Origin of the sequence: Alcanivorax sp. P2S70 (genome assembly GCF_000475295.1) — a bacterium.
Taxonomy (GTDB): Bacteria; Pseudomonadota; Gammaproteobacteria; order Pseudomonadales; family Alcanivoracaceae; genus Alcanivorax; species Alcanivorax profundi.
Map to the genome: position 1 here is coordinate 57672 of NZ_AXBZ01000023.1, position 57671 is coordinate 115342.

A 57671-nucleotide genomic window follows, 5' to 3' on the forward strand; every position below is an offset into this window, starting at 1 on the left:
TGCGCGCCAGCAACGCGACGGGCTACCCTCATGAAATACCGTTTTTGCTCACTGTTGCTGGCCGGCTTTCTGCTGGGCGGCACCAACCCGGCTGAAGCTGACGACTGCTACTATTACTGGGTTCATCAATGCCTCAACGTGATCGACGCCAGCCAGCGCAAGATTGAGCAGTACGTGCTGGTTTCGCCATCCGTTAACTATCTGAACAGTGGCAACCTGCGCTGTGCCGAGGCAGTGGCCCAGCGTCAGCAAGACGTGCACGACGCTCTGCTAACGGCCTTCAACGGGGCAGCCGGTAACATTGACGCCTGTGACACCCCCCTGACCGAGATCCCCGTACGGGTGTATGACAATCCCCAGAAAGCCACCTGGCACTATGGCCGCAGCCTCAGGGAATCCCCGGGCAAGACCATTGTCCCATTGGCCGATCTGCCCGCATTGTAAGGCGCCACACTGCACTGGCGGCAGGCCTCCCCTGTTATGCTATGATCTTCAGGCTTTTTATCTTCGGGGCGAATAATGAAAATAATCAAAACTGCCGCGTTCCTGCTGTCTCTCCTGAGCGTAACGCTACTGGCCGGCTGCCAGGGTATGCAGGGCGACCGTGAAGGGGATTACTACTTCTCACCGGCCGGCGCCTATATTCTTGACCTGAGCATCAATACTTTCCGCGGGGAAGTGGTGCTGGATGAACGCTGCGACCGTAATGGTGGCTCCGCGACTTTCTGGGATGGCAACGGGCGTCTGTTCCGGGTGGATTACCTGAACGTTCAGACACACCCCATGATCCAGGCCCCGCGCTTCGCCTCGGATCTCACCTTGCTCAACCTGACACTGAACAGTTATCTGCGTGATGTGGTGGCCAAGGCCCCAATGATCACCAGCGCCGAAGCCTCCTATCGCGAGTTTATCGAAGACGCTGACCCCAAGGCCTTGTTTGCCATCATCGGGATTAACGTGGACGCCGCCCAGGTCAAGGACACTGACGTGGAAAGCGGCACCTACTACTACGGTTTCCTGCTGTTCAAACGTGGCGATCTGATTTATGTCCTTCAGCACCGTCAGCCTGTACTGATGCCCGAAAAAATGAAGGCAGTACTGCTCAATCTGGCGGCAGGCATGGAGATTCCGGGCCGGGTTCGCGATGACACCGATCTGGAGAAACTGCGCCGAATCCTCAAGAAAATGGCCCCTGGCGGCACCGATGGTGACCCGGTGCGGCTGTGCGAACCGGCTGCCCCAGCCTGATTGATTAGCCGCAGTGGATGCATGCACAATGAAAAGCGCATGCATCCACGCAAGGTAATCACATCCCCATGAGCACATCCTCACTCAACCATCAGCAATGCGACGCCTGCCGCGCCGATGCTCCCCAGGTGACCGAACAGGAACGTGAATTGCTGTTCCCGCAGATCCCGGAGTGGATTCAGGTAGAAGAAGACGGCATCGAGAAACTGCAGCGGCATTTTCCGTTCAGGAATTTCGTCCAGGCACTGGCCTTCAGCAACCGGGTCGGCGAACTGGCCGAGCAGGAAGGCCACCACCCAGCCATTCTCACGGAGTACGGCAAGGTGACAGTGACCTGGTGGACCCACAAGATCCGTGGCCTGCACCGCAACGACTTTATCTGTGCCGCCAAGACTGACGCTCTGCTCAACGACTGACCGTTTGCGCCATCCCGCTGAACTAAACGGTTTTCCGACGCGTCCACAGGCTTTGTTAGCATCCCCGGTAACTGAGGAGAAACTGACATGGCCCTGACTGAAGAACAGAAAACCCTGATCAAAGCTGCCAGCGACAAGACCTTCCCGTTCGTGGAGCGTTGCGAAGTACAGACGCTGGAAGTCGACCGTGGCTATTGCAAGATGCTGATGCCGTTCAAGCCCAACATTAATCACGTGGGCATCATGTATGCTGGCGCCCTGTACACCATTGCCGAGCTGCCTGGCGGCACCATTTACCTGACATCCTTCGACACCAAGAAGTTCTATCCCATCGTCAAGGACATGTCGATTCGCTTCCGTCGCCCCGCGACCACCGATGTCACTGTGGAAGTCACCCTGAGCGAAGAGGAAATTGCCCGTATCGAAAGCACCACTGAAGAGGTGGGCAAGTGTGATTTCGAATGGGATGTAGAGCTAAAGGACGCCAACGGGGAAGTGGTTGCCATTTCTCACAACGTCTATCAGATGCGCAAGATCGGGGCGTAATCAGAGCGGCAAGTCATACGTTGAATTTCAACGACTGACCGTAATCCATCGCCCCGACATGCAAGAGGCCGCCTCCCCGAGGAGGCGGCCTCTTGTCGTATCAGCCGGGTCACCCGTGCTCTTTCAAGCACCTTGCGACTGGAATGACATCTACCCCGCGGCTCACTCCACCGGATCACAAAAACCGGACGGCCCCATATCCACCGTTGTTGTGCACTTCCACTCCACTCCCCTTGGACCGCGACTGTCCACAGGCCATGTGGTCAGTTCATGCCCTTCCAGGCGACCGGCCAATTCCAGCTTCAGCATGCCATCCTGAAGCAGATAGACCCGCTTCACCCGCTCACTGATCATCTGCTCCTGGGCCACACCCAGATCAGAGAGGCTTTCCGGCCACTCTCCGGAGTGCATGTAATACTCCATCATATACATGCGCAAGGCGGCTACCGTCGAAAAGGTTTGCGACAACTCTGCACGGTCGCGGCTAGCGCTGAACAAGTCCCAGGTATGGGGATCAATTCCCGGAGGAACAGGCTCTTTTTCCGGCACGGCCGCCAGTTTGGTCTGCGGCATGGGCACCCGACGCGCCAAGGCATCGATATCCGCGCGATACCGCGCTCGCAATGAGCAGCGTGTTCCACTCCAGCGCTGCCCATCTACCGCAGGCTTTTCACTCATTAGCTGACTGCGGTAGGCATCCTCAAGCAAGGCTTCATCCAGCGCCCGCTCACGATAAGCCAGCTTGCGTTTCCGATAGGCATCCGTTGCCGCGATCACACTCAGCAGGCTGGTGTGGAGTTCATCCGTCATTTTCTCAAGGGCACGCGCACAAACCTGCTGTTCGGTTTCTCCTTCACCGGCTCGCTCAACCTTTGCCAATGCAAGCGACATGGCCATAGCCTGTGCCCCGACCATCAGCAGCAGCAAACCCCAGATGATACGCATCGCTCCCCCCACTCTATCCCATTCGTGAGCGCCAGCCTCAGCGCTGGCTGAACTCGTGCACCGCCTCGATAAACACCCGCGCATGCTCCGGATCCACTTGCGGAGTAATGCCATGCCCCAGGTTAAAAATATGCCCCGGGTGATCGCCGAAGTCCGTGAGGATACGCTTTACTTCAGCACGAATGGCCTCGGGTGCTGCATACAATACTGCCGGATCCATATTGCCCTGCAGGGCTACCTTGTGACCGACACGGCGACGGGCTTCCCCAATATTGATGGTCCAGTCCAACCCCAGACCATCACAACCGGTCTCGGCCATGGACTCCAGCCACAGCCCGCCGTTTTTGGTAAACAGGATCACAGGAACCTTGCGGCCATCATGATCACGGATCAGCCCGTCGACAATCTGCTTCATGTACTTGAGCGAAAACTGCTGATAGGCCTCGGCGGACAATGCCCCACCCCAGGTATCAAAGATCTGTACTGCCTGGGCTCCGGCACGAATCTGCGCATTGAGGTAACTGGTGACGGACTGCGCCAGTTTGTCGAGCATGGCATGTGCCAGCTCCGGCTGACTGTAAACCATGGCCTTGAGGTGGCGGAAATCCTTGCTGGAGCCGCCTTCCACCATGTAGGTGGCCAGGGTCCACGGGCTACCGGAAAAGCCGATCAACGGCACACGGCCATTGAGCGCCCCTCGAATGGTGCTGACCGCCTTCATCACATAGCCGAGATCGGTCTCCGGATCGGGAATCGGCAAGGCTGCCACATCCGCCTCGGTGCGCACCACCTTCTTGAACTTCGGCCCTTCACCCGTTTCGAAATAGAGCCCCAGCCCCATGGCATCCGGGATGGTAAGAATGTCGGAGAACAGGATCGCCGCGTCCAGCGGATAACGCTCCAGCGGCTGCAAGGTAACTTCACAGGCAAGATCCGCGTTCATGCACAGATCCATGAACGACCCCGCATGTTCACGGCTGGCACGGTACTCCGGCAAATAACGTCCGGCCTGCCGCATCATCCAGATAGGGGTACGTTCAACATTCTCTCGGTTGAGTGCACGCAGGAAGAGATCATTCTGAAGTGGCGCAAAGCTGGTCATGCAATATCCTGAATCTGACTGGCACACGGTGTGCCGAACGAGTATGAATAGCGAACTTTACCTGATTGGCAACCAATACGCCCCCTCCCTGCACATACAGAAAGGCCCGCATTCGCGGGCCTTTCTGTCAGGATGGGCACAAACCGGGATTACACATCCAGGTAGTCCAGAATCCCCTTGGCGGCTTCACGGCCTTCCCAGATGGCGGTCACCACAAGGTCAGAGCCACGCACCATATCCCCACCGGCAAAGATCTTCTCGTTGCTGGTCTGGAAGGGAAATTCCTGCTCTTCCGGCGCAGTCACGCGACCGGAATCATCGGTGTTGATACCTTTGTCAGCGAACCAGTCCGCCGGGCTGGGCCGGAAACCGAAGGCAATGATCACGGCATCCGCAGGCAGGATTTCCTCGCTGCCCGGGATCGACTCGGGGCGGCGACGGCCATTGTTATCAGGTTCACCCAGCTTGGTTTCCACCACCTTGATGCCAACCACCTTACCGTCTTCACCCACCACTTCGATGGGCTGGCGGTTAAACAGGAACTGCACGCCCTCTTCCTTGGCGTTAACCACTTCCTTGCGGGAACCCGGCATGTTTTCTTCGTCACGACGGTAGGCACAGGTCACGGTGTCGGCACCCTGACGAATGGAGGTCCGGTTACAGTCCATGGCGGTATCACCACCACCGAGCACCACCACCCGCTTGCCCTTCATGTCGATGAAGTCAGCGGCAGCCTTTTCCAGGCCCAGGTTACGGTTCACGTTGGAAATCAGGAACGGCAGCGCTTCGTGCACGCCATCCAGATCTTCACCCGGGAAACCGCCTTTCATGTAGGTGTAGGTGCCCATGCCCATGAACACGGCATCGTACTCGGCCAACAGCTCATCGATGCTGATGTCCTTGCCCACATCCACGCCCAGACGGAATTCCACACCCATACCTTCAAAGACTTCACGGCGCTTGGCCATGACCGGCTTTTCCAGCTTGAACTCGGGGATACCGAACGTCAGCAGGCCACCAATTTCTTCATAACGATCGAAGACAACCGGTTTCACCCCGTTGCGGACCAGCACGTCAGCACAGCCGATCCCGGCCGGGCCCGCCCCGATAACCGCCACTTTCTTGTCAGTCCAGACGACCTTGGACATGTCCGGACGCCAGCCCATGGCCAACGCGGTATCGGTGATGTACTTCTCGGTAGCACCGATGGTCACCGCACCAAAGCCGTCATTGAGGGTACAGGCCCCTTCACACAGACGGTCCTGGGGACACACACGACCACAGACTTCCGGCAGGGAGTTGGTCTGGTGACTCAACTCCACCGCTTCCATCAAATTCCCTTCGCTGATCAGTTTCAGCCAGTTGGGAATGTAGTTGTGTACCGGACACTTCCACTCACAGTACGGGTTACCGCAATGCAGGCAACGGTGCGCCTGATGCTCCACTTCCCGGGTTTCAAACGGGTAGTAGATCTCCTCGTACTTGTGCTTGCGGTCGTCAATGTCCTTTTTCTTGGGATCGTGCCGTGGCACATCCAGAAACTGGAAATTGTTGCTCAAACGTTCAGCCATGTTCTCCCCAACCTCCGTTATGCCGGATTGGCGCGCGTGGTGTTCAGCAGGCTGTCCAGGCTCGCGGCCTTGGGTTTCACCAGCCAGAACTTGCGGCTCATGGCATCAAAATTATCCAGAATGTACTGGCCCCATTCGCTGCCGGTCTCTTCAACATATTCGCTGATTACGCCGCGCAGATGGCTGCGGTGAGACTCGGTGGCTTCGGAACTGATGCGATGCAGTTCGATCAGTTCCGGGTTGATGCGGTCGAAGAAATCATTGTCCTCGTCCAGCACGAAGGCAAAGCCTCCGGTCATGCCGGCACCAAAGTTGTGGCCGGTCCGGCCAAGTACCGTGATGCACCCGCCGGTCATGTATTCGCAGCAGTGATCGCCAGCGCCTTCTACCACCGCATGGGCTCCGGAGTTACGCACCCCGAAACGTTCGCCGGCGGTACCAGCGGCAAACAGCTTGCCTCCGGTGGCACCGTACAGACAGGTGTTACCAATGATGGCCGTTTCCTGGCTCTTGAACGGGCTACCCTGGGGCGGACGAATCACCAGCTTGCCGCCGGCCATGCCTTTGCCCACGTAGTCGTTGGCATCCCCTTCAATGTACATGTGCAGGCCGCCGGCGTTGAACACACCGAAGCTCTGCCCTGCTGTACCGGTGAAACGAACCTTGATCGGCGCGCTTTCCATGTCCAGGTTGCCATACTGCTTGGCGATGGCTCCAGAGACCCGGGCACCCACGCTACGATCACAGTTGGTGATCGCGTAGTGGAAAGAACCACCGGACTTGTTGTCGATCGCCACTTGCATGTCATTGATCATGGTATCGCTGAGCAACGCCTTGTCGAACGGCTCGTTGCGATCCACCTGACAGTGGGTGGGCTTGTCTGCCGGCACCAGGTCGTTGCGCAGAATCGGAGTGAGATCCAGCTTGCCCTGACGCTCGGTTTCCCCTTCCAGCACTTTCAGCAGGTCGGTACGGCCGATCAGGTCCGGAATGCTCTTCACACCCAGCATGGCCAGCAGCTCACGAACTTCGCGCGCCACGAAGGTGAAGTAGTTGATCAACAGCTCAGGCGCACCGATGTAGTGCTCCTTACGCAGGTCTTCACGCTGGGTCGCCACGCCGGTGGCGCAGTTGTTCAGGTGACAGATCCGCAGGTACTTACAGCCGAGAACGACCATCGGCACGGTACCGAACCCGAAGGATTCCGCCCCCAGAATAGCCGCCTTGATCACGTCCAGACCGGTCTTCAGACCGCCATCGGTCTGCAGACGGATCTTGTCGCGCAAATCATTGCCACGCAGTGCCTGATGCGCTTCTGCCAGCCCCAGCTCCCACGGAGAGCCCGCATAGCGGATAGAGGTCAACGGGCTCGCAGCAGTACCGCCGTCATAACCGGAGATGGTGATCAGGTCAGCATAGGCCTTGGCCACACCGGAGGCCACCGTGCCTACGCCGGGCTCGGATACCAGCTTCACAGAGACCTGGGCATCCGGGTTAACCTGCTTGAGATCAAAGATCAGCTGGGCCAGATCCTCAATGGAATAGATATCATGGTGCGGCGGCGGTGAAATCAGGGTGACACCGGGCACGGAATGACGCAGCCGCGCAATCAGGGTGTTCACCTTGCCGCCGGGCAACTGGCCGCCTTCACCGGGCTTGGCACCCTGGGCGACCTTGATCTGCAGCACTTCTGCATTCACCAGGTAGTGCGGGGTGACACCGAAGCGACCCGAGGCGATCTGCTTGATCTTGGAGACCCGCTCGGTACCGTAACGGGCCGGGTCTTCACCGCCCTCACCGGAATTGGAGCGCCCACCAAGACGGTTCATGGCAGTCGCAATGGCTTCATGAGCCTCCGGGCTCAGTGCCCCCAGCGACATGCCCGCAGAGTCAAAGCGCAGCAGGATATTTTCCAGCGGCTCGACCTCATCCACGCTGATGGCATCCACATCATCACGCAAGGCGAACAGATCACGCAGGGTCGCTACCGGACGCTTGTTCACCAACTCCGCGTATTCGCGGTAAGCGTTCCAGTCGTTATCCTGGGTGGCATGATGCAGGGCATGGATCACGTCCGGGTTGAAGGCGTGATATTCCTTGCCGTGGATAAACTTGAGAACACCGCCGGCATCAATCGGCTTACGCTGCTTCCAGGCATCTTTGACCAGATTCTTCTGGTCCGCCTCGAAGTCGACAAAGCCGGCCCCCTGGATGCGGCTCGCCACACCCCGAAAGCACAGGTCCACCACCTCACGGTCAATACCCACCGCTTCAAACAGCTGGGCACCCCGGTAAGAGGTGATGGTGGAGATCCCCATTTTGGAGAGGATCTTCATCAGGCCCTTGTTGATGCCCTTGCGGAAGTTCTTCTGCAGCTCTACCGCATCGCCCAGCAGCTCGCCGGAGCGCACCATGTCGGCGATAACGTCATAAGCCAGGTACGGATAGACCGCGGTGGCACCAAAGCCGAACAACACGGCAAAGTGATGGGAATCGCGAGCCGTCGCGGTTTCCACAATAATGTTGGCGTCAGAGCGCAAACCTTTCTCGGTCAGAGAATGGTGAACGGCACCGGTGGCCATCAGCGCCGGGATGGTCAGGGTATCCTGGCCAATACCGTGATCGGTGAGCACCAGAATGACCTTGCCATCACGTACCGCTTTTTCCGCGGCGTCGCACAGATCCAGTACCGCCTGTTTCAGGCCGGCCTTGGGATCATAATGCAGGCTCAGTTTGGCGTGCTCATAGCCCGGACGCTGGATATTCAGCAGATTGGTGAACTTGGAGTGCGACAACACCGGCGTGGACAAAATTGCCCGGTCCGCATGGTCCGCCGTTTCCTCGAACACGTTTCGCTCAGCTCCCACACAGGTTTCCAGGCTCATGACGATCGCTTCACGCAGCGGATCGATGGGCGGGTTGGTCACCTGGGCAAACTGCTGACGGAAATAGTCGTACAGCGGACGCTCACGCTTGGACAGCACCGCCATGGGCGTATCGTCCCCCATGGAACCTGTGGCTTCCTGCCCGGTTTCGGCAAGCGGACGCAGCACCTGATCACGCTCTTCAAAGCTGATCTGGAAGAATTTCTGATAGCTGAGCAGATCCTGCGGATCCACTTCGTCGGTGCGACCCACCTCGTGATCGTAGTCCGCCTCAATACGCAGGGCGTTACCCTTCAGCCAGTCACGGTAGGGGTGACGTACTTTCAACCGGTTATCGATATCCCGGGTATGCAGGACTTCACCGGTTTCCGTGTCCACAGCCAGTATCTGGCCCGGACCGACACGGCCCTTGGCGACGACATCTTCCGGCTTGTAGCCGTAGACACCGATTTCAGAGGCCAGAGTGATGAAGCCGTTCTTGGTCACAACCCAACGCGCCGGACGCAGACCGTTACGGTCGAGCATACAGACCGCGTAGCGGCCATCGGTCATCACCAGACCCGCCGGGCCATCCCACGGCTCCATGTGCATGGAGTTATATTCGTAGAAGGCACGCAGGTCCGCGTCCATGGTTTCCACATTCTGCCAGGCCGGCGGGATCATCATGCGCACGGCGCGGAACAGATCCATACCACCGGACAGCAGGATTTCCAGCATGTTATCCATGCTGGAAGAGTCAGAACCGGTACGGTTGACCAGCGGGCTCAGCTCTTCCAGCCCGGGCAACAGTTCGTTGGCAAACTTGCTTTCCCGCGCCAACGCCCAGTTACGGTTACCCTGAACGGTGTTGATCTCACCGTTGTGAGCCAGGTAGCGGAATGGCTGCGCCAGCGGCCACTGCGGCAGGGTGTTGGTGGAGAAGCGCTGATGGAAGACCACGATGGCGGTTTCCATGGCCTCATCGCCCAGATCCGGGAAGAAGGCCGGCAGATCCACCGGCATCATCAGACCTTTATAGGAAATCACCGACGCCGACAGGGAGCAGACATAGAAATAGCCATCGCTCTCGATCGCTTTTTCGGCATGGCGACGGGCAAAGAACAGGCGACGGTTCAGCTCCTGCTCGGAGTTACCGTCTGCAGCGACCAGCACCTGCCAGAAACCCGGCAGAGAGGCGCGCGCCAGCTCACCCAGGCAGGCGTCATCCGTGGGCACTTCACGCCAGCCCAGCACCTTCACATCCTGCGCTTCAAGAGCAGCATCGATGGCGGCCTTCTGCTTGTCGGCCTCGGCGCTGTCAGGATGGGTAAACACCATCCCCACACCGTAGTTGTCCGGCAAGGCAATAGACGCATCCTGCGCAACCTTGCGGAAGAAAGAATCGGGTTTCTTGAGCAACAGACCGCAGCCGTCACCGGTTTTTCCATCGGCGTTAATACCGCCCCGGTGGGTCATACATGTCAGTGCTTCGATGGCGGTTTGCAAAAGCTCGTGGCTGGCGTTGCCTTCCATATGGGCAATCAGACCAAAACCACAGTTGTCCCGGAATTCTCCGGGCTCAGTGAGCCCCCGCACCAGCGTTGAGTTCTGCTGCATCAAAACCTTTCCTCTTGAAATTCAGAGACTTACAGAAGGCAAATGGCGTCAGGATAGTGGTGACGGCAAAAAAGGGATATGCATTCTACACATTGCGGGGTTGGGCGACAAATTGAACAGTCGCCCAACCCGCTTTTTTTCTTGAAACAGGACCTACAACTCGTTGCGAATGTCGGCCATCTTGCGGGGAAAAGGGCCAGCCTGACGCAACTTTGCAGGCAACTCCGCCTTTGCGTCAAGCGCCGCCTGTCGACTGGAATAATCCCCCGCCAGCACCAGCCAAACGGACTTTCCATTGCGGCGGGCCGCATAATAAGCCCCTTTTCGCGCCAGCTGGTCCAGCACACCGCGAGCATTGGCCTCTTGGCTTGTCACCGTAATCTGCAGAAACCAACGACTGTCATCCAGGGTCGCCAGCCAATCGGCCTGCCGATAACCCGACTCCCCCTCGGATGCCTTCGGCGCCGGCTTGCTGGCCGACATGGCCTCGGAGGCGGGCTTGCTTTGCGACTCGGGCTTCGTCGCCTCGCCCTCATTATCCGCGGCTGGCGCCTGAGTGACCTGCATCTCCCTCTCTCTGGCCGCCGGCGACGACTGCATCACCGGATCGGAAACCGGCGTCAGCACCACACCACTTTCCGGGGCCGAGCGAGCGCCTTCTTCGCCAGCATCATTCAGGGGAGACTCACCTGCTCCGTCGTCAGAGGCAGGATTATCCAGATCCTCCAGCCGGGCCACCGGCTTCATGGTCGGCTGCAGCGGCTGCACCTGCGGCTCAGCTGCAGCGGGCGCCCTTTCCGTTTCACCAACCGCTTCCGGCATGGGCAAGGCCAGATCCCGCCGCTCAGGCACCGGATCGACCTCATCGCTACCGGAGAAAACTGCCCACAACAGCACCACGGCAACCAGAAGACCGCCCACTGCCGCCAAATGCCGCCAGGGAGGAGCCGCACGGGTCGCGCCCGCCTCTTCCTCTAACGGTTCGTCATACTCTTCGGCATCCTGCCGGGCCTCGGCGTCATCGAAATCGTCGTCCTCTTCCTGACGGGCAGCAAAACGCATGGAAGCCTCTTCCGGCACCTCCTCAACACTGCCTGCCCCAATTCCGGCCGCACCGGACGTGGCAACCAACGGCGACTCGCCACTCTCGTGAAGTCGCGCCTTCAGCGCACCCAGATTCCCTGATACCGCTTCAGCATGCGCGCCCGACGCAGCATCATCCAGCTCCATACCGAGCACAAACCAGGCAAAATCCTGCACGTCTTCCGCCGTCAGCGCCGGAAGATCCAGTACGTCATCAACAACGAAATCTGCGCCCTTAAGGCTTTCGGCAATACCGGGCAAGCCGCCGAACAGGTAACCCAGACGCGCACCCAGCTTTTGCTTGAGGGCCAGCATGGTGGCAACCGCAGCACTCTCCAGCTGCTCCGTGTTGTCGATAACAACAACAAGGCGCCCCTCAGCCAACGCCGCTTTCAGCACTTCAGGTAACGCTGCACGCTCGATATTGAAGTGCCGCAGCAACGCATCAATCACCGCATTGGCATCATGTTCATCTGCGCCGTCCAGACGCACGACTTCCATATCATCCAGCAAGGCCATGACCGCCTGACCCAACAGGGTGGACACGCCGCTGCCTTCATCCCCCTCCAGCACAGCCACGGAACCCAGTCCCGCATGGGCCGTCAGTGCATCCAGAAAATCTCCACGGGATGCGCCACTGAAAAAACGGTCCTCATCAAACTCCACAGAATGCCTCCAGGGTTTCTTGCAGTGCGGCCGCCGGATAATCGGCAGTGACCACAGCATCGCCCAGCGCCTTCATCAACACCAGGCGCAACTGGCCGTTATGCACTTTCTTGTCCAGCGCCATCAAATCCATAAATTGTGCTGCGGTCATACCCTTCGGCACCGCAACAGGCAGCCCCCAACTTTCCAGCAATGCCATCAAGCGCGACTCCAGGCCTTCATCCAGCCAGCCAAGCCTTGCCGACATGCTCACTGCCATGACCATCCCGGCAGCTACGGCCTCACCATGCAGCCACTCGCTGTAGCCGGTGGCCGTTTCCATGGCGTGACCGAAAGTATGGCCAAGGTTCAACAACGCGCGGTTACCCTGTTCGGTCTCATCATCGGCCACTACTTGAGCCTTGTTTTCGCAACTGCGATAGATCGCCTCTGCCATCAGCTCTGAGTCTCTGGACAACAACCGAGGGTTGTTGGTTTCCAGCCAGTCATAAAATTCCGGATCCCGAATCAGGCCATACTTCACCACTTCGGCATAACCGGCCGCCACCTCACGGGTCGGTAGCGTCTCAAGCACATCGGTATCAATCAATACCAACCGCGGCTGATGAAAGGCTCCAATCATGTTCTTGCCACGCGGGTGATTCACCGCCGTCTTGCCACCCACGGACGAATCCACCTGGGCCAGCAATGTCGTGGGCACCTGAATGAAATCGACACCTCGCTGGTAGCACGCCGCCGCAAACCCGACCATGTCGCCGACCACGCCACCACCCAGGGCAATCAGCGTCGTTGTGCGCGAATGGCGCTTCTCGAGCAACGCGTCAAAGATGCTCTCCAGCGTCGCCAGGGTCTTGTACTTCTCCCCATCGGGCAGCACCAGGGTATCGCACTGGATTTGACTGAACTGTGACTGAAGCTTGTCCAGATAGAGCGGCGCAATGGTTTCGTTGGTGATGATCATCACCTGGTTGCCGCGAACTTGCTCAGCAAGCGGAAAAGTGTCGAGCAAGCCTTGCCCGATATGAATGGGATAACTACGTTCGGCCAGGGCCACCTGAAGTGTGCGCATCATGTCTCCGTGGTGAGAATCGCCGCAACCTGCAGAGCGGCGCATGCTGAGCCAGCAAGCGCCCAATCAGTTACGTGGACTGGGGCACATTATCCTTGGCCGCGAGAGACCAAACAAGCAAGCACGTCATCCGCGACTTTCTTGAGGTTACCCGATGCCGTTGACACCACATGATGAGCCACCTTGCGATAGAGGGGATCGCGCTCGGCAAACAATGCTTCCAGCTTTGCCTGGGGGTCCGCTGTCTGCAACAGGGGACGGTTTCGGTCATTACGGGTGCGAGCAAGCTGCACCTCAACCGGCGTCCACAGATAGACCACGCAACCCCGGTCATGCATCAGCGCCAGATTTTCCGGCGTCGTCACCACACCACCCCCTGTCGCCAGCACGATGCCCGGCATGGAGGTCAGCTCATCAATGGCTTCGTGCTCACGACGACGGAAGCCGGACTCGCCTTCCACATCGAAAATCCAGGGGATATCTGCACCGGTTTTCTCTTCGATTACCCGGTCAGAATCGTAGAAAGGGCGTTCCAGTATCTGGGAGAGATGTCGGCCCAGGGTGCTTTTACCTGCACCCATCGGGCCGACCAATATCAAGGAAGGAGTTGTATTATCTATCACCGACTCGCCAGCGCATCTTTCATCAACCGCGGCGTAATGAAGATAAGCAGTTCCTGCTTGTTATCACGATTCACGGTCTTCTTGAACAGGTTACCAATCCACGGCAAGTCACCCAGGAAAGGCGTCTTGGTCACTGAATTGATTTTTTCCTGCTGGAAGATACCACCAAGCACGACCGTTTCGCCATCATCAACCAGAACCGAGGTCTCTACACGGCTGGTATTGATAGTAAAAGAGCCATCCGCCGCAACCGCATTCAGGGAGTCATTATTGACCTTCAGGTTCATAATGATATTACCGTCCGGGGTGATGTGCGGAGTCACTTCCAGTCTCAGCTCTGCTTCAACAAAGTCAATGGAGGTAGCGCCTGACGACGTTGCCACTTCAAACGGCACCTGCTGACCAGAGGCAATCACTGCCGGCTGCTGATCGGCAGTGAGCACCTTCGGTGTTGCCACCAGCTCACCATGCCCCTCAGCCTCAAGGGCAGACAGCTCCAGTTCAATGAGCCCGGATGTCAACGAAGTGAAGCCCACAGCAAACCGGGAAGCGTTGGCGGAATCGACGCCAAGATCCACGATCAGGTCGTCACCGTTTTCTGGCTCGGTGAACGAGTAGGAATCCGGGCCGAAATCCACATCTCCCGGGTCGGTACCAGGAGTAATACCGCTGAAGTCACCGGCCCCGTACAGCGCACCGTCCACATTGGTAGCGTGAAGGTCGCGCAAGGGCTGCAGACGGCCTGCCACCCCGAAGCTCCGCTGATCTTCAATCAGGCTTTCACCATCAAAGCCAAGGCCACCCCAACGGACACCAAACTCATCCGAAATATCGTTGGTGGCAACCACAACACGCGCCTCAATCAGCACCTGCTGGATCGGCACATCCAACTCCTGAATGAGGCCACGAATGTCCTCCAGCTTCGCTGCTGTATCCTGGATAATCAGGGTGTTGGTACGCTGATCAACCACGACAGAGCCTCGCTCGCTCAGCAAGGAAGCCGCCTTGCCACCCGCACTGCTGATCAGCGCCTTCAGTTCGCTGGCATTGGCATAGTTGATGCTAATGTACTCTGTACGCAGCGGCGCAAGGGCCTCAACTTTTTTCTGGCTTTCGAGTTCCAGCTGCTCACGAGCAGCAATTTCATCCGCCGGGGCCACCAGCAGGACATTGCCCACCTGACGCTTATCCAGCCCCTTAGTTTTCAGGATTAACTCAAGTGCCTGGTCCCACGGAACATTCTGAAGACGAAGAGTAATTCGCCCATTCACCGTATCCGATGCAACCAGATTCAAGCCAGTAAAGTCCGCAATCAGCTGCAGCACAGAACGCACTTCAATATCCTGGAAGTTCAACGAAAGCTTCTCACCAGTATATTCAAAGGCATCTTTTCGCTTGCGATCCGCATCCACCTTGGATACCGGTTTCACATTGATGCTGAATTCCGAGTCGGCCTGATAAGCCAGATACTCCCACGTACCCGTTGGAAGGATCTCAATCAGAGTGCTGCCATCAGAGGCCTTTGTCTCGACCATCGAGACCGGGGTCGCAAAATCGGTGACGTCAAGCTTGCGCAACAGATCGTTTTCCACACCTGCGCCGACAAAGCGGGCCACAATCTTGCCCCCTTCCTCACGCACATCGACGGGAATTGAAGGCTTGGACAGCTGCACGATGACACGGCCCTCACCCTCAGAACCACGGCGAAAATCAACATTATTCACTTTCGCCTCTGAGCTGGCGCCAGCTGCTGATTGAGCTGCAGAAGATGACGGCGAGCCCTCGACACCCAGCAGCACCACCAGATCATTGCCCTCTGTACTGGTGGTATACCCGGTCAGCGACTCAAGGTTGAAAATCAGACGGGTTCTATCCTTGGCCTCGACAATGGTCACGCTTCTCGCGTTACCCGAGCCAAGATTCTGGCGTTTCCCGGTAATCTCGCTATCCGCACCGAGCAAATCCAGGGCAATGCGCGCCGGCTGCTCAATACTGTATCCCTTGACCTCCGGCGCCGCACTATCAAAGCGCAGTCGCACCTCCATCTCATCACCGGAAAGCGCATTCGCCTCGATCGACTGCAGGGTAGCAGCGAACGACAGTGACCCCATTGCCCCCAGAACCCCGCCAAGCAGAAGCCCTGCCAGACGCCGGGAAGCGTATTTTTTTGTTTTAACTGTTACACGTTTCATAACTGGATCCCCAGCGACTGTTATTCGGAAATGGAGACTGAGCTGGCTCGCTCAACCCAGCCGTCCCTGCCGTCCGGCACAATTTCGATCAGACCAACCTTGGCTTCGTTCACACTTCTGACCCGGCCAAAGTTCTTCCCCATATAGCTGCCCGGTTTTACCCGTGTGACAGCCCCGGTCGGATCAGCAATCAGCGCCTGGACTTCCGCTCCCGGCTTGTTGATTGTTCCTACCATTCTCAACGCATCCAGCGGGAAACGCTCGAGATATTCACGTGGCCGGGCAAGATCCGGCTCCACTGGCCGACCATCCGTAACCTCCAAAAGCTCTTGCTCCACAGGAGGATTAAAAGGAGAGCGCAGCTTTTGTGCGGAATAAGCATAGGTTGCGATAGGCTTGAATTCCGGCGGAGGCTCAATACGCCCGCGGGGGCGAGCCTTGATTTCTTCCAGCCGGGCGTCCAGCTCCCCGAGGTTCGCACCACTCCCGCACCCCGTCAGCATCATTGCTGAGGACAAGAAGAGCAATGAGGCAATGATCCGTAGAATCTTCATGTTCTTACCTCACTTCTTCTTTTTCTTCTTTGCCGGCTTCGGACTGTCATCCGAACTGGCGTATCGATAGGTTTTTGCCGTGACATCCATGGACAGCAGTCCCAGACCCGCCAGCGCTTTCTCCTTGGGTGGGCGAACATAGAAGTCATGCAAGGTAACGATTCGCGGTAACGCAGCCACACCGGAGACGAAGGCACCGAAAGAGTGGTAATCACCGATCACACTGATATCAATGGGCAATTCGACATAAAATTCTTTCTTGGCCTCCTCCTTCAGTTCGATACTCTCGAACTCGAGACCACTTCCCAGACCGGTATGGGTAATATCTTCCAGCAGCCCGGGCACCTCAGTGTCCTTGGGCAGCTGCTTGAGCAACGCGCCGAAAGTCTGCTCCATTTCTGCCAACTGGGCTCGAAACTGCTCCAGATTATGCGCCTTGAATGCTTTCTTCTCGTAACTCTTCAGCAAGGAGGCTTCCTCCCTGCGCTGCTGATCAAGCAGGGTGTTGGCATCCTTGATAAAGAAGAAGTAACCCAGTGCCAGAACCGCCACCAGCACCAGTACAGCACTGGTCACCTTGACGGCGATTGGCCAGCTACCAACATTTTCGAAGTCCAGACTGTTGAGCTCATCCATTAGCTCTCGCAAGTCCATATTCTTCAGCTCAGAGGCTTTCATTTTTCTTCTCCCTCTTTTTTGCTGCCCGGCGTTGCCTGCTTTACGGTCAACACAAACTGGCTTGCATCAGTCTTGTCATCCAGCGCCGTCACATTCAGCAAGGAGGCATCCTGAAACCAGTCGGAGCCATCCAGATTACGCATCAGCCGTGAAATACGGTTGTTACTTTCGGCAATCCCGTTGATGGTATACGTCGCGCCGGCCCGCTTGATTTCGGCATAGTAAACGCCGTCCGGCAGCGTTCTGGCCAACTCATCAAACACATAGACAATGGTCGGCCGGTTGCCCTGGAGGCTTTGAATAACTTCCATGCGAGCCACCAGTTCATCACGTCTTTGCTGGAGCTCTTTAATCTCTTCGATACGCGCATCAAGCTCTGATGTCTTGCTCTGGATATGGCTATTTCGAGCCCGTTGATCAGCAATGTTCTGCTCGACCACACTGTTCCATGCATAAAAAAGCAGACCACCGATAACCGCGGCAATCACCAGCATCACGACAAATTCGTTCTGTTGCTGCTTGCGCCGCTCTTCACGCCACGGCAGGAGGTTGATTGTTGTTGTCATTGGTCAAAGCTCCTCAGGGCCAAACCACAGGCAATCATCAGCGCCGGCGCATCATTGGCAATGGCAGAGGCGCTTACCTTGTTCGCGAGCGCCATGTCACTGAAAGGATTGGCCACAGAACAACTGGCCCCCACCTTTTCCTGAATCAAGTTATCCAGATCCGGAATCGAAGCCGACCCCCCAGCCAGCAGGATATAGTCCACCTCATTGAACTGGGTGGAACCATAGAAAAACTGCAGTGAACGGTTTACTTGCTGCACCACTGCATCCTTGAACGGCTGCAGCACTTCACTTTCATAATCATCAGGAAGCTCACCGGTCTTCTTGGCCAGGCCTGCCTCTTCCATGGAAATGCCATAGCGCCGCTGAATTTCCTCGGTGAGCTGCTTGCCACCGAACAATTGCTCGCGGGTATACACGCTGCGCCCCTGATGAAACACATTGAGCGTAGTCATGGTCGCGCCGATATCAAACACAGCGACGGTTTCCAGCTCATCGGCATTCGGCAGGGTCGGCAGCACCAGCTGGTAGGCACGCTCCATGGCGTAGGCTTCCACATCCACCACCTTGGCTTGCAGCCCGCCGATTTCCAGGGCATCGGTGCGCATTTCCACATTCTCGGTGCGGGACGCCGCCACCAGAACCTCTACGCGCTCTTCATTGCCCTCTACCGGCCCCACGACCTGGAAGTCCATACGGACCTCATCCATGGGGTAGGGAATGTACTGATCTGCTTCGGATTTCAGCTGGGCCTCAAGCTCATCCTCATTGAGATTGGCGTCTTGCTCGATCAGCTTGGTGATCACCGCAGAGCCCGACACCGCCACAGCGGCCGTTTTTACCCCAGGGCGCGCGCGGCTCACCAGACGGGCAATCGCATCGCCCACCCCTTCCGCATCGGTGATGTTCTTTTCGACAACCGCGTTGGCCGGCAGGGGCTCAACCCCATAGCTTTCGACCTTGTAGCGGCCCCCGGATTTGGACAGTTCCAGCAGTTTGACTGCGGTAGAACTGATGTCGATCCCCAGTAGTGTCTGGGCCTTTTTTCTGAGGAAAGGCAGCACTGTCGTCGTCCCGTCTGGTTATTATTGAAGTGTTTTTTCTTGCTAAAGATACACTTACAGGTTTTTTATGTCGAATTACTTTAGGAGTTAGTAATAGCAGAACAGATATTAGATCACAACAACCTTTCCGCCATATAATGACCCACTTCACGGGCCGGCTAGGCCCTTCTTCTGATCCCAGCCTGTAGTTGTCGAAAACATGCGTTTACCCCTCTGGATCCGATACCCGCTCCTTCTCCTCATCGCCGGCGCCGGTGGCGGCCTGTTGATTCTGGCAGCCAGTTACCTCTATCTGGCCCCTCAGCTACCGCCAGCCAGCCAGATCCGCGAGGTGGAGTACCAGATCCCCCTGCGCATTTATAGCAGCGATATGAAGCTGGTTGCAGAGTACGGAGAGAAACGGCGTCAACCGGTCACCTTCGAGGAGCTGCCGCAACCGCTGATACAGGCCGTGCTGGCCGCCGAGGATGAGCGCTTCTTCACCCACAACGGGGTCGACCTCAAAGGTCTGCTTAGAGCGGCCGTGGAACTCGCCCGCTACCGGGAAATCCGTTCCGGAGGCTCCACCATCACCATGCAGGTCGCCAGAAACTTTTTTCTGGGGCGAGAACAACGTTTTCTCCGTAAATTCAACGAGATCGTACTGGCCATACAGATCGAGCGGGTACTCAGCAAGCAGGAAATCCTTGAGCTTTACCTCAACAAGATCTACCTGGGCCACCGCGCCTACGGCGCTCAGGCGGCCTCCCAGGTCTATTACGGGAAAGACATTGGCGAACTGAATGTGGCCCAGATGGCGATGATTGCCGGGCTCCCCAAAGCGCCCTCCGCCTACAACCCCATCACCAATCCGGAGCGAGCCCTGGTGCGGCGAAACTGGATCCTGTTCCGCATGGAGGAAACCGGAGCCATCAGCCATGAGGAACGACTGGCGGCCCAGGAGCAACCGGTATCCGCCCGTTTCCACGCTGCCCAACCCGAGGTTGAAGGCGCCTATTTCGCCGAAATGATCCGCCTCCAGGCCATGGACCGGGTTGAGGCCGACATCTACACCGACGGCATCCGCATCATCACCACTCTGGATAGCCACAAGCAGACTGCCGCAGTACAGGCCCTTCGCACAGGGCTACACAGTTACGATGAGCGACATGGCTACCGGGGGCCCATTGCCCAGATTGACACCTCGTCGCTCCCTTCACTGCCCCCCATGCAGCATAACGACCAGCAAGCCCCTCCCGGGGAAGCCACAGCACCCCAGACCTCCGAAGAAAGTAAGGTCGAACTGGAAAAAACCATCACCGGCCTCAATCCCAAAGTAGCAGCGTGGGTGAAAGCACTGAAAGAGCATCAGCGGGTCGGCCCACTGCGGCCCGCCCTGGTGACCGAAGTCCGCGACCAGCAGGCCGAAATCCTCTTTAACGACGGCAAGCGGGCAGAGCTGGCCTGGGAGGACATCCGCTGGGCACGGCGTTTCATCAGCGACAAGTACGTTGGCAACGAAATCAGCAAGGCCAGCGAGCCCCTTTCCATCGGCGATATCATCCACGTTCGCCCTGTCGGCAGTGATGACAACCGCCGCTGGCGACTGGCCCAGCTCCCACGCGCTCAATCCGCACTGATCTCTCTCGACCCACAAACCGGAGCGATCCTTGCCCTGCAAGGCGGCTACAGCTTCAAAGCATCAAACTTTAACCGTGCGGTACAGAGCAAGCGCCAGGCAGGCTCGGTATTCAAGCCCTTCATTTACACTTCCGCCCTGGAAAACGGGTTCACCCCAGCCTCCATCATTAACGACGCACCCGTTGTTTTCGACGATGACAAACTGGAAACCGCCTGGCGCCCAACCGGTGCCAGCGGCAAGTTCTACGGCCCGACCCGGATGCGCGAAGCGCTGTATCGCTCCCTGAACCTGGTATCCATTCGCATTCTCCGCCAGGTTGGCATCAGCCAGGCCATGGGCACCCTGAAACGCTTTGGGCTACCGACAGACACCTTCCAGCGCGATCTCTCTTTGGCACTGGGAAGCGCCAGCGTTACCCCACTGGAAATTGCCACCGCATACAGCATCTTCGCGAATGGCGGCTACCGGGTTCCTGCTTGGGGCATCCAACGGATTGAGCGCGAAGATGGCGAGGTGCTTTGGGAGGCTCCGCAGGTTATTCGCTGCGAGAGCCCGTGCTCGGCGCCGTCGAACACAGACAGAAACCCGGACATACAGCCAGCACCATTGATGGCACCGCGCGCGCTGGACGCCCGCGTGGCCTGGCTCATGAACTCCATGCTGCAGGATGTGGTTCGTCGTGGCACCGGGCACATGGCCAACCGACTGGGCCGTCGGGATCTGGCGGGCAAAACCGGCACAACCAATGATCAGATGGATGCCTGGTTCTCTGGCTATTCCCCGGATGTCGTGGCCACCGTCTGGGTAGGCTTCGACAACCCGGCCAACCTTGGCTGGGGCGAGTATGGCGGCAAGGCCGCTCTACCGATATGGATGGACTATATGGGGCCCGCCCTGGACGGCGTTGCCGACCATCAACTGGAGCAACCTTCCGGTATCGCGACGGTAAGAATCAATCCGGAAAGCGGCTTGCTCGCCCGCCCCGAAAACCCGGATGCCATCAAGGAATACTTCATTGAAAGCCAGGTTCCCGACCTGGAGCCACCTCTGGGCCCCGCTGGAGGTCATCGCGCACCTGAGCAGATCTTCTGATTCGCTGGCGGGCCCCCTCCCTCCGCGTACAGACATAAAAAAACCGCCCTACGGCGGTTTTTTTTATGTCGCTCTGAGTTACCCGGAAACAATCAAAGCTCAGGAAAAATTTCGTCCAGAGAGTTTAGCGGGTAATGCGAGGGATAACCTTTACGCGCCACACCGCAGTCCACTGCCGCACGAGCAACAGCTGCTGACACCTTGCCCAGCAAACGCGGATCATTCGGCTTCGGAATGATGTAATCAGCACCGAAGGTCAGCGGCTCGCCGCCGTAGGCGTCCAGCACCTCTTGCGGGGGCGCCGTGCGAACCAGCTCGGCAATGGCATGCACTGCCGCAATCTTCATCTCTTCCGTGATGGAAGTCGAGCGGACATCCAGCGCACCACGGAACATGTACGGAAAACACAGTACGTTATTCACTTGGTTCGGGAAGTCAGAACGGCCGGTGGCCACAATGGCATCAGGGCGTGCCGCCTTGGCCACCTCCGGGCGAATCTCCGGATCCGGGTTCGCCAGGGCGAAGATGATCGGTTTCTCGGCCATCTTCTTCACCATGTCCGGGGTCAGCATGTCCGGGCCTGACACACCAATAAAGACGTCAGCATCTTCAACAGCATCATTCAAGGTGCGCTTGTCGGTATCGTTGGCCAAAGCCGCCTTGTACTGGTTCAGATCATCACGTCGGCTATGAATGACACCTTTGCGGTCCAGTACAAGAATATTTTCCTTGCGGGCCCCCATCTCGATCAGAAGACGCACAGAAGCCACACCCGCAGCACCTGCGCCCACACAAACCACCTTGATGTCTTCGATACGCTTTTTCTGGATTTCCAGAGCGTTGATCAAGCCCGCCCCCACCACAATGGCGGTACCGTGCTGATCATCATGAAAGACGGGAACATCGCACTGCTCTTTAAGAATGCGCTCGATCTCGAAGCATTCCGGGGCACGAATATCTTCCAGGTTGATCCCACCGAACGTGCGATGAATACGCACCACCGTGTCGATGAACGCCTGGGAATCTTCTGCCTCTACCTCGATGTCAAACACATCGATACCGGCAAAAAGCTTGAACAGGATCCCCTTGCCTTCCATCACTGGCTTGGAAGCCAGCGCCCCCAGATTGCCGAGACCAAGGATGGCCGTACCATCGCTGATCACTGCGACCAGATTGCCTTTGGAGGTAAAACGGTAGGCCAGCTCCGGCTCCCGTGCGATCTCTCGCACTGGCTCGGCCACCCCGGGGCTGTAGGCCAGGCTCAAATCACGGCTGGTCGCCGCTGGCTTGGTCACTTCAACACTGATTTTCCCGGGTCGCGGTTTGGCATGATATTCCAAAGCCGCCGTTTTCAAATCCTCGGACATGGTGGTCTCCGCTGGTCCCTTTGAGGGATATACACTGTGTACGCAAGGTCAATAAAGCAAAAAGCACCCGGCAGGGTGCTTTTGGCAAGTCTCAAAAGGGGTGTTCGCTCTCGCGATCAACCCTTCTTGCTGCGCATCATGCCGAAGCGCTGCTTGAACTTGTCGATCTGGCCGCCGCTGTCAGCCTGCTTCTGCTTGCCAGTATAGAAAGGATGGCAGGCGGAGCAAACGTCGAGGGACATGTCACCACCACGGGTGGAACGGCTCTCGATCACATTGCCACAGCTACAGGAGTAGGTGGCTGCCTGGTATTCGGGATGAATCTCTGGTTTCATTGCTGAGCTCCAATCTGTGTCGCTACCTGCCTCTACGACAGGCACCACACGGCTTGCGTCTGGGAAAAAGAAGGCGAATCATAACAGCTTGATTCCAATCCGCAAGCGCCATTATGCCCCGCTATGGGGGCTGCAGGCTCAGGAAACTCCGTGTCGACCAAACCCGTGCTGCAAATTGCCCTGCCAGTCCCCCTGCCTGGCTGCTACGACTATCTGTATTCCGGCTCACCGGCGCCGGCACAGGGCACCCGCGTCCAGGTCCCGTTTGGGCGCCGCACCCTGGTCGGTGTAGTGCATGGCCAGACCCAAAGCGATTACCCCAAACTCAAGGCCGTCAGCGCGGTTCTCGACGACGCCCCGGTCTTCACCGCAGAACTTTATGCCCTTTGTGAACGGGCCGCCCGTTATTACCATCACCCGCTGGGCGAGGTGCTCAATTACGCCCTGCCCGCCCTGCTACGCCAGGGTGGCGATGCCCAGCCCAGCCAGGAAAAACGCTGGCGGCTCACCGAACGCGGCACCCATGTCAGCGACGAACAGGTCAGCCGAGCCCCCCGCCAGCACCAGGCCCTGCAAGTATTGCGCGAACACCCCAAAGGCCTGAGCAGTGCCATGCTCAACGCCCTCGACGTGGCCTCCCCGGCCCTTAACGCCCTGCGCGACAAGGGCTGGGCCGAACACTTCGTGGTCGAAAACGGCCCCGGCATCAGCAAGGAGGTACTGGCCGAGCCTCCACTGGCCGCCAACGGAGAGCAACAGCAAGCCATTCATGCCATTCAGGATGCAGAGGGCTTTACCCCCTTCCTGCTCGATGGAGTCACCGGCAGCGGCAAAACCGAAGTCTACCTGCAGGCCATGGCGCCCCAATTGGCCGCCGGCAAGCAGGTACTGGTGCTGGTCCCCGAAATCGGCCTGACCCCGCAAACCGTGCAGCGCTTCCGGCAACGCTTTGCCGTGCCTGTCACCACGTTGCACTCCGGCCTCACCGACCGGGAGCGACTGGATAACTGGCTGGCGGCCCGGGACGGCAAGGCACGCATCATCATCGGCACCCGTTCGGCCATCTTCACGCCGCTGGCGAATCCCGGCCTGATCATTGTCGACGAGGCCCATGACAGTTCCCTGAAGCAGCAGGACGGTTTCCGCTACCACGCCCGCGACCTGGCCACCTGGCGAGCCCAGACCCTGAACATCCCGGTAGTGCTCGGCAGCGCCACCCCGGCACTGGAAACCCTGCAGCTGGCACGCGACCAGCGCTTCCACTGGCTGAAACTGTCGCGCCGGGCCACCGAGCAACAGCGCCCAGGCATCGAAATTCTGGACGCCACCCTCGCGCCTCCCAATCAGCCTCTGCTACCCCTGTCACTGCAAGCCATCAAGCAGTGTGTGGACAACGGCAACCAGGCTCTGGTGTTTATCAACCGCCGTGGCTATGCCCCCATGATCCTGTGCCAGGATTGCGGCTGGCAGGCAGAGTGCAAACGCTGCGACAGTTTTCTTACCTGGCACCGGGCCGAAAACAACCTGCGCTGCCACCACTGTGACAGCCAGCAGCGCGTACCATCACGCTGCCCCAGCTGTGGTTCCAGCGCCATCCATGAAGCCGGTAGCGGCACCGAAAAGCTCACCGAGCTGCTGGAACAGTCCCTGCCGGTGCCGGTGATCCGCATCGACCGCGATGCCACCCGCCGCAAAGGGGAACTGGACAGCAAACTCAAGACCATCCGCCAGGGCGACCCGGCCGTGCTGGTCGGCACCCAAATGCTCGCCAAGGGGCACCATTTCCCGAAGCTGGCACTGGTAGTGATTCTGGATATGGACGCCGGTTTCCTGAGCGCCGATTTTCGCGGCCCCGAGCAAGCCGCCCAACTGTTGTTACAAGTTGCAGGGCGCAGTGGCCGCGAAGGTCAGGGCCGGGTAGTGCTCCAGACCCGCCACCCGGACCATCACTTACTGCAGCTGGCCGCCAGCGGTGACTACCCGGCCCTGGCCAGCGCCCTGCTCGAAGAGCGGCGCATGGCCGCCCTGCCTCCTTTCGGCCATCTGGCTCTGTTCCGCTGCGAAGCCATGACGCTGGGCAAGGCCATGGCATTCCTTCAGGAGCTCGCCCAACAACCGGTCGCCGACGGCGTGAATGTGCTCGGCCCGGTCCCCGCCCCCATGGAAAAACGGGCCGGCCGCTACCGAGCCCAATTGCTGCTGCAGGCCAGCCAGCGGGCGCCCCTGCATCAGACTCTGGAGCGCCTGCTGGACGCCGCCCGCCAATCGCCACAATCACGCCAGTGCCGCTGGCATGTGGATGTCGACCCCATCGACATGCTGTAAAAGTGGCTTTATCAGGGCGTGTCGGGGATGCGCGGGCATGCGATTTGAACTGGCGCCCGACCTCGGATTGGCCGGCATGACGCCCCCTCTTGGCGGAGAGAAACGGCAAAAGCGCCCGGGGACTGGCAGCTTTTCGACTCGGCGCTTCCTTTATCCTCTGTGGTAAAAAAACGGCCCGACCCATGCGTCAACCGCCCTTTTCCCGTACAATCGCCGGCCAGTCAAACGGCCCCGACGGACCCCATGAAAGAACGCCTGATTTCCCTGATTGAAACCGCTCTCGACACCCTGATCGCCGAGGGCACGCTGCCTGCCGACGCCAAGCGCCCGGTGCAAATCGACCGCACCAAGGACAAGAGCCACGGCGATTTCGCCACCAACATCGCGCTGATGCTGGCCAAACCCGCCGGCATGAAGCCACGCGACCTGGCCGACAAGCTGATTGCCGCCCTGCCGCAGGACAGCGCCATTGCCAAGACCGAGATTGCCGGGCCCGGCTTTATCAACTTCTTTCAGGCCAGCGACTGGCTCAACAGCCTGCTGGATCAGGCGTTGGCAGATGCGCATCTGTCCGTGCCCCGCCCACAACAGATCCAGACCGTAGTGGTGGACTACTCCTCCCCGAACCTGGCCAAGGAAATGCACGTGGGGCACCTGCGTTCGTCCATCATCGGCGATGCGGTCGTACGAACGCTGGAATTCCTGGGTCACAACGTGGTTCGCCAGAACCACGTGGGCGACTGGGGGACCCAGTTCGGCATGCTGCTCGCCTATCTGGAAGAGCAGAAGGACGAAGAGAGCGCCGCCGAACTGTCCAGCGAATTGAGCGACCTGGAAGGCTTCTACCGTGCCGCCAAACAGCGCTTCGACGAATCGGAGGCGTTCGCCACCCGGGCCCGTGGCCTGGTGGTCAAGCTGCAGGCCCATGACCCGGAATGTCTGAAACTGTGGGGCGAGTTCAACGCCATTTCCCTGAGTCACTGTCAGGCCGTTTATGACCGCCTCGGCGTCAGCCTGACCGCAGACGATGTACGCGGCGAAAGTGCCTACAACGACGACTTGCCACACGTGGTCTCGGACCTGGCCAGCAAGGGCCTGCTCAGTGAAGACCAGGGCGCCCAATGCGTCTTCATGGACGAATACAAGAACAAGGAAGGCGACCCGCTGCCCGTCATCGTGCAAAAAGCCGACGGCGGCTACTTGTACGCCACCACCGACCTGGCCGCATTGCGCTACCGCGCCAGCACACTTGACGCTGACCGCATACTCTACTTTGTCGACCAGCGTCAGGCCCTGCACTTCCAGCAAATGTTCAGCCTCTCCAAGCTGGCGGGCTTTGTGCCGGAAAGCACAGACCTGTCGCACATGGGCTTTGGCACCATGAATGGCCCGGATGGACGCCCCTTCAAGACCCGCGACGGCGGCACCGTAAAGCTGATAGACCTGCTCAACGAGGCCGAAGAGCGTGCCTACGCGCTGGTGAAGGAAAAGAACCCGGAGCTGGCAGACAGCGAGCTGCGCACCATCGCCCGTGCGGTCGGCATCGGCGCGGTTAAGTATGCGGACCTGTCCAAGAACCGCAGCAGCGACTACATCTTCAATTTTGACCAGATGCTCAGCTTCGAGGGCAACACCGCCCCTTACTTGCTGTACGCCTACACCCGGGTCGCCAGCATCTTCCGCAAGGCTGGGCTGGACATGGCCGATGTCAACGGAGCCTTCCGGCTTCAGGAAGACGCCGAACAAGCGCTGGCCGCGCGGCTGGTGCAGTTTGGTGAAGTCCTGCAAAGTGTGGCCGACAAGGGCTTGCCCAACCTGCTGTGCCTGTACCTGTACGAGCTCGCCGGGCTGTTCTCCAGCTTCTACGAGCACTGCCCGATCCTCAACAGCGAGGACGCGGCCCTGAAACAGAGCCGGCTCAAGCTGGCCGCCCTGACAGCCCGCACCCTGAAACAGGGCATGGAACTGCTGGGCCTGTCGCCACTCGAACGCATGTAACCCTGACCGCCAGGCTGGCAAGAACCAGGAAGGATCATGGCAAAGAACACAAAACGCGGGGCCAGCCGTAGCCCCGCTCGCAAGAAAAAACCCCAGCGCCAGGTTCCTGGCTGGGTATGGCTGTTCACGGGTCTGATGGTGGGTCTGTTTGGCGCCTTCCTGTTTCACCTGGGCAAAACCCAGATGGCCCAGGGCGACAACACGCCCACCACGGTCAAAACCGACAAGCCTGCTGTAAAGAAGGAAGAACCGAAAGGCGACGACTCCCCGCAATTCGACTTCTATGCCGTCCTGCCCAAGATGGAAGTGATCGTTCCGCAAAACGAAACGGACACCAGTACCCGTCAGTCGAGCACCGACAACAAACCCAAACAAAACAACAGTCAGCCAAAGCCTGATGCGAGCACCCGCAACAGCGATGAAAAATACCTGTTGCAGGCGGGCAGCTTCCGCCGCAACGAGGACGCCGACCGCCGCCGCGCCGAGCTGATCCTCAAAGGTTTCGAGGCCTCCATCCAGTCCGTAAACCTGGATAGCGGCGACAGCTGGCACCGGGTCATGATCGGTCCCTACAACAACCTCAACGCCATGCACCGCGCCCAGGACCAACTGGCCAGCAACGGCATCGAAACCCTGCCGATCAAGATGAAAAAATAGACGCCGGCACCCGCAGGCGGAAGGCGATAGCGCAGGAGCGGTTGTCCGGCTGTGACAGCCCAAGCCCGGCGCTTCATTCGCGATGGAACCACCGCTCCTACAGCTTGGCCTGCAGCGGGAAACGTGCCCTCTGTCGGAGCTTGCCTGCAAGCGATAGCCTCCAATCAATCCCCCTTGCTTGCAGGCAAGCTCCCACAACAACACCCCGGCCAACGCCAGGTGCGCGCCCTCCAACCTATCAGCCCACACCCAGACCAACCCGCGCTACTATTCACTGTTAACTGTTAACTATTCACTGCCTTTGAAGCTTGAATCCCCGCCCGCCAGCCCCACATCAACAGAATCACTATGAAAGGAGCTTAACGTGACCACTATCGTATCCGTACGCCGCGGCAACAGCGTTGTCATCGGCGGTGACGGCCAGGTGTCACTGGGTAACACCGTCATGAAAGGGAATGCCCGCAAGGTACGCCACCTTTTTCACGGCAAGGTCATTGCCGGTTTTGCCGGGGGTACCGCCGACGCCTTTACCCTGTTCGAACGCTTTGAAGCGCAACTGGAAAAACACCAGGGCCACCTGGTCCGGGCCGCCGTGGAGCTGGCCAAGGACTGGCGCACCGACCGCGCCCTGCGACGACTGGAAGCCCTGCTGGCCGTCGCCGACAAGGAAGCCTCTTTGATCATTACCGGTAACGGCGATGTGATCGAACCGGAAAATGACCTGATTGCCATTGGTTCGGGCGGCCCCTTTGCCCAGGCCGCAGCCACCGGGCTGCTACAGAATACCGAGCTGGGTGCACGCGAAATTGTGGAAAAAAGCCTGACCATTGCCGGCGATATCTGCGTGTTCACCAACCAACAGCAAACCATTGAAGAACTGAACTGGTAACCCGATGCCTAACCTGACTCCCCGCGAAATTGTTCAGGAACTGAACAAACACATTGTCGGCCAGGAACCGGCCAAGAAATCCGTTGCCCTGGCCCTGCGCAATCGCTGGCGGCGCATGCAGCTGCCCGCCGAAATGCGCGCCGAAGTCGCCCCCAAGAACATCCTGATGATCGGCCCCACCGGCGTCGGCAAGACCGAAATTGCCCGCCGCCTGGCCAAGCTGGCCAACGCCCCCTTCCTGAAGGTGGAAGCCACCAAGTTCACGGAAGTGGGCTACGTGGGTCGCGATGTGGAATCCATCATCCGTGACCTGGTTGAAATGGCCATCAAGATGCTGCGCGAGCAGGAAATTGCCCGTGTCGGTAGTCAGGCTGACGATGCCGCCGAAGACCGCATCCTCGATGCGCTGTTGCCCACTGCCAGAGGCGCAGAGGAAGACAACAAAACCGACAACAGCACCCGCCAGATCTTCCGCAAAAAGCTGCGTGAAGGCGAACTGGATGACAAGGAAATCGAGATCGACGTGGCGGCCAATCCGGCAGGGGTGGAAATCATGGCCCCGCCCGGCATGGAAGAAATGACCAGCCAGCTGCAACAGATGTTTTCCAAAATGGGCGGCAGCGGCCGGCGCAAGACACAAAAACTCCGTGTGCGCGAAGCCTACCGCCTGATCCGTGACGAAGAGGCCGCCCGTTTCGTCAATGAAGACGAACTGAAAGTGAAAGCCATCGATGTGGTGGAAAACAGCGGCATCGTGTTCATCGATGAAATCGATAAAGTGGCCAAACGCGGAGAAGGCGGCGGCACCGATGTGTCCCGTGAAGGCGTGCAACGCGATTTGCTGCCCCTGATCGAAGGCTGCACTGTGTCCACCAAATACGGCATGGTGAAGACCGATCACGTACTGTTTATCGCCTCAGGTGCGTTCCATCTGGCCAAACCCAGCGACCTGATCCCGGAGCTGCAAGGCCGGCTGCCGATCCGCGTCGAACTCAGCGCCCTGAGCCCGGAAGATTTCCAGCGCATCCTCACCGAGCCCAAGTGTTCGCTCACTGAACAGTACAAGGCGCTGCTGGACACCGAAGGCCTGAAGCTGGAGATCACCGAGGACTGTATCCGCCGCATTGCAGAAGTGGCCTGGCAGGTTAACGAACGCACCGAAAACATTGGCGCCCGCCGCCTGCACACGGTACTCGAGAAACTGCTGGAAGAAATCAGCTTCGACGCTGATTCGCTGTCCACCCAGTACCATGACAAGCCTCTGGTGCTGGATGCCGAAGCGGTAGACCGTTACCTCGGAGAGCTGGCAGACGACGAAGACCTGAGCCGGTATATCCTGTAAACGGCTGAAGTCTGACGACGGACGTCTGACGCTATCACCCTGCGTCAGACGTCTGGCTTCCGACGCCGGGCCGCTTTCCTGCTATTATCCCCGCCGGAGGAAAAACCATGACCGCCGGCGAACAGCTTCAACACTATCTCGATCGCTTCTTTGCCTTGCGCCAGCACGGCGACGACGCCCTTTTTTTGGCCCGTCTGCGCCGCCTTCAAGAGTGGCAAGGCGAGCGACTCAAGCATACCCATGCGCACCTGCTCGACGATCCCGTTACCGCCGAGGGCATTCAGTTTTTACTGGACGATGTCTACGGAGGTCGAGAACTGCTGCCGGTTGCCCGGGAGATTCGCCGCGCCTTGCCCAAGGCCATGAAGTTGCTGCCTGAAAAGGTCATGGCCACCTCTGCCGCCGCACTGGAGGCCGCCATTCTGACCCAGGAACTGGACGAAGCCGTCACCCAAACGCTGGGCGAGGCACTGGATCAACCGCTCACGGAAATGACCTACCTCAAGGGCTTCCGACAGGACCACCATCACAATGACCGCCTGCGGCAAGTGCAGCTGGTGGCCGAACTGGGCCACAGGCTGGATCGCTACATTCGCTCACGCATGCTCCATGCCACCTTTCGTATGGTGCGTAAGCCAGTCCATGCGGCGGGCTTTTCGAACCTGTATGATTTCATGGATCGCAGTTTCCGGGTGATGAAACCGGTACCCAGTGTGGGCCGGCTGCTGGAGCAGCTTGCCGCCCGCGAAGAAGCCATTATGCAAAAGGTCTATGCCGGCCACCCCACGCCTTTCGAGAATTGATATGTCCGACGACAACAAGGTCACACACTTCGGCTACCAGCAGGTACCGTGGCAGGAAAAACAGCAAAAGGTGGCCGGCGTATTCCGCTCGGTAGCGGGCAAATACGATGTGATGAACGACCTGATTTCCATGGGCAGTCATCGCATTCTCAAGCGCATGACCATCGAATTGGCCGGCATTCGCCCTGGCCACAAGGTGCTGGACCTGGCCGGTGGCACTGGTGATCTGGCCATCAAATTTTCCCGCCTGGTCGGCGAAACCGGTCAGGTTGTGCTGGCCGACATCAACGACGCCATGCTCGAGGTTGGCCGTGATCGACTGTTCGACGCAGGCTGCAGCCACAACACCCAGGTCGCCCAGGTGAATGGCGAGTGCCTCCCCTTTGAGGACAACACCTTCCATTGCATCACCATCGCCTTCGGCCTGCGCAATATCACTGACAAGGACGCCGCCCTGCGCTCCATGCTGCGGGTGCTCAAACCCGGCGGCCGCTTGCTGGTGCTGGAGTTTTCCACCCCCACCAACAAGACCCTGGCCAAGGCCTACGACGCCTATTCCTTTGCAGTCTGGCCGCGGCTCGGCAAACTGATCGTCAACGACGCCGACAGCTACCAGTATCTGGCCGAATCCATCCGCATGCATCCGGATCAGGACACCCTGCAAGGCATGATGGATAACGCCGGCTTTGCCCGTACCGAGTATTTCAACATGCTGGGCGGCATCGTGGCACTGCACAGAGGATTCAAGTTCTGATGAGTCTGAAAGACCAGTCACGCTCCCCGGGCCTGATTTCCACCACTGCCCTGGCCACCGTTGAGCGCGCCATCAACACGGCGCTGCGTTCCGACCCGGTGACAGCAGACAAACTGGCCGTGCATGCCGGGCGCCTGGTGGCGGTAGACGTCACCCTGCCACCTCTGGCGATCTACGCCCTGATCGTGGAAGACGGCGTGGAGCTATACCACCGCAGCGATGCCACCCCGGACGTGGCGGTGAAAGGCAGCCCCATGGATCTGGCCGCTCTGTTGCTGGAATGGAAAACCCGGCCCGGCGCCATCGCCGGGCCGGTGGACATCTCAGGCAACCGCGAACTGCTGCTGGAACTGCAACAGCTGGCCCGTGAGCTGCACATCGACTGGGGCGCCGTACTGGAACCGATTACCGGCTCTGAGCTGGCCCAGCAGCTGGATTACGGCGCCCGGCGCCTGTTCGGCTGGGCCAGACAGGCCGCCGGACGACTGGCAGAACAACTGGGCGATTACGTGGGCAACGAATCCGGCCTCACCCCGTCCCGCCGCGAGGTGTATGAATTTGGCCAGGATGTGGACGACCTGCGCCTGGACGTGGACCGCCTTGAGGCCCGCATCCAGCGACTCAACGCCGACCAGAACAGGGACGCCAACCACTGATGCCCCCCATTACCCGCATCCTCATGGTCACCCATGTGGTGTGCCGCTACCGACTGATTGCCCTGTTACCGGCCCATCCGCTACGGACCCTGCTGCTGACATTGTCGTTTCTGGTTCCCTCCAGCTGGGCCGGTACCGGCAAGCTCAGTGAAGGGGAGCGCCTGCAAAAGGCACTGGAACGCCTTGGCCCCATTTTCATCAAGTTTGGCCAGCTGCTCGCCACTCGCCAGGACATGTTGCCGCCTGAATGGACCGCAGCACTGGCGCGGCTTCAGGATCAGGTGGCCCCCTTCGATGGGGAACAGGCCCGAGATCTGGTCGAAGCGAGCCTGCCACTGCCCTTTGATGAGGTGTTCGCACAGTTCGACACCACCCCCATGGCCGCCGCGTCGGTGGCCCAGGTGCACGCCGCTACATTGAAGAACGGCCAGCAAGTAGTCGCCAAGGTCTTGCGGCCCACCATTCGCCCGGTGGTCCAGCGCGACCTGAAGGTCATGGCCTTTGGCGCCCGCTGGCTGGAGCGACTGTGGCGCGATGCCCGTTACTTCCGCCCGGTGCGTGTGGTGGAAGACTACCGCGACATCATTCTTGGTGAACTGGACCTCAGTGCCGAGGCCCGCAACAGCGAAGCCATGCGCCGTCACTTCCTGTTCAGCCCGCTGCTCTACATGCCCGCCATTCACCTGGAGCTGTCCAGCCCCACGGTGATCATCATGGACCGCATCAACGGCATCCCGGTCAATGATATCGAACGCATCAAAGCCGCCGGCATTGATCCGAAAGTGCTGGCTGAACGCGGCGTGGAAATCTTTTTCGCCCAGGTTTTCCGCTTCAACCTGTTCCATGCCGATATGCACCCGGGCAACATCTTCGTTAACCCGGAACACCCGGAATCCCCACAATACATGGCCATCGATGCCGCCATTGCCGGGCGCCTGTCGAAAGAAGACCTGAATGTGCTGGGGCGCATGGTGCTGGCCGTCATGCGCGAGGACTACAGCGCCCTGGTGGACGCGGTCATTCGTGCCGGCTGGAACCAGGCGCCCATTGACCGGCCCCGCTTCGAACGGGCCGTCATCGATCTGGTAGAACCGGTGCGCTCGGCCCAGCTGGACCAGCTGGAGTTCGCCCCGCTGGTGATGAAACTGTTCGATCTGGCTCGTCGCTACCACATCGAAATGCCGGTGCAGTACATCCTGTTGATGAAGACCCTGGTGCATATCGAAGGGCTCGGCCGCAGTATCTACCCGCAACTGGACATCTGGAACACGGGCCGCCCGCTACTGGAAGCCTGGATGCTGGCCGAATACGGCCCCGGCGCCACCCTCAAGAAACTACAGAATCGCCTGCCGGAATGGACCGCCCAGCTACCGGACATGCCTGATCTGCTGCGTGACGGGCTGGAGACCCTGCGTGACCTGCCTTACCAGCAGGATCGCCTTGAGGCGCGCCTCGAACAGCAGCTGGTGCGCCACCGCCACAAACTGCTGGCCGGTCTCGCCGGTCTTGGCTGTGCCGGGGCCGCCCTGTGGCTGGCCAATCCCTACAGCTGGCCATTGTCGGCCGCGGCTCTGGTACTGGTGAGCTGGGGCTGGCGACGCTAGACTGTCGTCAGCAATGATCACTGCGCCTGACAAGGTCCCAATAAAGACACACGTCAGGCCATAACGAAGCACAGACTATGTCAGATATTCTCAGCCAGCTGCACGACGTTCTGGAATCCCGCAAGGGCGCCGACCCGGACAGCTCCTATGTGGCCAGCCTGTATGCCAAAGGCCTCAACAAGATTCTCGAAAAAGTGGGCGAAGAAGCGGTAGAGACCCTCCTCGCCGCCCGCGACGCCGAAGTCAGTGGCGACAATCAGGCCCTGATCAGCGAAACCGCCGACCTGTGGTTTCACAGTCTGGTCATGCTGGCCAAGCTGGGCGAACACCCTGACAAGGTACTGGCCGAGCTGGAGCGCCGTTTCGGCCTGTCCGGCCACGACGAAAAAGCCGCCCGCGGCAACAAGCACTGAGCACAACCAAACCATTAAAAGAATCACTAAAAGCGTGTCCCGTGGCGTGCTAGCGTTACAGGGACAACATTTCTGGAGTAAAGCATCATGTTTTCCGGCATCAGCATCTGGCAGTTACTGATCCTCCTCGCCATCGTCGTCCTGTTGTTCGGCACCAAGAAACTGCGCAACATGGGTGGCGATCTGGGTGGCGCCGTGAAGGGCTTCAAGAACGCCATGAAAGACGGCGAAGAAGAGCAGGACCAGAAACGCCTGGCTGAAAACGAAAAGACCCAGGCAGATCAAAAAACCGAAAAGGACAAGGATCAGGCCTGACCTGAAGCGAGGCGTCCATGTTCGATATCGGTTTTACCGAACTCGCCCTGATCTTCGTGATCGGATTGGTAGTGCTCGGCCCGGAACGCCTGCCCACCGTGGCCCGCACCCTGGGCCACTGGATGGGGCGTGCCCGTTCCACCTTCAATAATCTGAAGAATGAACTGGAACGCGAAGCCGTAACCCTGGACATGCGCGAGCGCATGGAAAAACAGATGCGGCAGATGGGGCTGGACGAAGACAGCATTCGTGAAGCCAAAGAAAGCCTGCTGAGCCCGGAACAGATCCACAAGGCGCGCCAACCTGCCAGCAAGGAAAACCGCATCCACCCCGATCCTCCCCAGGATGAAGACCAAGGCCAGGAACCACCCCGCAATGACTGACGCCAGTAACGATCCCGGCCAACCCCTGATCGCGCATCTGCTGGAATTACGTAATCGTCTGCTCAAAGCCATGGCAGTCGTGTTCGTGATTTTCCTCTGTCTGTTCTACTTTTCCCGCGAGCTCTACACCCTGGTGGCCAAGCCCCTCATGGATGCCATGCCGGACGGCACCAGCATGATTGCTACCGGTGTCGCCGCGCCGTTTCTGGCGCCGTTCAAACTGACACTCTACCTCAGTGTGTTCGCTGCCATGCCGTTCATTCTGCATCAGGGGTGGGCGTTTATTGCTCCCGGGCTATACAAGCATGAAAAGAAACTGGCGATCCCGCTTCTGGGCAGCAGCATCCTGCTGTTCTACGCTGGCGCCGCCTTTGCGTATTTCGTGGTCTTCCCGCTGATGTTCCAGTTCTTTACCGCCATCGCGCCGGAAGGCGTGGCCGTAACCACCGACATCAGCAGTTATCTGGACTTCGTACTGGCCCTGTTCCTGGCATTCGGCCTGGCCTTCGAACTGCCCATTGCCATTGTGCTGCTGGTCGCCACCGGCGCCACCACGGTGGAAAAACTGGCCAAGGCCCGCGCCTATGTGGTGGTGGGCTGCTTTGTACTGGGCATGCTGCTGACCCCACCCGATGTGATCAGCCAGACCTTGCTGGCCATTCCCATGTGGTTCCTGTTCGAGATGGGCCTGCTTGCGGCAAGACTGGTAGAAAAACGTCCTGCCCAGTCCTAACAATGCCTTTGCCTGACCCGGAATGCGCCGCCACCGAGCGTAGCGAAGGAACGTGCGCAGGGCGGCCCGAAGGGTGAGCGGAGCGAATAACCGGCGCTCCTACGGCAAGCAGGGAAGAGTTAATCAGGCTTTTCCCTCAAATCTGCGAAGAACCCCCAAAAAAGGTTCATTGCGGGTTTCCGGGAAAGTCCAATTTAATCCCCGCCCTTGCCGTAGGAGCGTCGCTGGCGGCGCGATCCCAGACCAGGAAACAAAAGCACTTTCACAACAGAGGGCACAGCGTTCACTGAGGAAGGCGGTTTTCCTCTGTTGGCCCTTTCACCCTCTGCGGTAAATCAGTCTTTAACCACGTGGGTTATCGCGCCGCGAGCGACGCTCCTACAGCAAGGGGGCTTTTTTGTAACCTATTCCCCGCTAATCCGCGATGAACCAAAAAAAGGGCCGGCAAATGCCGGCCCTCTCTATGCTTCTGGAAGCGGGTCTAATCAGTCTTCCTTGGCTTCCTTCATGGACAGCTTGATACGGCCACGCTGATCCACGTCGAGGACTTTCACCTTGATGATGTCACCCTCGTTCACGTAGTCGGTCACCTTCTCCACACGCTCTTCAGCAATCTGGGAGATGTGCAGCAGACCTTCCGTGCCCGGCATGATGGCAACAAAAGCACCGAAATCAACCACACGGGTAACCTTGCCTTCGTAGATCACGCCCACTTCTGCTTCAGCGGTGATCTCTTCAACACGACGTACCGCTTCATCCGCTTTTTCACGGGTTTCACCGTAGATCTTCACGCTGCCATCGTCCTCGATATCGATGGTACAGCCGGTTTCCTCGGTCAGGGCACGGATGGTCGCACCACCTTTACCGATCACGTCACGGATCTTGTCCGGATTGATCTTCAGCGTCAGCAGGGTCGGTGCATTCTCGGATACCTGGGTACGGGACGCGCCGATGGCCTTGGACATTTCACCAAGGATATGGAGACGACCGGCGTTAGCCTGTTCCAGCGCCTTCTCCATGATCTCTTCGGTGATCCCTTCGATCTTGATATCCATCTGCAGGGCAGTCACACCGCGTGCGGTACCAGCCACCTTGAAGTCCATGTCGCCCAGGTGGTCTTCGTCACCGAGGATGTCAGACAGTACCGCGAAACGGCCGTCTTCTTCCTTCACCAGACCCATGGCGATACCCGCCACCGGCGCAGTCAGGGGAACACCGGCATCCATCAGTGCCATGGAAGTGCCACACACGGACGCCATGGAAGAGGAACCGTTGGATTCGGTGATCTCGGAGACCACACGAATGGTGTAGGGGAAGTCCTGCACGGTGGGCAGTACTGCCTGCACACCACGACGGGCCAGGCGACCGTGACCGATCTCACGACGCTTCGGAGAACCGATCATGCCGGTCTCGCCCACGCAGTAAGGAGGGAAGTTGTAATGCAGCATGAAGTGATCCTGACGGGATCCTTCCAGCGCGTCGATGAACTGGGCATCACGCATACCGCCCAGGGTCGCCGCCACGATGGCCTGCGTCTCGCCACGGGTGAACAGGGCAGAACCGTGGGTCTTGGCCAGATTGCCGACCTGACAGTCGATGGCGCGCACCGCATCCAGGGCACGGCCGTCGATACGCGGCTTGCCGGATACAACCGCTTCACGCACCACGTTTTTCTCGATCTTGCCGAACAGCTCTTTCACTTCGCCCGCTTCTGGCGCGCCTTCTTCACCGGTAGCGAATTCGGCCACACAAGCGTCACGCAGCTCGCCGACTTTGGCGTAGCGGGCCATTTTCTCGGTAATTGTGTAGGCCTCGGCCAGACCAGCTTCGAACTTGGCCTTGATGGCATCTTTCAGCTCAGTGTTTACGGCCGGAGCAGTCCACTCCCAGGCAGGGGTGCCCACTTCGGCAGCGAACTCGCGAATGCCCTGGATGACCGGCTGCATTTCCATGTGTCCGAACAGTACTGCACCCAGCATCTGGTCTTCAGACAGCTCTTTGGCTTCGGATTCCACCATCAGTACGGCGGGCTCGGTACCGGCAACCACCAGATCCAGAGCGGATTCGGCCAGCTCTGCGTAGCTCGGGTTGAGGATGTACATGCCATCCTTGAAGCCGACGCGGGCCGCACCGATGGGGCCACTGAACGGGATACCGGAAATTGCCAGAGCCGCAGAGGTACCAATCATGGCAGCGATGTCTGGATCGTTTTCCTTGTCCACGGACATCACGGTCGCCACGACCTGCACTTCATTCATGAAGCCATTGGGGAACAGCGGACGGATCGGACGGTCGATCAGGCGGCAGGTCAGGGTTTCTTTCTCACTCGGGCGACCTTCACGCTTCAGGAATCCACCGGGGATACGGCCGGCTGCGTAGGTCTTTTCCTGGTAATTCACGGTCAGCGGGAAGAAGTTCTTGCTGGGGTCGGCTTCTTTCTTGCCCACCACGGTGACCAGCACTTCGGTGGCACCGATGCGCACCATGACAGCGGCGGTGGCCTGGCGGGCGATTTGCCCGGTTTCCAGGATGACCGTGTCACGGCCGAACTGAATCTCTTTGGTGATTTTATTGAACATATCTCGTCTCTTCTCTCTTCACGACAATCTTCGAGGCCCATGCCTCTGACAACATCTTCTTTCGCTCGCGCATCATAACCCGCCAGCCCGCAGGGCGGAAATCGGCGTGAGCCGATCCTCGCCAAAAACATCGCTTGCCAGCAAGCGACCGCAGGGGGAGGGAATTGTGCCCCTCCAGAAACAACAAAAGCCCGGCGGAGCCGAGCTTCTGTTGCGGTTACCCGATCTGCACAGCCTGTTAGCGACGCAGACCCAGCTTTTCGATCAGCTGGAGGTAACGAGTGCGGTCTTTCTTGGCCAGGTAGTCCAGCAGCTTACGACGCTGGTTTACCATGCGGATCAGGCCGCGACGGCTGTGGTGATCCTTCTTGTGGTCCTTGAAGTGACCTTGCAGGCCATTGATGTTGGCGGTCAGCAGTGCAACCTGCACTTCCGGAGAACCGGTATCGCCTTCTTTCTGGCCGTGCTCTTTCAGGATTTCCGCTTTCTGTTCTACGGTCAAAGCCATGGTTTTGCTCCAATATGCACAATGAATGTCACGGTCAGCCATGCATATTTATAGCTGCCGTCGGGTTTTCCAAGCCGGTTACCGCAAGGGCAACTCAGTTTGAAACCAGTCGACGCGGCGCAATTCGCCCGTCTTCCAGCACCTCACCGACGCCCAAAAACTCGCCGCTGGATGCCTTGTAAACACTGACCCAGCCATCCACCGGACGGTCTGAGGCCATCACTGGCTGACCCTGCTGAATGTAATAGGCAGCATTGTCACCCAGTTCAACGCGCGGCCAGTCTGCCACGCTGGTTGATAAAGGCAAGAGCAGTTCGTCGATTGCCTCGAACCCGCCCTCGGCCTTGATATTGCCCAGTTGCTCCAGGGTCAGCATCTTTTCCGCCGGATAGGGCCCCGCCGACAAGCGGTGCAGAACGGTGACATGGCCGCCACAGCCCAGCTTGTCTCCGGTGTCTTCCACCAGCGAACGCACGTAAGTGCCCTTGGAACAGTCCACCTCGAATTCCAGCTCATCGCCTTCGATGCGCAGAATCCGGATGTCATAAATGGTCACCGCGCGAGGCTTGCGCTCTACGGTCTTGCCTTCCCGCGCCAGCTTGTAGAGGGGAACCCCCTCATGCTTGATCGCCGAATACATGCTGGGAATCTGCTCGATATCCCCCATGAAAGACATCAGCGCATCTTCGATATCCGCTGCGGAGGCCGTGACTTCAGTGGTCTTCACCACCTCACCATCGGCATCACCGGTTTCCGTGGTGACACCCAGTTTGGCCGTGACCCGGTAGCTCTTGTCGGATTCCAGCAGGAACTGGCTGAATTTGGTCGCTTCACCAAAACAGATTGGCAGCATACCGGTGGCCAGGGGGTCCAGGCTGCCAGTGTGGCCCGCCTTGGCGGCAGCGAACATCTTCTTCGCCATCTGCAGAGCACCGTTACTGCTGACGCCGGTCACTTTATCCAACAACAAAATGCCGCTGATATTGCGGCCACGGGGACGACGTTTTGCCACCGGAGTGCTCCGTTAATCCTGCTCGGGTTCGTCGTTGTCCGGACGCAACTCCCGGTCTTCCGCGCGGACATCGTCAATCAGACGAGACATCTTCGCGGCGTTTTCCGGGGTCATGTCATAGTGGAAACGCAACTTGGGGGTGGTGCGGGTATTCAGGCTCTGAGCCAGGCTACTGCGCAGAAAGCCACTGGCCTTTTCCAGCACCTTCTCGGCTTCTGCCCCTTCTTCTTCACCTTTGCCCAGCAACGTGAAGTAGACATCGGCAAAAGACAGGTCCCGGGAGACCGTCACATCCTGCACGGTCGCCAGGTTCACCCGCGGGTCTTTGACTTCAAACTGCAACAACCGGGACAGCTCACGCTGGATCTGGTCCGCGATACGGTCGGTGCGGTTAAACCCCTGCGGGCGACGATGACGACTCATGGCAGTTGCGGCCGGGCACGCCCCTTACAGGGAGCGCGCCACCTCCTTCACTTCGAAGACCTCGATCTTGTCGCCTTCCTTCACGTCGTTGTAGCTCTTCACGGCAATACCACATTCCATGCCGTTGCGAACTTCCGGCACGTCGTCCTTGAAACGACGCAGGGATTCCAGCTCGCCTTCGAAGATCACCACATCGTCGCGCAGAACGCGGATCGGGCGGTTTCGGTACAGGGTACCTTCGATCACCATACAACCGGCCACGGCACCGAACTTGGAAGAACGGAACACGTCGCGGACCTGGGCAGTACCCAGAATCTCTTCGCGTTTCTCCGGTGCCAGCAAGCCGCTCATGGCCTGCTTCACATCGTCGATCAGCTCATAGATCACGCTGTAGTAACGCAGGTCGATACCTTCCTGCTCACACAGCTTCTTGGCCTTGGAATCGGCACGGACATTGAAGCCCAGCAGTACCGCTTCACTGGTCATGGCCAGGTTTACATCGGATTCGTTGATCGCACCCACGCCGGCAGCAACCAGGTTCACCTTCACTTCGTCGGTGCCCAGATCATGGAGAGCACCCTGCAGCGCTTCCAGAGAACCACGAACATCCGTCTTGAGGACGATGTTCACGGTGCTGGCTTCGGCGCCACCCATGTTGGCAAACAGGTTTTCCAGTTTGGAAGCCTGCTGACGCTTGAGCTTCACATCGCGGTCGCGCTCCTGACGGAACTCGGCCACTTCACGGGCCTTGCGCTCGTCAGACACCACCTGAACCTGTTCACCCGCTTCCGGTGCACCGTCCAGACCCAGCACTTCCACCGGAATGGAAGGACCGGCACTCTTGATGGGTTGGCCATTCTCATCAGCCATGGCACGGACGCGGCCGAAGTGGGCCCCCGCCAGCAGCATGTCGCCGATATTCAGTTGACCGGCCTGCACCAGGATAGAGGCCACGGTACCGCGACCTTTCTCAATACGGGATTCGATCACCACACCGGTCGCCGGGCCAGTGGCAGAGGCCTCCAGCTCAAGCAGTTCGGATTGCAGCTGGATGGCATCCAGAAGCTCATCAACACCCTCACCGGTATGGGCAGAGACGTTAATGAACTGGTAGTCACCGCCCCACTCTTCGGGGATCACGTCCTTGGCCGCCAGCTCGTTCTTCACACGATCCGGATCAGCCTGTTCCTTGTCGATCTTGTTGACCGCAATGATGATCGGTGCACCAGACGCTTTCGCGTGGTTAACTGCTTCTTCGGTCTGCGGCATGACACCGTCATCCGCTGCCACCACGATGATGACGATATCCGTAGCCTTGGCACCACGGGCACGCATGGCCGTAAAGGCGGCGTGACCCGGGGTATCCAGGAAGGTAATCATGCCCTTCTCGTGGTCCACGTGGTACGCACCGATATGCTGGGTAATACCACCCGCCTCACCGGCCGCTACCTTGGCCTTACGAATGTAATCCAGCAGCGAGGTCTTGCCGTGGTCAACGTGGCCCATAATGGTCACGACCGGCGCGCGCTGAGACAGCTCGGCACCGTCACGGTTAACCATGGTTGCCAGGTGATCTTCCAATACCTCTTCTTCACCCTTGCCGGCAACGGCCTTGTGGCCCATTTCTTCTACCAGCAGGATGGCGGTTTCCTGGTCGATATGTTGATTCACGGTGGCCATTTCGCCCATCTTCATCAAGGACTTGATCAGTTCCTTGGACTTGATGTTCAAGCGTTGGGCGAGATCGCCTACGGTAATGGTTTCCGGGACTTCAACTTCCAGAATCTTTTTCTCCGTCGGGGCTTTGAATCCGTGCGCCTTGTTCATGGAGCTCTTCATCTGACCATGAGCAACACCGGCAGCCTTCGGCTTGCGACGACGACGACGGGACTGACGCTCTTCACGCTGATAGCTGGCCTCCTGGGCCGCCACCACGATGGAAGAACCATCGTCCACTTCCTCTTCTTTCTTCTCGGGCTGGTCACCACGCTGCTCCAGTTCGGCAGCGATACGGGCCGCTTCTTCAGCGGTGCGACGGGCAGCCTCTTCCTCGGCCTTTTTACGGGCTTCGGATTCTTGCTTGCGCTTGGCTTCTTCAGCCTCACGCTGCTTTTTCTCTTCCTCTTCGCGCTTGGCCTTTTCTTCCGGCGTTTCTTCTTTGGCCGGCTTCTTGGCTGCTGCAGTCTTCGGCACAGCAACGCGTTTGGCCTTCTCTTCCGCTGCTTTTTCTTCAGCTGCCTTGCGGTCAACTTCTGCAGCGGCCTTGGCCTCTTCCTCTTTCTTGCGGGCGACTTCTTCTTCCGCCTGACGCTTGGCTGCTTCTTCTGCCTCGCGTTTTTCCTGTTCGGCCTTCAGTGCCGCCTCTTCAGCCGCTTTGCGCTCGGCTTCCTCGCGGGCTTCCGCTTCCAGCACTTCACGCTTCACGTAGGTGCGTTTCTTGCGCACTTCCACGTTTACAGTCTTGGCTTTACCCGCCGCACCGGTGGTCTTGATGGTACTGGTGGACTTGCGCTTGAGGGTGATTTTCTTGCCCTCAGGTTCCGCGGCACCATGAGACTTGCGCAGATGCGCCAGCAGCTGCTGCTTCTGTTCACCGGAGACCTCTTCGCTGGCGTCCCCATGTGGCAAGCCCGCTTCCTTCATTTGAGAAAGCAGTTTCTCAACGGGCATACCTACGGTTTCGGCCAGTTTCTTTACGGTCGTTTCTGCCATGTCAGCAACACTCTCCTGTCCGCTCTATGGTGCCTGCACTGCCTCAGCCGGAAAAATACGGCTGTTATTCCCCGTCTTCGTTTTCGAACCAGGGAGCCCGGGCGGTCATGATCAGTTGCGCAGCGCGCTCCTCATCCAGGCCTTCAATTTCGAGCAGGTCATCCACCGCCTGTTCGGCGAGATCTTCCATCGTGACGATGCCACGGGAAGCCAGTTCCACAGCCAACTCACGATCCATACCTTCCATGCTCAGAAGGTCGTCCGCAGGCTCGGCTTGTTCAAATTTCTCTTCAGATACCAGTGCCTTGGTCAGCAGGGCATCTTTGGCACGCTGGCGAAGGGCTTCGACGATATCCTCGTCAAACCCGTCAATAGCGAGCATCTCTTCTTCCGGCACATAGGCCACCTCTTCCAGCGTGGAAAAGCCTTCTTCCACGAGCACGCCGGCGATATCTTCGTCCACGTCCAGCTCGTTCATAAAGGTTTCCAGCGCCTGAGCTGCTTCTTCCTGCTGCTTGTTCTCGGCGTCGTCCAGCGTCATCACGTTCAGTTCCCAGCCAGTCAGCTCGGAAGCAAGACGGATGTTCTGGCCACTACGGCCGATGGCCTGTGCCAGGGCGGACTCATCTTCCACCGCGATATCCATGGCGTGGCTTTCTTCGTCCATCACGATGGACGCCACTTCCGCCGGCTGCATGGCATTAATGACCAGCTGTGCCGGGTTGTCGTCCCACAGGACAATATCGATACGCTCACCGGCCAGCTCGTTGGACACCGCCTGAACACGCGCACCGCGCATACCCACACAGGCGCCCACCGGGTCGATCCGCTGATCGTTGGTCTTCACCGCAATCTTGGCGCGAGAACCCGGATCGCGGGCAGCGCCCTTGATCTCAATCAGCTCTTCACCGATTTCCGGCACTTCGATTTTGAACAGCTCGATCAGCATTTCCGGGCAGGCACGGCTGGCAAACAGCTGCGGGCCACGGTTTTCTTCGTTCACACCCAGCAAGTAGGCGCGAATGCGATCGTTCTGACGCACCGCTTCACGGGGAATCATGTGCTCACGAGTGATCAGCGCTTCTGCGTTACCGCCCAGGTCCAACACGATGGAATCACGGTTGGCCTTCTTCACGGTACCGCTGACCAGATCACCAATACGGTCACGATATTCTTCAATGATCTGGCGACGCTCGGCTTCACGAACCTTCTGAACAATCACCTGCTTGGCAGTCTGGGCCGCAATACGACCGAATGCTTCGGACTCGATCTCTTCTTCCCAGGTGTCGCCGATCTGCAGGGAGGTATCCTGCTCGTGGGCTTCATCCAGCGTCAGCTGCTTGCCGAATTCATACAGATCTTCGTCGGGCACCACATGCCAGACACGGAAAGTGCGGGAATCGCCGGAAACACGGTCGATGTCCACACGGATTTCCACGTCTTCTTCCTTAAAACGCTTCTTGGTTGCCGCCGCGAGAGCCAGTTCAATAGCCTCGAAAATTACATCGCGGCTAACGCCCTTCTCGTTTGAAACGGTTTCCGCTACCAGCAGGATCTCTTTGTTCATGGCCAGGCCTTTACAAAGACAAGGTTCTCTCAGGCTTAATCGAAGCGCGGCTGAAGCCGGGCACGATCAACCTGACCGTAAGGAATACGCAGGGTTTCGCCATCCAGCTCCACCACCAGCGTTTCACCATCCACAGCCACAATGGCTGCGGTCAATTTGCGCTTGCCTGCAATCGGTGCCAGCAGCTTGAGCTGGACATCTTCACCGATGTAGTCGGCATATTGCGCAAGTTCAAACATGGGACGATCCATGCCCGGAGAGGACACTTCCAGGTTGTACTCCCCGGAAATTGGATCTTCCACATCCAGCACGCCGCTGATCTCGTGACTCACCGCCGCACAGTTATCTACCGTAATGCCGTCTTCATGGTCGATAAACACACGCACAACAGCTCCGCGCCCCTGGATGTATTCCACACCCCAAAGCACGAAGCCGAGATCTTCCACTACCGGTGCAAATAGCGCCGTTAACTGTTCTACGCGTTTCGACATGCCTTTTCCGACATTACTCCCGAAGAAATGGTTGCTTCAGGTACAAACAAAAAATGGGCCTGGGGACATCACCGACGACTGCAGGACAACACGCAACCGACCGCACATCCACCGCCCATTCCACTGTCGCGGATAACAAAAAGCCCCTGCTAGAGGGGCTTTTTGTCCGCTTTGGATCAACCGAAGCTGATCCTTCTAAGTGGTAGCGGGGGCAGGATTTGAACCTACGACCTTCGGGTTATGAGCCCGACGAGCTACCAGACTGCTCCACCCCGCAATAAACCTTGTGCCCTTTAAAGCCCGATGCACCAGGGCTCTGGTTCAGCATTCTGAACCGTGACTTGCTGCGCCTGTGAGCGCTGCAAATCACCTCAAAACCGAGCGCAAATACTACTTAGAGTGCTTTGCGCTGTCAAGGAGACTTCGTGAAAAAAGTATTTATTTTTCGAAGCCTTAGCATCAGGAAAAGCCGCTTAACCTGATGCTTTCTTGACCAGATGGAGACATTGAAATTCAGCGCCATCCATCTTTCCCAAATTGGTGCCGAAGGCCGGACTTGAACCGGCACGAGCGAAGCTCACTACCCCCTCAAGATAGCGTGTCTACCAATTCCACCACTTCGGCAAAGAACGCTTAACTTACTGCGCCGGCTGAGGCACCTCAGCCGGGGACGCGGATTCTACATCAGCTTGCGGCTGATCTGAAACTTCTTTTTCAGAATTCTCACCGATTACCGCAGGAACCTCGCTCGCCGCTGCCGGCAACTCCACCTGATCGGCAGGCGCAGGAACATCCGCCTGCTCTTCGATGGTTTCCAGTTCAGGCAGATAGGTACGCGCCCCTTCCGCCTCCTGGCGTGCCATCCAGGCCAGCACCAGGCTGGTCACGAAGAACACTACCGCCAGCACGGCAGTCGCACGAGTCAGAAAATTGGCAGAGCCCGCGCTGCCAAACACAGTCTGGGAGCCACCACCACCGAATGAGGCGCCAGCATCGGCACCCTTGCCATGCTGAATCAGGACCAGACCAATCAGGCCCAGGGCCGCCAGCACATGTACTACGTGAACGACGATATCCATAGTTACTCTATATTTTCATTGGTTCCGCTATTCCGCCGCCCGGCAGATAGCAAGAAAACTGTCGGCAGTTAACGATGCCCCACCAATCAGACCCCCATCGATGTCTGACTGGGCAAACAGAAGGGCGGCATTATCCGCCTTTACACTGCCGCCGTAAAGCAACGGCAGGGAAGCGGCAATATCCGCACTGTAAGACGCCACTGTTTGGCGCAGCGTGGCGTGCACTTCCTGTGCCTGCTCCGGGCTCGCCGTCATGCCGGTACCAATGGCCCAGACCGGCTCATAGGCGACGACGGCTCGGGCAAACGCCTCAATCCCTGCCGCATCGATCACCGCCTGCAACTGCCCACATACTACCGCCTCGGTCTTGCCCGCCTCCCGCTCTTCAAGGGTCTCGCCGACACAGAGAATCGGCACCAGCCCTTCTGTCTGTGCACGAGCAAACTTCGCCGCGATCAATGCATCGGTTTCGCCATACAGGGCGCGCCGCTCGGAATGCCCGATAATCACATAACCACAACCCGCACCGGCCAGCATCGAGGCAGACACCTCACCGGTATAGGCCCCCTCCTCCTGATCACTGAGATTCTGCGCCCCAATGGCGACATGACCAGCAAACAACTCCCTGGCCTGGGCCAGAAAAGGAAACGGCGGACAGATCACCATCTGCGCCGCACCGTCATATCCCGCCAGGGCCGCTGCCATACCCTCAACCAGGGAAGGATCGCCATTCATCTTCCAGTTGCCAGCAACAAGCGGCGTTCTTTTGTTCATGTGCATTCCTTGATTACCCGGCGACACCCATGCCGCCGCTCTTCCCCCGGCACACAAAGTGCCAGCCTGATCATTACGTGAGCCATCCACCTGGACGCCAGTCACCCTTAGGCGATGGCACCCTCTACGACATCCGCCAGCTCGCGGCAGAGCGTTTCTACCTGTTCGGAATCCTTGCCTTCAATCATGACCCGCACCAGCGGTTCCGTGCCGGACGGACGCAGCAAAATACGACCATTCCCCGCAAGTTTTGCCTCGGCATCGGCCACCGCGGCCTTGACCGCCGGCAGCGCCTCAAATCCATCGCGATTAGGCCCACGCACGTTGATCATTACCTGCGGCAGCATTGCCACATCGGCCACCGCCTCGGCAAGGCTATCGCCCCGGCGGGCCAGGGCCGCCAGCACCTGCAAGGCAGAGACAGTGCCGTCACCGGTAGAGGTTCGATCGAGACAGACCAGGTGCCCCGAGGACTCGCCACCAATCAACCAACCACGTTGATCCAGCTGCTCCATCACATAGCGGTCACCGACCTTGGCGCGCACAAATTCCACACCAAGCGTCTTGAGCGCCAGCTCCAATCCAAAATTGGTCATCAGTGTGCCAACCACACCCTCGACCGCAGCGCCACTCTCCTTGCGATCACGGGCGATCACATACAGGAGCTGATCACCATCTACCAACTTGCCTGTGTGATCCACCATGATCAGGCGATCCGCATCGCCATCCAGGGCAATCCCCAAGTCCGCCTTTTCCGCGACCACCCTTTCCTGCAGCTGCTCGGGATGAGTAGAACCGCACTCACGGTTGATATTGAATCCATCCGGCTGATGAGCGATGGCGATCACTTCCGCCCCGAGCTCCTCCAACACCGCTGGCGCGATGTGGTACGCCGCGCCGTTAGCGGTATCCACCACCACCTTCATGCCTTTCAAATCCAGTCCAGGCGTGGTGCTTTTACAGAACTCGATGTAGCGGCCACGGGCATCATCAATACGACGTACCTTGCCGATCTGGTCGGTGGCCACCACCGACATTTCCTCATCGAGAAGCCTCTCGATCTCCTGCTCAATCGCATCGTTGAGCTTGCGGCCGTCCGGGCCAAAAAACTTGATCCCGTTATCGGTATAGGCATTGTGTGAAGCCGAGATCACGATGCCCGCCTGGGCAGACAAGGTGCGCGTCAGATAGGCAATCCCCGGAGTCGGCAGCGGCCCCAGCAAGCGCACATCAATCCCTGCAGCAGAAATCCCCGCCTCCAGAGCAGACTCAAACATATACCCGGAGATACGGGTATCCTTGCCGATCAAAATCTTGCTACCACCGCGTGCCGCCAAGACCTTACCGGCCGCCCAGCCAAGCTTGAGCACAAAATCCGGAGTAATCGGAAACTGCCCCACCGTGCCGCGCACCCCATCTGTGCCGAAATATTTACGCGCCATTACTGTGACTCCTTTCCCGCTTCGCGGACTGCATGCGCAAAACGCACAGCGTCCACGGTTTCCTTAACATCATGGGCGCGTACGATTCTGGCGCCACGCTCCACACACATTACCGCCGCCGCCAGGCTCCCTGGCAGCCGCTCATCGACCTCACGCCCCAACACCCTGCCAAACAACGACTTGCGGGACACACCGATCAGGACGGGCAATGCCAACGATTGCAACGCATTCATTTGCTGCATCAACGTGAGATTATGCGCTACGGTCTTGGCGAAACCGAAACCAGGGTCCACCAACAAACGTTCGCGCAGAATCCCCGCCCGCTCACATTCCTTCACCCGGGCCTCGAGAAATGCCACCACCTCGGCGGTGACATCCTCATAACGAGGATCATCCTGCATAGTGCCCGGCTCACCCTGCATATGCATGAGACACACAGGCAGATCCGTGGCCGCCGCGGCCGCCAGCGCTCCGGGGCGCTGAAGAGAGCGCACATCATTGATCAACCCGGCCCCCACCGCAGCACTGTCACGGATCACCGCCGCTGTACTGGTATCCACGGACACCAACGCCCCCAACTCCCGCGCCAACGCCTCGACAATGGGCACCACGCGATCCAGCTCTTCCTGCTCGGTCACCGGCGCCGCCCCGGGACGAGTGGATTCGCCCCCCACATCAATGATGGCGGCCCCATCAGCCAGCATGCGTTCAGCCTGGCGCAACGCCGCATCACGCTCGTTAAAGCGGCCACCGTCAGAAAAGGAGTCGGGAGTCACGTTCAGGATCCCCATCACCACGGGGGCTGACAGATCCAGCGTGCGGGCACCACAGGGAAGTCGGGTCATCGCAAAGCCACCAGAAAATTCATCAATAGGATACTACGGGACCTGTCGCCTGAATCCAGACCAATGCAACACGCCATACGCAATAAGACGCGCCTTGATTGAGGGCTTTGGGGACCGTAAAAGATCAGAAACAACAACGCCGTGCGTCAACCCGTGACGCACGGCGTGTCTGACTATCAATGATTGTTGGCAGGGCCGCCAATAGCGTCATCACCCGGCTTGGGATCACCGGTCGCTGCAGCACCGTTGCCCGGCCCCTGATCACGCCAGTCTTTCGGCGGGCGCGGCTTGTGACCGGACATGATGTCTTCGATCTGGTCGGCATCAATGGTCTCGTACTGCATCAAAGCATCCGCCATCAAGTCCAGCTTGTCCCGGTTATCTTCCAGGATCTGCTTGGCGCGGCCATAGCAGCTATCAATGATGGCGCGCACTTCCCGGTCGATTTCTTCTGCGGTCTGCTCGGACATGGCCTTGCGCTGGGACATCTGCTTGCCGAGGAACACTTCACCTTCTTCTTCCTCGTAAGCCAGTGGGCCCAGTTTTTCGCTCAAGCCCCACTTGGTCACCATCGCACGGGCCAGCTTGGTGGCACGTTCAATATCGTTGGATGCACCGGTCGTGACACCATCAAAACCCAGTGTCATCTCTTCCGCCAGACGGCCGCCGTACAAGGAGCAAATGGAGGACTCCAATGCCCGCTTGGACTGGGAGTATTTGTCCTCTTCCGGCAGGTACATGGTCACCCCCAGGGCACGACCACGAGGAATAATGCTCACCTTGTAAACCGGATCATGCTCAGGCACCAGGCGCCCTACGATGGCATGCCCGGCCTCATGGTAAGCCGTATTCAGTTTTTCTTTCTCGTTCATGACCATGGAACGACGCTCGGCACCCATCAGGATCTTGTCCTTGGCCTTCTCGAACTCTTCCATGGACACCATGCGCTTGTTGGCACGGGCAGCGAACAGGGCAGCTTCGTTGACCAGGTTGGCCAGATCCGCACCGGAGAAGCCAGGGGTGCCACGGGCAATCACCGCAGGCTCCACGTCGTCGGCAATCGGCACCTGACGCATGTGCACTTTCAGCACCTGCTCTCGGCCGCGGATATCCGGCAGCGGTACGGTCACCTGACGGTCGAAACGACCAGGACGCAGCAGCGCCGGATCCAGCACGTCAGGACGGTTGGTGGCCGCAATCACGATGATGCCTTCATTGCCGTCGAAGCCGTCCATTTCCACCAGCAGCTGGTTGAGGGTCTGCTCACGCTCATCGTGACCACCGCCCAAACCCGCACCACGGGAGCGACCCACAGCGTCAATTTCATCGATAAAGATAATGCAGGGTGAATGCTTCTTGGCCTGTTCGAACATGTCACGAACCCGGCTGGCACCGACACCCACGAACATTTCCACAAAGTCAGAGCCTGAGATGCTGAAGAACGGCACCTTGGCTTCACCCGCAATAGCCTTGGCCAACAAGGTCTTACCGGTACCCGGAGAGCCCACCATCAGCACACCACGGGGGATCTTGCCGCCCAGGCGCTGGAACTTGGCCGGGTCACGCAGAAACTCCACCAGCTCCTGCACTTCTTCCTTGGCTTCTTCCACGCCTGCCACATCGGCAAAGGTGGTCTTGATCTGGTCTTCACCCAGCAGCTTGGCCTTGGATTTACCAAAGGTCATGGGGCCGCCGCCGCCCTTGCCGCCACCCTGCATCTGACGCATGAAGAAGATAAAGATGGCCAGGATCAGGAGGATCGGCAGCACAGACAGGAACAGACGCATCAGGAAGCTGTCGCGCTTGGGTTCGGTCCCTTTCACCTCGACACCGTTCTGGATCAGGGTCGGCATCAGGTTGGTGTCCAGGGTCGGCGGCTTGATCGTGGAGAACCGGCTACCATCACTGTAGGTGCCGGAAATATCACTCTCACCGATGGTCACCGCCTGCACACCGCCGCTTTCCACCCGGGAAATAAAGGTGGAATAAGGGATGTCGCTATTGGCAGGCTGATTGCTGATGCTGGATGCCACTACATAAAGCACGCCGGCAATTACCAGCCACAGCACAATATTCTTGGTCATGTCGTTCAAGGGAGACCTCGATCAATTCCTGGCGCATCTGCGCACACTTGCGAACCTGTACCTTACACCATTTATCAATGGCAGCGTAATGCCGGTTCGGACAGCAAAAAGCCGGTTTTACAGCTTTTACGCTCTACTTCAGGCCCACCGCCAACTGGTAGACCTCGGTGGATCGGGCACGGCTTGCGGCCGGCTTGCGGGTAATCACCTTGCGAAAGCGTGATTGCAGGGCGCGGCGGTACTCCTCAAACCCCTCTCCCTGGAATACCTTGACCAGAAACAGGCCATTGGGTTCCAGCACCCGCTCCGCCATCTCCAGCGCCAATTCCGCCAGATACATGGCTCGCGGCTGATCCACACCACTGTTACCACTCATATTGGGGGCCATATCCGACATTACAAGGTCTACCTTGCGATCCCCCACCGCCGCCAGGATCTGCTCGTAGACGTCATCTTCCCGGAAATCACCTTGAATGAAGGTCACATCCGGCAGCGCATCCATCGCCAGGATGTCGCTGGCAATCACCGTCCCCTTGCCACCGATGAGCTGCCCGGCCACCTGGCTCCAGCCGCCAGGCGCCGCCCCCAGGTCCAGCACCGTCATGCCGGGCCGGAACAGCTTGTCCTTTTCATGCATTTCCAACAGCTTGAAGCTGGCACGGGACCGGTAACCCTGCTCCTGGGCCTTGGCCACCCACTGGTCACTAAAATGCTCCTTGAGCCAGCCCTTGCTGGACTTGGAGCGGCTGGATTTGGCCATGCAAAGAATCTCCTGCCTTTCTTAGGGTGGAAACCGGCGAATGCCGATCTCAACCGGTATCTCGATCAATCATCATAGCGGAGATCGGCATTCGCCGATTTCCGCCCTGCGGGGCACACCGTCTCGAAGGGCGGGGGCGGGTTGCGAAAACCCATCCTCCCCCAGCGGGACTGCCAGGGCTCCGATTTTGCCTATCCAATCCGAAACCCGTGCCTCGCAGCGTCCTCGCCCCTATACCCTCAGCCCGGTTGCTGTAGAATAGCGCTCCACACTCATTCGGAGCCTACCACCGTGCCGCTATCTTCCCAGGACATCAAACGCCTTCGCCGCATTGGCCATCACCTGAAGGCCATCCTGATCATTGGCGACAAGGGTCTCACTGAAAGCGTCCAGGAAGAGCTCAACAGCCGCCTGGAAGATCACGAGTTGATGAAAGTGAAGGTCAACGCCGAAAACCGCGACGACCGGGCCGCCATCGTGCAGACCATGTGTGAACAGAGCGGCGCCGAGCTGATCCAGCGCATTGGCAACATCGCCCTGCTGTACCGGGCCGCCGAAAAGCCCAACCCCAAGCTCTCCAATCTGTTGCGCTACCAGAATACCTGATCGCAACACACCCGACCTGAGGCCCACGCCAGCCGCGGGGCCAACAACAAAAAAGGCGACGTATCACGTCGCCTTTTTTGTTGCCTGCGGATCACCCGGGTTCAAATATGCTCGACCTTGTCGACCTCATATTCGTGGGTGCCGCCGGGGGTATCAATCTGCACCACATCACCCTCTTCCCGGCCGATCAGGCCACGGGCAATGGGAGAGTTCACACTCAGCTTGCCTTGCTTGATGTTCGCTTCATCGTCACCCACGATCTGGTAGACCTTCTCTTCATCGGTGTCCACATCGATGATGGTCACGGTGGTGCCGAAGATCACCTTGCCGGTGTTTTCCAGCTCGGTGATATCGATAATCTGGGCCGCCGACAGCTTGGATTCGATCTCGTTGATCCGTCCCTCACAGAACCCCTGCTGCTCGCGGGCAGCATGGTACTCGGCGTTTTCCTTCAGATCGCCGTGTTCGCGCGCTTCCGCAATGGCAGCAGAAATACGCGGGCGATCTTCTTTTTTCAGTTTTTCCAGTTCCGCACGCAGGGCCTTCGCCCCATTGGCGGTCATCGGTACGCGTTGCATAGTTTTCCTCGTCAATTCCATCGAATCGCCCGGAGCACTCAGCTCCGAGCGCTCCATGGGACGATTACTGCATTTCTGCGTGCAAATCCTGCAGACGACGCACGGTGGGCTCGCCGCTGATACCCAGCGCCTGACACACGGCGTGGGCCGCAGTGATGGTGGTGGTGTAGAACACCTTGTGCTGCAAAGCGGAGCGACGAATCGCAAAGGAATCGCGAATCGCCTGCTTGCCTTCAGTGGTGTTTACAATCAGGGCGATCTGGTCGTTCTTGATCATATCCACAATGTGCGGACGCCCTTCCAGTACCTTGTTCACTTCTTTTACTGCCAGCCCGGCATCAGCAATGACTTTGGCGGTGCCACGGGTTGCCACCAGATCGAAGCCGCGCTCGATCAGCATGCGCGCCACATCCACCGCGGCGGGCTTGTCCACCTCACGCACAGAAATAAAGGCAGTGCCTTTTTCCGGCATTTTCTCACCCGCACCCAGAGAGGCCTTGCCAAAGGCTTCGGCAAAGGTTGCTCCTACGCCCATTACCTCACCGGTAGACTTCATTTCCGGGCCAAGGATCGGATCCACTTTCGGGAACTTGGCAAACGGGAACACGGCTTCTTTCACAAAGTAGTGTTGCGGTTTGACCTCTTCGGTAAACCCTTGTTCCTTGAGGCTGACACCTGCCATACAGCGGGCGGCCACCTTGGCCAGGGAAGCACCAATACACTTGGACACGTACGGCACTGTTCGCGACGCACGGGGGTTCACTTCCAGAACATACACCTCGCCACCTTTGACGGCGAACTGCACGTTCATCAGACCGACCACACCCAACTCCAGCGCCATGTCGCGGGACTGCTGACGCATCACGTTCTGCACGTCTTCATCCAGGGAGTACGGCGGCAGGGAACAGGCGGAGTCACCGGAGTGAACACCAGCCTGCTCGATATGCTGCATGATGCCGCCGATCACCACATCGGTGCCGTCGCAGATGGCATCCACATCCACTTCGATCGCGTCATCCAGGAAGCGGTCCAGCAGTACCGGCGAATCGTTGGACACCGACACGGCATTTAGCATGTAGTTACGCAGCTCGGCTTCGTTGTACACGATCTCCATGGCGCGACCACCCAGTACATAGGAGGGACGCACCACCAGCGGGTAACCAATTTCTTCTGCCAGGCGCACGCCATCTTCCAGAGAACGGGCGGTACGGTTCGGCGGCTGCTTCAGGCCAAGCTTGTTGACCATCTGCTGGAAGCGCTCGCGGTCTTCCGCTTCATCGATGGCATCCGGCGGGGTACCGATGATCGGCACGCCAGCAGCCTGCAGGGCACGGGCCAGTTTCAGCGGAGTTTGACCGCCATACTGCACAATCACGCCCTTGGGTTTTTCTTTCGCCACGATGGCCAGCACGTCTTCGAGAGTAATCGGCTCGAAGAACAGACGATCGGAGGTATCGTAGTCAGTGGACACGGTCTCCGGGTTACAGTTGACCATGATGGTCTCGTAACCGTCTTCGCGCATGGCGAACGCCGCGTGCACACAGCAGTAATCGAATTCGATACCCTGGCCGATACGGTTCGGGCCACCGCCGATAACCATGATCTTGTCACGGTCAGACGGATTCGCTTCGCACTCCTCGTCGTAGCTGGAGTACATGTAAGCGGTATCCGTCGCAAACTCGGCCGCACAGGTATCAACACGCTTGTAGATCGGCAGCACATCCAGCTCTTCCCGCTTGCCGCGCACGTCCGATTCCTTGACGCCCAGCAGCTGGGCCAGACGCGCATCCGAGAAGCCCTTGCGCTTGAAGCCGTAGAGGTTATCGCGATTCAGTCCCGAGAACGTCAGCGCCACCGCTTGCTGTTCTGCCTTGATCAGATCGTCGATCTGCACCAGGAACCAGCGATCGATCTTGGTGATGTTGAACACGTCTTCCACGGTCATACCAACCCGGAAGGCATCGCCCACGACCCAGATCCGTTCCGGACCCGGCGTGGCCAGCATCTGTGCCACCTGTTCACGGGCATCCGGCGCCGCCGGATCTACCTTGGGATCAAAGCCGACCGAATCCGTTTCCAGGCCACGCAGGGCTTTCTGGCAGGATTCCTGGAAGTTACGGCCAATCGCCATCACTTCGCCCACAGACTTCATCTGGGTAGTCAGCACCGCATCCGCTTCGGCAAATTTTTCAAAGTTGAAGCGAGGGATCTTGGTAACAACGTAATCGATGGACGGCTCGAAAGAGGCCGGGGTCTTGCCACCGGTGATCTCGTTCTGCAGCTCGTCCAGGGTGTAGCCCACCGCCAGCTTGGCCGCCACCTTGGCAATCGGGAAACCGGTCGCCTTGGAGGCCAGCGCGGAAGAACGGCTCACCCGTGGGTTCATTTCGATCACCACCATGCGGCCGTTGTCCGGGTTTACCCCGAACTGCACGTTGGAGCCGCCGGTTTCCACACCGATCTCACGCAGTACCGCCAACGAGGCGTCCCGCATGATCTGGTATTCCTTGTCGGTGAGCGTCTGGGCCGGCGCCACAGTGATGGAGTCACCGGTGTGCACACCCATGGGATCGAAGTTCTCGATGGAACAAACGATGATGCAGTTGTCCTTTTTGTCGCGGACCACTTCCATCTCGTACTCTTTCCAGCCGAGCAGGGATTCGTCGATCAGCAGCTCATTGGTCGGAGAAAGATCCAGACCACGCTGACAGATTTCTTCAAACTCTTCGCGGTTGTAAGCCACCCCACCGCCGGAGCCACCCATGGTGAAGCTGGGGCGGATGATGCAGGGGAAACCCAGCTCTTCCAGCGCCGCATTGGCCTCTTCCATGTTATGAGCAATGGCAGAACGCGGACACTCCAGGCCGATGGCTTTCATGGCCTTGTCAAAACGGGAGCGGTCTTCCGCCTTGTCGATGGCATCTTCGGTGGCGCCAATCATCTCGACACCGAACTTTTCCAGCACACCGTTGTGGTCCAGATCCAGCGCACAGTTCAGTGCCGTCTGACCGCCCATGGTGGGCAGCAGCGCGTCCGGACGCTCTTTCTCGATGATCTTGGCGACCGTTTCCCAGGTGATCGGCTCGATGTAGGTGGCATCGGCCATGGCCGGGTCGGTCATGATGGTGGCCGGGTTGGAGTTCACCAGGATCACCCGGAACCCCTCTTCACGCAGGGCTTTACAAGCCTGCGCGCCGGAGTAGTCAAACTCACAGGCCTGGCCGATCACGATCGGGCCAGCGCCAATGATGAGAATACTTTTGATGTCGGTTCTTTTCGGCATAGTTCACTAACCGTCAGACGTATGTTGCGGTTGTCTTAGCGTCGGACGTCAGACGTCGGACGTCAGACGCTTTTACTTGGCTTCCATCAACTCGATGAAGTGATCAAACAGCGGCGCACAGTCATGCGGCCCCGGGCTCGCTTCCGGATGCCCCTGGAAGCTGAACGCCGGCACGTCAGTGCGATGAATCCCCTGCAGAGTGCCATCGAACAGCGATACATGGGTCACCTTCAGGTTGTCCGGCAGGTTGTCCATGTCCACCGCAAAACCGTGGTTCTGGCTGGTGATCATTACGGTATCGTCATCCAGGGTTTTAACCGGATGGTTGGCGCCATGGTGGCCGGTGCCCATCTTGATTGTCTTTGCCCCGCTGGCCAGCGCCAGCAGCTGGTGGCCCAGGCAGATACCAAACACCGGTTTGCCAGTGGCAACGATGTCCTTGATCGCCGCGATGGCGTAGTCACAGGGCTCCGGATCACCCGGGCCGTTGGACAGGAAGATGCCATCGGGATTCATGGCCAGCACGTCGGCAGCCGGGGTCTGCGCCGGCACCACGGTGAGTTTGCAGCCACGCTCCGCCAGCATCCGCAGAATGTTGCGTTTGACGCCGTAATCGTAGGCCACCACGTGGAAGCGAGCGTCTTTCTGCTCGGTGTGTCCGTTTTCCAGATCCCAGGTGGACTCTGTCCAGCTGTAGGATTCCTTGACGGTCACTTCCTTGGCCAGATCCATGCCTTTCAGGCCGGGGAAACCCTTGGCCGCGTCGAGGGCTTTGGCCTCATCCAGGTTATCGCCGGCGATAATGCAGCCGTTCTGGGCGCCCTTGTCGCGCAGAAT

The 57671-nt window shown here is 58.7% G+C and carries 50 protein-coding genes and 2 tRNA genes (2 of these 52 cut by a window edge); 20 read left to right on the forward strand and 32 right to left on the reverse strand.

Features of this window, described 5'->3' with window-relative positions; translation table 11 throughout:
- From Q672_RS25360 to Q672_RS25380, 5 genes are all read left to right on the forward strand, one after another.
- Nucleotides 1–34, forward strand: the 3' end of a protein-coding gene (locus Q672_RS25360; RefSeq protein ID WP_022985276.1) for a fatty acid desaturase family protein. Its footprint begins 782 nt before the window's first position; the window shows 34 of its 816 coding nt (coding positions 783–816); the start codon falls outside the window, past its left edge; the stop codon is at nucleotides 32–34.
- On the forward strand, nucleotides 31–444 hold the full coding sequence (locus Q672_RS25365) for a hypothetical protein (protein WP_022985277.1): 414 nt from the start codon (nucleotides 31–33) through the stop codon (nucleotides 442–444). Before Q672_RS25360 ends, Q672_RS25365 begins: the two co-directional genes overlap by 4 nt.
- Nucleotides 445–519: 75 nt before the next feature.
- On the forward strand, nucleotides 520–1248 hold the full coding sequence (locus Q672_RS25370) for a hypothetical protein (protein ID WP_022985278.1): 729 nt from the start codon (nucleotides 520–522) through the stop codon (nucleotides 1246–1248).
- A 68-nt stretch (nucleotides 1249–1316) separates the two neighbouring features.
- Nucleotides 1317–1664 carry a 4a-hydroxytetrahydrobiopterin dehydratase gene (locus tag Q672_RS25375; RefSeq protein ID WP_022985279.1) on the forward strand — a complete coding sequence of 116 codons (348 nt, stop codon included), beginning with the start codon at nucleotides 1317–1319 and terminating at the stop codon, nucleotides 1662–1664.
- An 87-nt stretch (nucleotides 1665–1751) separates the two neighbouring features.
- Entirely contained in the window at nucleotides 1752–2210 is a 459-nt protein-coding gene (locus Q672_RS25380) for a PaaI family thioesterase (protein WP_022985280.1), read from the forward strand.
- A gap of 162 nt (nucleotides 2211–2372) precedes the next feature.
- Here the strand turns inward: Q672_RS25380 and Q672_RS25385 are convergent, their stop codons facing one another.
- The 12 genes from Q672_RS25385 to Q672_RS25440 all read right to left on the reverse strand — a co-directional run bounded on the left by Q672_RS25385 (nucleotide 2373) and on the right by Q672_RS25440 (nucleotide 18804).
- Nucleotides 2373–3155 (reverse strand): pilin, encoded by a 783-nt coding sequence (locus tag Q672_RS25385; protein WP_022985281.1) that lies wholly within the window; start codon nucleotides 3153–3155, stop codon nucleotides 2373–2375.
- Between the two features lie 37 nt (nucleotides 3156–3192).
- Nucleotides 3193–4257: a uroporphyrinogen decarboxylase gene (gene hemE / locus Q672_RS25390; RefSeq protein WP_022985282.1), complete on the reverse strand. Its 1065-nt coding sequence runs from the start codon at nucleotides 4255–4257 to the stop codon at nucleotides 3193–3195.
- Between the two features lie 149 nt (nucleotides 4258–4406).
- A complete protein-coding gene (locus Q672_RS25395; RefSeq protein WP_022985283.1) occupies nucleotides 4407–5828 on the reverse strand; it encodes an FAD-dependent oxidoreductase in 1422 nt (473 codons plus the stop codon).
- Between the two features lie 17 nt (nucleotides 5829–5845).
- On the reverse strand, nucleotides 5846–10309 hold the full coding sequence (gltB, locus tag Q672_RS25400; RefSeq protein WP_022985284.1) for a glutamate synthase large subunit: 4464 nt from the start codon (nucleotides 10307–10309) through the stop codon (nucleotides 5846–5848).
- Between the two features lie 153 nt (nucleotides 10310–10462).
- Entirely contained in the window at nucleotides 10463–12058 is a 1596-nt protein-coding gene (locus Q672_RS25405; protein WP_022985285.1) for an SPOR domain-containing protein, read from the reverse strand.
- Complete coding sequence (gene aroB / locus Q672_RS25410) at nucleotides 12048–13127, reverse strand: 3-dehydroquinate synthase (RefSeq protein WP_022985286.1); 1080 nt, start codon at nucleotides 13125–13127, stop codon at nucleotides 12048–12050. Before aroB ends, Q672_RS25405 begins: the two co-directional genes overlap by 11 nt.
- A gap of 89 nt (nucleotides 13128–13216) precedes the next feature.
- A complete protein-coding gene (aroK, locus tag Q672_RS25415) occupies nucleotides 13217–13750 on the reverse strand; it encodes a shikimate kinase AroK (RefSeq protein ID WP_031226422.1) in 534 nt (177 codons plus the stop codon).
- Nucleotides 13747–15942: a type IV pilus secretin PilQ family protein gene (locus Q672_RS25420; protein ID WP_022985288.1), complete on the reverse strand. Its 2196-nt coding sequence runs from the start codon at nucleotides 15940–15942 to the stop codon at nucleotides 13747–13749. The genes aroK and Q672_RS25420 overlap by 4 nt, the downstream gene beginning before the upstream one ends.
- Before the next feature lie 20 nt (nucleotides 15943–15962).
- Nucleotides 15963–16496, reverse strand: coding sequence for a pilus assembly protein PilP (locus Q672_RS25425; protein ID WP_031226424.1), 534 nt, complete (start codon nucleotides 16494–16496; stop codon nucleotides 15963–15965).
- 9 nt (nucleotides 16497–16505) lie between these two features.
- Nucleotides 16506–17174, reverse strand: coding sequence for a type 4a pilus biogenesis protein PilO (locus Q672_RS25430; protein ID WP_022985290.1), 669 nt, complete (start codon nucleotides 17172–17174; stop codon nucleotides 16506–16508).
- Entirely contained in the window at nucleotides 17171–17740 is a 570-nt protein-coding gene (locus Q672_RS25435; protein ID WP_022985291.1) for a PilN domain-containing protein, read from the reverse strand. The genes Q672_RS25430 and Q672_RS25435 overlap by 4 nt, the downstream gene beginning before the upstream one ends.
- Nucleotides 17737–18804, reverse strand: coding sequence for a pilus assembly protein PilM (locus Q672_RS25440; protein WP_022985292.1), 1068 nt, complete (start codon nucleotides 18802–18804; stop codon nucleotides 17737–17739). The genes Q672_RS25435 and Q672_RS25440 overlap by 4 nt, the downstream gene beginning before the upstream one ends.
- Before the next feature lie 199 nt (nucleotides 18805–19003).
- Between Q672_RS25440 and Q672_RS25445 the strand changes: the two genes are divergently transcribed.
- Nucleotides 19004–21517: a penicillin-binding protein 1A gene (locus tag Q672_RS25445; RefSeq protein WP_022985293.1), complete on the forward strand. Its 2514-nt coding sequence runs from the start codon at nucleotides 19004–19006 to the stop codon at nucleotides 21515–21517.
- Between the two features lie 92 nt (nucleotides 21518–21609).
- Here the strand turns inward: Q672_RS25445 and Q672_RS25450 are convergent, their stop codons facing one another.
- Both Q672_RS25450 and rpmE read right to left on the reverse strand, forming a co-directional pair.
- Nucleotides 21610–22884 carry a malic enzyme-like NAD(P)-binding protein gene (locus Q672_RS25450; RefSeq protein ID WP_022985294.1) on the reverse strand — a complete coding sequence of 425 codons (1275 nt, stop codon included), beginning with the start codon at nucleotides 22882–22884 and terminating at the stop codon, nucleotides 21610–21612.
- Nucleotides 22885–23000: 116 nt separating this feature from the next.
- On the reverse strand, nucleotides 23001–23219 hold the full coding sequence (gene rpmE / locus Q672_RS25455) for a 50S ribosomal protein L31 (RefSeq protein WP_022985295.1): 219 nt from the start codon (nucleotides 23217–23219) through the stop codon (nucleotides 23001–23003).
- Between the two features lie 150 nt (nucleotides 23220–23369).
- On the opposite strand from rpmE, the gene Q672_RS25460 reads away from it, so the two are divergent.
- The 13 genes from Q672_RS25460 (at nucleotide 23370) to tatC (ending at nucleotide 36091) form a co-directional block, all read left to right on the forward strand.
- Nucleotides 23370–25544 (forward strand): primosomal protein N', encoded by a 2175-nt coding sequence (locus Q672_RS25460; protein ID WP_022985296.1) that lies wholly within the window; start codon nucleotides 23370–23372, stop codon nucleotides 25542–25544.
- Nucleotides 25545–25787: 243 nt separating this feature from the next.
- A complete protein-coding gene (gene argS, locus Q672_RS25465; protein ID WP_022985297.1) occupies nucleotides 25788–27542 on the forward strand; it encodes an arginine--tRNA ligase in 1755 nt (584 codons plus the stop codon).
- Between the two features lie 36 nt (nucleotides 27543–27578).
- Entirely contained in the window at nucleotides 27579–28199 is a 621-nt protein-coding gene (locus tag Q672_RS25470; RefSeq protein WP_022985298.1) for an SPOR domain-containing protein, read from the forward strand.
- Between the two features lie 364 nt (nucleotides 28200–28563).
- The gene (hslV, locus tag Q672_RS25475) at nucleotides 28564–29088 is read left to right on the forward strand and encodes an ATP-dependent protease subunit HslV (RefSeq protein WP_022985299.1); all 525 of its coding nucleotides are present in this window, start codon (nucleotides 28564–28566) and stop codon (nucleotides 29086–29088) included.
- Nucleotides 29089–29092: 4 nt separating this feature from the next.
- Nucleotides 29093–30430, forward strand: a complete 1338-nt coding sequence (hslU, locus tag Q672_RS25480) for an ATP-dependent protease ATPase subunit HslU (protein WP_022985300.1) — start codon at nucleotides 29093–29095, stop codon at nucleotides 30428–30430.
- A 107-nt stretch (nucleotides 30431–30537) separates the two neighbouring features.
- A complete protein-coding gene (locus Q672_RS25485; RefSeq protein WP_022985301.1) occupies nucleotides 30538–31233 on the forward strand; it encodes an FFLEELY motif protein in 696 nt (231 codons plus the stop codon).
- 1 nt (nucleotide 31234) lies between these two features.
- Entirely contained in the window at nucleotides 31235–31987 is a 753-nt protein-coding gene (gene ubiE, locus Q672_RS25490) for a bifunctional demethylmenaquinone methyltransferase/2-methoxy-6-polyprenyl-1,4-benzoquinol methylase UbiE (protein ID WP_022985302.1), read from the forward strand.
- The gene (locus tag Q672_RS25495) at nucleotides 31987–32643 is read left to right on the forward strand and encodes a ubiquinone biosynthesis accessory factor UbiJ (protein ID WP_022985303.1); all 657 of its coding nucleotides are present in this window, start codon (nucleotides 31987–31989) and stop codon (nucleotides 32641–32643) included. The genes ubiE and Q672_RS25495 overlap by 1 nt, the downstream gene beginning before the upstream one ends.
- A complete protein-coding gene (locus tag Q672_RS25500; RefSeq protein ID WP_022985304.1) occupies nucleotides 32643–34247 on the forward strand; it encodes an AarF/UbiB family protein in 1605 nt (534 codons plus the stop codon). The genes Q672_RS25495 and Q672_RS25500 overlap by 1 nt, the downstream gene beginning before the upstream one ends.
- Before the next feature lie 77 nt (nucleotides 34248–34324).
- The gene (locus tag Q672_RS25505) at nucleotides 34325–34660 is read left to right on the forward strand and encodes a phosphoribosyl-ATP diphosphatase (RefSeq protein ID WP_022985305.1); all 336 of its coding nucleotides are present in this window, start codon (nucleotides 34325–34327) and stop codon (nucleotides 34658–34660) included.
- An 87-nt stretch (nucleotides 34661–34747) separates the two neighbouring features.
- Complete coding sequence (gene tatA, locus Q672_RS25510; RefSeq protein ID WP_022985306.1) at nucleotides 34748–34975, forward strand: Sec-independent protein translocase subunit TatA; 228 nt, start codon at nucleotides 34748–34750, stop codon at nucleotides 34973–34975.
- 17 nt (nucleotides 34976–34992) lie between these two features.
- The gene (gene tatB / locus Q672_RS25515) at nucleotides 34993–35358 is read left to right on the forward strand and encodes a Sec-independent protein translocase protein TatB (protein ID WP_022985307.1); all 366 of its coding nucleotides are present in this window, start codon (nucleotides 34993–34995) and stop codon (nucleotides 35356–35358) included.
- A complete protein-coding gene (gene tatC / locus Q672_RS25520) occupies nucleotides 35351–36091 on the forward strand; it encodes a twin-arginine translocase subunit TatC (protein ID WP_022985308.1) in 741 nt (246 codons plus the stop codon). Before tatB ends, tatC begins: the two co-directional genes overlap by 8 nt.
- A gap of 485 nt (nucleotides 36092–36576) precedes the next feature.
- On the opposite strand, the gene pnp is transcribed toward tatC, so the two are convergent.
- The 15 genes from pnp to rlmE form a co-directional block, all read right to left on the reverse strand.
- On the reverse strand, nucleotides 36577–38670 hold the full coding sequence (pnp, locus tag Q672_RS25525; RefSeq protein WP_022985309.1) for a polyribonucleotide nucleotidyltransferase: 2094 nt from the start codon (nucleotides 38668–38670) through the stop codon (nucleotides 36577–36579).
- Between the two features lie 238 nt (nucleotides 38671–38908).
- Complete coding sequence (gene rpsO, locus Q672_RS25530) at nucleotides 38909–39178, reverse strand: 30S ribosomal protein S15 (RefSeq protein ID WP_022985310.1); 270 nt, start codon at nucleotides 39176–39178, stop codon at nucleotides 38909–38911.
- Between the two features lie 94 nt (nucleotides 39179–39272).
- Entirely contained in the window at nucleotides 39273–40190 is a 918-nt protein-coding gene (gene truB / locus Q672_RS25535; protein ID WP_022985311.1) for a tRNA pseudouridine(55) synthase TruB, read from the reverse strand.
- A 12-nt stretch (nucleotides 40191–40202) separates the two neighbouring features.
- Nucleotides 40203–40613: a 30S ribosome-binding factor RbfA gene (gene rbfA, locus Q672_RS25540; RefSeq protein WP_022985312.1), complete on the reverse strand. Its 411-nt coding sequence runs from the start codon at nucleotides 40611–40613 to the stop codon at nucleotides 40203–40205.
- Between the two features lie 24 nt (nucleotides 40614–40637).
- A complete protein-coding gene (infB, locus tag Q672_RS25545; RefSeq protein ID WP_022985313.1) occupies nucleotides 40638–43325 on the reverse strand; it encodes a translation initiation factor IF-2 in 2688 nt (895 codons plus the stop codon).
- A gap of 64 nt (nucleotides 43326–43389) precedes the next feature.
- Nucleotides 43390–44892 carry a transcription termination factor NusA gene (gene nusA / locus Q672_RS25550; RefSeq protein ID WP_022985314.1) on the reverse strand — a complete coding sequence of 501 codons (1503 nt, stop codon included), beginning with the start codon at nucleotides 44890–44892 and terminating at the stop codon, nucleotides 43390–43392.
- A gap of 35 nt (nucleotides 44893–44927) precedes the next feature.
- Nucleotides 44928–45383, reverse strand: a complete 456-nt coding sequence (gene rimP / locus Q672_RS25555; RefSeq protein ID WP_022985315.1) for a ribosome maturation factor RimP — start codon at nucleotides 45381–45383, stop codon at nucleotides 44928–44930.
- A gap of 200 nt (nucleotides 45384–45583) precedes the next feature.
- A tRNA-Met gene (locus tag Q672_RS25560) sits at nucleotides 45584–45660 on the reverse strand.
- 261 nt (nucleotides 45661–45921) lie between these two features.
- Nucleotides 45922–46007: transfer RNA gene (locus tag Q672_RS25565), tRNA-Leu, on the reverse strand.
- A 14-nt stretch (nucleotides 46008–46021) separates the two neighbouring features.
- On the reverse strand, nucleotides 46022–46462 hold the full coding sequence (gene secG, locus Q672_RS25570; RefSeq protein WP_022985316.1) for a preprotein translocase subunit SecG: 441 nt from the start codon (nucleotides 46460–46462) through the stop codon (nucleotides 46022–46024).
- A gap of 27 nt (nucleotides 46463–46489) precedes the next feature.
- The gene (tpiA, locus tag Q672_RS25575) at nucleotides 46490–47242 is read right to left on the reverse strand and encodes a triose-phosphate isomerase (RefSeq protein ID WP_438502571.1); all 753 of its coding nucleotides are present in this window, start codon (nucleotides 47240–47242) and stop codon (nucleotides 46490–46492) included.
- 101 nt (nucleotides 47243–47343) lie between these two features.
- Nucleotides 47344–48678: a phosphoglucosamine mutase gene (glmM, locus tag Q672_RS25580; protein WP_022985318.1), complete on the reverse strand. Its 1335-nt coding sequence runs from the start codon at nucleotides 48676–48678 to the stop codon at nucleotides 47344–47346.
- The gene (folP, locus tag Q672_RS25585) at nucleotides 48678–49523 is read right to left on the reverse strand and encodes a dihydropteroate synthase (RefSeq protein ID WP_022985319.1); all 846 of its coding nucleotides are present in this window, start codon (nucleotides 49521–49523) and stop codon (nucleotides 48678–48680) included. The genes glmM and folP overlap by 1 nt, the downstream gene beginning before the upstream one ends.
- A gap of 176 nt (nucleotides 49524–49699) precedes the next feature.
- Nucleotides 49700–51607, reverse strand: a complete 1908-nt coding sequence (ftsH, locus tag Q672_RS25590) for an ATP-dependent zinc metalloprotease FtsH (protein WP_022985320.1) — start codon at nucleotides 51605–51607, stop codon at nucleotides 49700–49702.
- Nucleotides 51608–51740: 133 nt separating this feature from the next.
- A complete protein-coding gene (gene rlmE, locus Q672_RS25595; RefSeq protein WP_022985321.1) occupies nucleotides 51741–52367 on the reverse strand; it encodes a 23S rRNA (uridine(2552)-2'-O)-methyltransferase RlmE in 627 nt (208 codons plus the stop codon).
- Nucleotides 52368–52658: 291 nt separating this feature from the next.
- Here rlmE and Q672_RS25600 point away from each other — a divergent pair, with 291 nt between their 5' ends.
- Nucleotides 52659–52973 (forward strand): YhbY family RNA-binding protein, encoded by a 315-nt coding sequence (locus Q672_RS25600; RefSeq protein WP_022985322.1) that lies wholly within the window; start codon nucleotides 52659–52661, stop codon nucleotides 52971–52973.
- Nucleotides 52974–53074: 101 nt separating this feature from the next.
- Here Q672_RS25600 and greA read toward each other — a convergent pair whose 3' ends face one another.
- The 3 genes from greA to carA all read right to left on the reverse strand — a co-directional run.
- Nucleotides 53075–53551 carry a transcription elongation factor GreA gene (greA, locus tag Q672_RS25605; RefSeq protein ID WP_031226429.1) on the reverse strand — a complete coding sequence of 159 codons (477 nt, stop codon included), beginning with the start codon at nucleotides 53549–53551 and terminating at the stop codon, nucleotides 53075–53077.
- A 64-nt stretch (nucleotides 53552–53615) separates the two neighbouring features.
- Entirely contained in the window at nucleotides 53616–56834 is a 3219-nt protein-coding gene (gene carB / locus Q672_RS25610) for a carbamoyl-phosphate synthase large subunit (RefSeq protein ID WP_022985324.1), read from the reverse strand.
- 72 nt (nucleotides 56835–56906) lie between these two features.
- Nucleotides 56907–57671: the 3' portion of a glutamine-hydrolyzing carbamoyl-phosphate synthase small subunit gene (gene carA / locus Q672_RS25615; RefSeq protein ID WP_022985325.1), read on the reverse strand. The gene runs 360 nt beyond the window's last position; only the last 765 of its 1125 coding nucleotides appear in the window; its start codon lies beyond the right edge, outside the window — the gene reads right to left on this strand; the stop codon is at nucleotides 56907–56909.

Bases quoted from the DNA above. Each gene is read 5' to 3' on its own strand.
- hslU (WP_022985300.1), top strand. From the start codon at position 29,093: ATGCCTAACCTGACTCCCCGCGAAATTGTTCAGGAACTGAACAAACAC.
- Q672_RS25495 (WP_022985303.1), top strand. From the start codon at position 31,987: ATGAGTCTGAAAGACCAGTCACGCTCCCCGGGCCTGATTTCCACCACT.
- hemE (WP_022985282.1), bottom strand. From the start codon at position 4,257: ATGACCAGCTTTGCGCCACTTCAGAATGATCTCTTCCTGCGTGCACTC.
- Q672_RS25435 (WP_022985291.1), bottom strand. From the start codon at position 17,740: ATGACAACAACAATCAACCTCCTGCCGTGGCGTGAAGAGCGGCGCAAG.
- rpsO (WP_022985310.1), bottom strand. From the start codon at position 39,178: ATGGCTTTGACCGTAGAACAGAAAGCGGAAATCCTGAAAGAGCACGGC.
- Q672_RS25385 (WP_022985281.1), bottom strand. From the start codon at position 3,155: ATGCGTATCATCTGGGGTTTGCTGCTGCTGATGGTCGGGGCACAGGCT.
- Q672_RS25395 (WP_022985283.1), bottom strand. From the start codon at position 5,828: ATGGCTGAACGTTTGAGCAACAATTTCCAGTTTCTGGATGTGCCACGG.
- Q672_RS25375 (WP_022985279.1), top strand. From the start codon at position 1,317: ATGAGCACATCCTCACTCAACCATCAGCAATGCGACGCCTGCCGCGCC.
- ubiE (WP_022985302.1), top strand. From the start codon at position 31,235: ATGTCCGACGACAACAAGGTCACACACTTCGGCTACCAGCAGGTACCG.
- folP (WP_022985319.1), bottom strand. From the start codon at position 49,523: ATGACCCGACTTCCCTGTGGTGCCCGCACGCTGGATCTGTCAGCCCCC.
- infB (WP_022985313.1), bottom strand. From the start codon at position 43,325: ATGGCAGAAACGACCGTAAAGAAACTGGCCGAAACCGTAGGTATGCCC.
- argS (WP_022985297.1), top strand. From the start codon at position 25,788: ATGAAAGAACGCCTGATTTCCCTGATTGAAACCGCTCTCGACACCCTG.
- pnp (WP_022985309.1), bottom strand. From the start codon at position 38,670: ATGTTCAATAAAATCACCAAAGAGATTCAGTTCGGCCGTGACACGGTC.
- carB (WP_022985324.1), bottom strand. From the start codon at position 56,834: ATGCCGAAAAGAACCGACATCAAAAGTATTCTCATCATTGGCGCTGGC.
- secG (WP_022985316.1), bottom strand. From the start codon at position 46,462: ATGGATATCGTCGTTCACGTAGTACATGTGCTGGCGGCCCTGGGCCTG.
- tpiA (WP_438502571.1), bottom strand. From the start codon at position 47,242: ATGCACATGAACAAAAGAACGCCGCTTGTTGCTGGCAACTGGAAGATG.
- tatB (WP_022985307.1), top strand. From the start codon at position 34,993: ATGTTCGATATCGGTTTTACCGAACTCGCCCTGATCTTCGTGATCGGA.
- nusA (WP_022985314.1), bottom strand. From the start codon at position 44,892: ATGAACAAAGAGATCCTGCTGGTAGCGGAAACCGTTTCAAACGAGAAG.
- Q672_RS25425 (WP_031226424.1), bottom strand. From the start codon at position 16,496: ATGAAGATTCTACGGATCATTGCCTCATTGCTCTTCTTGTCCTCAGCA.
- Q672_RS25430 (WP_022985290.1), bottom strand. From the start codon at position 17,174: ATGAAAGCCTCTGAGCTGAAGAATATGGACTTGCGAGAGCTAATGGAT.
- Q672_RS25500 (WP_022985304.1), top strand. From the start codon at position 32,643: ATGCCCCCCATTACCCGCATCCTCATGGTCACCCATGTGGTGTGCCGC.
- Q672_RS25485 (WP_022985301.1), top strand. From the start codon at position 30,538: ATGACCGCCGGCGAACAGCTTCAACACTATCTCGATCGCTTCTTTGCC.
- ftsH (WP_022985320.1), bottom strand. From the start codon at position 51,607: ATGACCAAGAATATTGTGCTGTGGCTGGTAATTGCCGGCGTGCTTTAT.
- Q672_RS25420 (WP_022985288.1), bottom strand. From the start codon at position 15,942: ATGAAACGTGTAACAGTTAAAACAAAAAAATACGCTTCCCGGCGTCTG.
- Q672_RS25505 (WP_022985305.1), top strand. From the start codon at position 34,325: ATGTCAGATATTCTCAGCCAGCTGCACGACGTTCTGGAATCCCGCAAG.
- tatA (WP_022985306.1), top strand. From the start codon at position 34,748: ATGTTTTCCGGCATCAGCATCTGGCAGTTACTGATCCTCCTCGCCATC.
- rpmE (WP_022985295.1), bottom strand. From the start codon at position 23,219: ATGAAACCAGAGATTCATCCCGAATACCAGGCAGCCACCTACTCCTGT.
- Q672_RS25365 (WP_022985277.1), top strand. From the start codon at position 31: ATGAAATACCGTTTTTGCTCACTGTTGCTGGCCGGCTTTCTGCTGGGC.
- Q672_RS25470 (WP_022985298.1), top strand. From the start codon at position 27,579: ATGGCAAAGAACACAAAACGCGGGGCCAGCCGTAGCCCCGCTCGCAAG.
- rlmE (WP_022985321.1), bottom strand. From the start codon at position 52,367: ATGGCCAAATCCAGCCGCTCCAAGTCCAGCAAGGGCTGGCTCAAGGAG.
- Q672_RS25370 (WP_022985278.1), top strand. From the start codon at position 520: ATGAAAATAATCAAAACTGCCGCGTTCCTGCTGTCTCTCCTGAGCGTA.
- glmM (WP_022985318.1), bottom strand. From the start codon at position 48,678: ATGGCGCGTAAATATTTCGGCACAGATGGGGTGCGCGGCACGGTGGGG.
- rbfA (WP_022985312.1), bottom strand. From the start codon at position 40,613: ATGAGTCGTCATCGTCGCCCGCAGGGGTTTAACCGCACCGACCGTATC.
- tatC (WP_022985308.1), top strand. From the start codon at position 35,351: ATGACTGACGCCAGTAACGATCCCGGCCAACCCCTGATCGCGCATCTG.
- Q672_RS25380 (WP_022985280.1), top strand. From the start codon at position 1,752: ATGGCCCTGACTGAAGAACAGAAAACCCTGATCAAAGCTGCCAGCGAC.
- gltB (WP_022985284.1), bottom strand. From the start codon at position 10,309: ATGCAGCAGAACTCAACGCTGGTGCGGGGGCTCACTGAGCCCGGAGAA.
- rimP (WP_022985315.1), bottom strand. From the start codon at position 45,383: ATGTCGAAACGCGTAGAACAGTTAACGGCGCTATTTGCACCGGTAGTG.
- Q672_RS25445 (WP_022985293.1), top strand. From the start codon at position 19,004: ATGCGTTTACCCCTCTGGATCCGATACCCGCTCCTTCTCCTCATCGCC.
- aroB (WP_022985286.1), bottom strand. From the start codon at position 13,127: ATGCGCACACTTCAGGTGGCCCTGGCCGAACGTAGTTATCCCATTCAT.
- Q672_RS25450 (WP_022985294.1), bottom strand. From the start codon at position 22,884: ATGTCCGAGGATTTGAAAACGGCGGCTTTGGAATATCATGCCAAACCG.
- greA (WP_031226429.1), bottom strand. From the start codon at position 53,551: ATGCAACGCGTACCGATGACCGCCAATGGGGCGAAGGCCCTGCGTGCG.